This is a genomic window from Bacillus sp. TSO22, assembly GCF_020223595.1.
GTDB classification, from domain to species: domain Bacteria; phylum Bacillota; class Bacilli; order Bacillales; family Bacillaceae; genus Bacillus; species Bacillus inaquosorum.
This window is the reverse complement of record NZ_JAHAWO010000004.1, coordinates 633229-690899: the sequence shown is the minus strand read 5'-3', so window position 1 is coordinate 690899 and position 57671 is coordinate 633229. Positions and strand designations below refer to the sequence as shown.

Sequence of the window (57671 nt, the reverse complement as noted above, 5' to 3'; positions counted from 1 at the left end):
AACAATCACCTTAAACGGTAAACAGATCCAAAACCTGCCGCCCAGAAAAGTCACTGAATCCGGCATCGGACATATTCCCCAAGACCGCCATAAACACGGTCTCGTCCTCGATTTTCCGATCGGAGATAATATGGTGCTGCAAAGCTATTACAAAAAGCCGTATTCAGCATTTGGCGTGTTACATAAAGGCGACATGTATAAAAAAGCACGCAGCCTGATCAGCGAGTACGACGTCAGAACGCCGGATGAATATACACACGCCCGGGCATTGTCAGGCGGAAACCAGCAAAAAGCGATTATCGGGCGGGAAATAGACCGGAACCCTGATTTATTAATCGCTGCCCAGCCGACCCGCGGGCTTGATGTCGGAGCGATTGAGTTTGTCCATAAAAAGCTCATTGAGCAGCGTGATGCCGGAAAAGCCGTTCTCCTCCTCTCGTTTGAGCTTGATGAAATTATGAATCTCAGTGACAGAATCGCCGTTATTTTTGAAGGACACATTATAGCCAGCGTCGATCCGCAGGACACCACTGAGCAGGAGCTCGGCCTCTTGATGGCAGGAAGTACGCAAAAGGAAGCGGGGAAAGCAAATGGTTAAACAACTCTCTCATTTACTCGTGCCGCTCATTGCAATCATCCTCGGTCTTGCGGCCGGCGCGCTGATTATGCTTGCGAGCGGATACAGTGTGATCAGCGGCTATTCGGCTTTGTGGAATGGGATATTCGGAGAAATCTATTATGTCGGAGAAACCATCCGACAAATTACGCCTTATATTTTATCCGGATTGGCTGTTGCCTTTGCATTCCGAACCGGGCTCTTTAATATCGGCGTCGAGGGGCAGCTGCTCGTTGGCTGGACAGCAGCGGTTTGGGTCGGGACAGCATTTGACGGACCGGCTTATATTCATATGCCGCTTGCACTGATTACAGCGGCAGCTGCCGGAGGAATATGGGGTTTTATTCCCGGCGTTTTGAAGGCGCGCTTCTACGTTCATGAGGTCATTGTCACCATTATGATGAATTATATCGCGCTTCATATGACCAATTACATCATTTCAAACGTCTTGACAGATCGTCAGGATAAAACGGAGAAAATTCACGAATCCGCCTCCCTCCGCTCGCCGTTTCTTGAACAGATCACCGATTACTCACGGCTGCATTGGGGGATCATCGTCGCCCTTCTCGTAGCAGTTGTCATGTGGTTTATCATCAACAAAACAACAAAGGGATTTGAACTTCGGGCGGTCGGATTAAACCAGCACGCTTCCCAATATGCGGGCATGAGCGTACGGAAGAATATCATGACCTCCATGCTCATCTCAGGTGCCTTTGCAGGGCTTGCCGGCGCCATGGAGGGTCTTGGGACATTCGAATACGCAGCCGTGAAAGGCGCATTTACCGGCGTAGGCTTTGACGGTATCGCTGTCGCTCTTCTCGGGGGGAACACAGCTGTCGGAGTTGTGCTGGCGGCATGCCTGCTTGGCGGCCTGAAAATCGGCGCTTTAAATATGCCGATTGAATCCGGCGTTCCATCAGAGGTCGTCGATATTGTGATTGCCATTATTATTCTGTTTGTGGCTTCAAGCTACGCGATTCGTTTTGTCATGGACAAATTGAAGAAAAAGGGGGCGAACTAAGTGGACTTTGTGCAGATTTTATCCATCATTGTCCCAGCCACACTCGTCTATGCGGCCCCGCTTATTTTAACTGCTCTCGGCGGCGTGTTTTCTGAGAGATCAGGTGTTGTGAATATCGGCCTTGAAGGCCTCATGATTATCGGGGCGTTCACCAGCGTGTTATTTAATTTATTTCTAGGTCCGGAATTGGGCGCCGCCGCGCCTTGGCTTTCGCTTCTTGCCGCGATGGCAGCAGGCGCGCTGTTCTCACTGATTCACGCGGCAGCGGCGATTTCGTTTCGCGCCGATCAGACAGTCAGCGGCGTCGCCATTAACATGCTGGCGCTTGGGGCAACTTTATTTATCATAAAACTGATCTACGGCAAAGCGCAGACAGATAAAATCCCTGAGCCTTTTTATAAAACGAATATTCCCGGCTTGAGCGACATTCCCGTATTAGGAAAGATCTTCTTTTCGGATGTCTATTATACGTCTATTCTTGCCATTGCACTGGCCTTTATTTCTTGGTTTCTCTTGTTCAAAACACCATTTGGCCTTCGCATTCGTTCTGTCGGAGAGCATCCGATGGCGGCGGATACGATGGGAATCAACGTATATAAAATGCGCTACATCGGCGTGATGATCAGCGGATTGTTCGGCGGGCTCGGGGGCGGCGTATATGCGTCCACGATTGCGCTTGATTTCACGCACTCTACCATCTCCGGGCAAGGCTTTATCGCCCTGGCAGCGCTTGTATTCGGAAAATGGCATCCGATTGGAGCACTGGGCGCCGCCCTGTTTTTCGGATTCGCCCAAAGCTTAAGCATTATCGGCTCACTGCTCCCTCTTTTTAAAGACATACCAAATGTGTATATGCTGATGGCGCCTTATGTATTAACGATTATCGCTTTAACCGGCTTTATCGGGCGGGCTGATGCGCCAAAAGCCAATGGTGTGCCTTATATTAAAGGAAAACGATAAACCATTCTCCCTTGGGAAGACGCTTCTCAGGGGATTTTTTCTAATCCAAAAGACCCTCTTAATTTAGTTGTTTATCACTTTTTTAACTTAAAAAAATATGAAGTGTTAACGCTTTCTTGTAGACTGTAACAAACAATACATGGGGGTGTATAACATGGGAGCAATTCCAAAAACGGGGACAATTTCACCTGAGCAAAAAGTCACACAGGAGAAAAACCTGTTTCAAAAAATATGGTCCTGGGAAATCGGTGTGATTCCTCTGCCATTATACACAGTATTAGCTATTATTATTATTCTTGCAGCCTATTACAATGAGCTGCCCGCAAATATGCTTGGCGGGTTTGCCATCATTATGATTTTGGGTGTGTTTCTTGGAGACATTGGCCAGCGCATTCCGATATTGAAGGATATTGGCGGCCCTGCCATTTTATCTTTGTTTGTTCCTTCATTTTTAGTCTTTTACAATGTGCTGAATTCAACATCTTTAGACGCTGTAACCAATCTGATGAAAACATCTAACTTCCTTTATTTCTATATCGCTTGTCTTGTTGTGGGAAGTATCCTCGGAATGAACAGAACTGTTTTAATACAGGGTTTTATCAGAATGTTTGTTCCACTGGTTGCAGGAACGATCGCGGCAGTTGCGGCCGGCATACTCGTCGGATTTATTTTTGGCTACAGTGCCTACGATTCCTTTTTCTTTGTCGTTGTTCCGATTATTGCCGGGGGCATAGGCGAAGGAATTTTGCCGCTCTCGATCGCCTATTCACAAATACTCGGTTCATCCGCTGATGTGTATGTGTCTCAGCTGGTCCCTGCTGCTATTATCGGAAACGTTTTTGCTATCATCTGTGCAGCCTTAATGAAAAAGCTTGGCGATAAGCGTCCAGACCTGAATGGAAACGGCCGTCTCGTTAAATCTAAAAAAGCAAATGAGATTTTCAATCAAAAAGAAGCCGAAGCAAAAATTGATTTTAAACTGATGGGAGCCGGTGTTCTGCTCGCGTGTACATTCTTTATCTTCGGCGGGTTATTGGAGAAATTCATCTTCATCCCGGGCGCGATCTTAATGATTATTTCAGCGGCGGCTGTCAAGTATGCGAATGTTCTTCCGAAAAAAATGGAAGATGGCGCTTACCAGCTTTATAAGTTTATTTCTTCCAGCTTTACTTGGCCGCTGATGGTTGGTCTCGGCATCCTCTTTATTCCATTGGATGACGTGGCGTCTGTGATTTCTATTCCGTTTGTCATCATTTGTATTTCCGTTGTTGTCGCGATGATTGCTTCTGGATATTTTGTAGGCAAGCTGATGAACATGTACCCGGTTGAATCCGCCATTGTTACCTGCTGCCACAGCGGTCTAGGCGGAACAGGTGATGTTGCGATTTTATCAGCGTCAGGAAGAATGGGCCTTATGCCATTCGCCCAAATTTCCACCCGTCTCGGCGGTGCAGGTACAGTCATTTGCGCGACAATTCTGCTTCGTTTCTTCACTTCATAAACAGAAAAAGAGTTCCGTCATATGCGGAACTCTTTTTTTATCTGTTCACAATTCGAATATACTCTCGGGGACCGAACGGCAGATCCTTTGATTCCATTTCACTCATTCTGGCTGAAAGGTGGTGCTCCAATAAATACAGCTCCCACTCATCAATAGCCGCACTGCTGCGTCCGTCATATTGATTCAAAATGAATGCCCCTGTGAATACTGAGCAGAATAAACCTGAGCACATCAGAACCTTGCTCTTCACATGATCAGCTCCTTACATTCAGCTTGATCAGGATTGATTTTAAATATACAAATAACATCATTTTTGTTAGACTTATTTTAAGGTCAAAGGAACTCATAAAAACCTATTGCAACAGTTCGAAGCATGGCGGCTTCCAAAAAAGTGCGATATAATTTGGACTGGGTCGTTTGACCGTATATTTGATACATAGCGCATTTTTTAATTGAGAACGAGAAAAAGGAGGTCTTATCTTTGCAGCTCTTACATTTTGCTATTTTATCGCCTTTTTTATTTGCCATTATCATTCCCTTCTTGGCAAAATACGCAAAAAGAGTGCACACGGGCTGGTTTGTGTTGATCCTGCCCGTCTTGCTGTTTATATACTTTCTCCCAATGATCAGGATGACACAATCGGGAGAAACACTACGGTCGGTATTGGAGTGGATTCCTTCACTTGGCATTAACTTTACCGTTTATATAGACGGTCTCGGATTGTTATTCGCCTTGCTGATCACAGGCATCGGCTCTTTGGTCACTCTTTACAGCATTTTTTATTTATCGAAAGAAAAAGAACAGCTCGGGCCCTTTTATGTCTATTTATTGATGTTTATGGGTGCGATGCTCGGTGTCGTTCTTGTAGACAATGTCATGGTCCTCTATATGTTTTGGGAACTGACAAGCCTTTCATCCTTCTTGCTGATCGGATATTGGTATAAGCGTGAAAAGTCGCGCTACGGCGCTGCCAAATCACTTTTGATTACGGTCAGCGGCGGGCTGTGCATGCTCGGCGGATTTATTCTCCTTTATCTGATAACAGATTCCTTCAGTATTAGAGAGATGATTCATCAGGTTCAATTAATTGCCGGACACGACTTGTTTATCCCGGCTATGATTCTCATTTTATTAGGGGCATTTACAAAGTCCGCGCAATTCCCTTTTTATATCTGGCTGCCTGATGCGATGGAAGCTCCGACGCCTGTCAGCGCATATCTCCATTCAGCTACTATGGTGAAAGCCGGTATTTATGTAATTGCGAGATTCAGTCCTATTTTCGCCTTTTCAGCTCAGTGGTTTTGGATCGTTTCCCTCGTTGGGCTCTTTACGATGGTATGGGGTTCATTCCATGCCGTGAAACAAACTGATTTAAAATCGATTTTGGCGTTTTCAACCGTCAGCCAGCTCGGTATGGTCATCTCCATGCTTGGGGTCAGTGCCGCAGCTCTTCATTACGGCCATACAGAATATTATACAGTTGCCGCCATGGCTGCCATTTTCCATTTAATCAACCACGCTACCTTTAAAGGAAGCTTGTTTATGGCAGTCGGGATTATCGATCACGAAACAGGCACACGGGACATCCGGAAGCTCGGCGGCCTGATGGCGATTATGCCGATTACGTTTACCATTTCCTTAATCGGGACATTTTCAATGGCCGGACTTCCGCCGTTTAACGGATTTTTGAGTAAAGAAATGTTTTTCACAAGCATGCTTCGCATAACACATTTCGATCTGTTCAACGTGCAGACATGGGGCGCTTTATTTCCTGTTCTCGCCTGGATCGGAAGCGTATTTACATTTATCTACAGCATGAAATTGCTGTTTAAAACGTTCAGGGGAAGTTACCAGCCTGAGCAGCTTGAAAAACAGGCTCACGAAGCGCCTGTTGGCATGCTCGTATCACCTGTCATTCTGGTCGCGTTCGCTGTCAGTCTCTTCTTTTTCCCGAATATCCTGTCCTACAGCTTGATTGAGCCGGCGATGAACTCGATCTATCCGACACTGCTGGACAGCCATGAGAAATTCCATGTTCACATTTCGCAATGGCATGGGCTGAATACGGAAGTGCTGATGACTGCAGGAATTATTGTTATCGGCACCATTGGATATTTGACGATGAATAAGTGGAAGGGAATCTATAAGCTATTTCCTTCGAAGCTCACACTCAATCGGTTATACGACAAGCTTGTGACTCTGATGGAAAAAGGTTCTTACCGAGTCACCAAACAATATATGACCGGCTTTTTAAGGGATTATTTGCTGTACATCTTCGCTGGTTTCATCATTCTGATGGGCGGAGCTTTTGTCCTCAAAGGCGGATTTTCCTTTACAACGGAAGGCATGGCTATAATCGGCGTATACGAAATTATTCTGACGCTTGTCATGATCAGCGGCACAGCGGCGACTGTTTTTGCCAGATCAAGACTGACGGCGATTATTTCACTTGGTGTTGTCGGTTATACGCTCGCATTGTTTTTTGTGATTTTCAGAGCGCCGGACTTGGCATTGACCCAGCTTGTCATTGAAACGATTTCTGTCGCACTGTTTCTGCTTTGTTTCTACCATCTGCCGAAGCTGCGGCTGAAAAAGAAAACGAGAACATTCCGGATGACGAATTTCATCATTTCTTTAGGCGTCGGGATTATCGTCACTCTGCTCGGCATCGCATCTTCAAGCCAGCGTACAAAAGACAGCATCGCATCCTTCTTCACAAAACACAGCCACGATCTCGGCGGAGGGGATAATGTCGTCAATGTCATCCTCGTTGATTTCAGGGGCTTTGATACGATGTTTGAAATAACGGTGCTGACGATTGCCGCTCTTGGCATTTACAGCATGATTAAAACAAAAGTAAAAGAGGAGGGGAAAAGCGGTGAATGAACAAAAAACAAATGACTTAATTCTTCAAACCGTGACAAAGCTTGTATCCTTTATCATTTTGCTTTTCTCTTTCTATTTATTTTTATCAGGGCATAACGCGCCTGGAGGAGGCTTTGTCGGCGGGCTGATCACGTCCTCTTCCATCGTTCTATTGCTGCTGGCATATGATTTAAAAACCGTGCGTTCGATTTTGCCGGTTAATTTCATTTATGTCGCGGGAGCCGGACTTCTGCTCGCTGTATTAACCGGCGTTGGCTCCTTTGTCTTCGGAGCTCCTTTTTTAACCCATACATTCGGATATTTTCAGCTGCCGATCCTTGGGAAAACGGAGCTTGCCACGGCGACGATATTCGATTTAGGCGTTTATCTTGTTGTCGTAGGCATTACGATGACCATTATTCAAACGATTGGAGAGGAAGAATAATGGAAATCTTAATGGCTGTTTTAGCCGGTATTATTTTTATGGCAGCTACGTATTTGCTGCTGTCTAAAAGCCTGCTCCGCGTCATTATCGGAACAGCACTGTTAAGCCATGGCGTTCATTTAATGCTTTTGACTATGGGAGGATTAAAGAAAGGCGCCGCTCCGATTTTGAGCGAGCATGCCAAATCATTTGTCGATCCGCTTCCGCAAGCCCTGATTTTGACGGCAATTGTCATTTCGTTTGGCGTTACATCATTCATCCTCGTCATGGCCTTTAGGGCTTATCAGGAATTGAAATCGGACGATATGGATCAAATGAGGGGAAATGATCAACATGAATAATTTTGTTATTTTGCCAATCCTGATCCCGCTCCTGTCGGCCATTCTGCTGATTTTCATGACGAAGAATCTGATGCTCATGCGAATCTTCAGCACTGCGGCATCGGCAATCGGGATTGTGATCAGCGGCATACTCGTACAGACTGTCTTTACAAAAGGTATCCAGACACTCAGTCTGGGCGGCTGGAAAGCGCCGTACGGCATTGTGCTCGTCGCAGACCAATTCGCCAGCCTGCTCGTTCTTACAACAGCGGTAATCGGTTTATTGGTTGGGCTTTATTCCTTCCGTTCCGTCGGTGAAAAACGGGAGCGTTCCTTTTATTACTCCGGCGTGCAGTTCTTGCTTGCAGGAGTAAGCGGAGCGTTTTTAACAGGCGATTTATTTAATATGTACGTATTTTTTGAGCTTCTGCTTATTGCTTCCTATATGCTGATTGTATTAGGCGGCACAAAAATTCAGCTGCGGGAGTCCATTAAATATATTGTGTTTAATATCGTGTCGTCGGCCATGTTTGTCATCGGTGTCGGCTTTTTATACGCTGTAACCGGTACGTTGAACATGGCGGACTTAAGCGCCAAAATCAGTGAATCCGGGCAAACAGGCCTGATTACTGTCATCGGTGTCCTGCTGCTGATTGTATTCGGTATGAAGGGCGGAATCTTCCCCCTCTACTTTTGGCTTCCGGGCTCTTATTACGCGCCTCCGGCGGCAATCTCCGCGTTGTTTGGCGCATTGCTGACAAAAGTCGGTTTATATGCGATCACGAGGGTTTTCACATTGATTTTTATTCACGACACAGCCTTTACCCATCAGCTGATGATTTGGCTGGCGGCACTAACTGTGATTTTCGGTGTTATCGGTTCACTCGCTTATACGGATGTCATGAAAATTGTGATCTACAACATTATCACCGCTGTCGGCGTGATTTTGTTCGGTGTGGCAGTTCATACCCCCGCATCCATTCAAGGCGCAATTTACTACCTGATTCACGATATGCTGATTAAAGGCGCTTTATTTATGCTGGCGGGCACGCTGATCGCATTGACTGGAACAGCGAGCCTGCATAAAATGGGCGGGCTGATCAAACGCTACCCTGTTCTTGGATGGATGTTTTTCATTTCAGCTATTTCTCTTGCGGGCATCCCGCCTCTCAGCGGATTTGTCGGCAAATTTAAAATTGCGGAGGGCGGCTTCGCGGAAGGTGAATTTACGATTTCCATGCTGATTCTGCTTTCGAGTCTGCTCGTACTATACTCTGTGCTGAGGATCTTTATACATGCGTTTTGGGGCGAAGAAAAAGAAACACCAAAACCAAATTATAGAACAGCTAAAGGACTTCTTTATCCGGCAGCTATTTTTCTCTTACTGTCTCTGCTCTTCGGTTTGGGCACAGAATGGGTGTCCCCTTACGTTGATCAAGCGGCCGAGACGCTGCTGAATCCGGAAAAATATATTGAAGCTGTTTTGAAGGAGTAGATCGCATGGCATTTCAAATTTTATTAAATGTGTTTCTCGCTTTTTGCTGGATGTTCTTGAGCAATGATCCAAGCGCCGCAGGATTTATCACAGGCTATGCTCTGGGAATGCTCTCTCTCTTTTTCTTCCGGCGCTTTTTTACCCGCCAGTTTTATCTATGGAAAATGTTTTCTATTATCAAACTCTTTTTGATTTTTTTAAAGGAACTGTACCTTGCCAATGTCAGTGTGATGAAATCAGTCCTATCGCCGAAACTGAATATCAGACCGGGCATTTTCGCTTTTAAAACAGAGCTCACGAAGGATTGGGAAATCACCCTGCTGTCACTGCTCATTACGTTAACGCCGGGAACCTTGGTGATGGATATTTCCGATGACAGGACAATTCTTTACATTCACGCAATGGATATTGAGGATGCGGAAAAAGCTATTTTTGATATTCGGGAGTCATTTGAAAAAGCCATACAGGAGGTGAGCCGCTGATGTTTACGCTGATTCTGCAAATCGCGCTCGGCATTATGGCAGTGTCTACCCTTTTGTATGTCATTCGTGTCATTAAAGGGCCGACTGTGCCTGACCGGGTCGTGGCTCTGGATGCAATCGGCATCAATCTGATCGCGATCACGGCGCTTGTCTCCATTTTGCTGAAAACAAGTGCGTTTCTGGATATTATTTTGCTGCTGGGGATCTTATCGTTTATCGGAACAATTGCATTTTCTAAGTTCCTGGAGAAAGGAGAGATTATCGAAAATGATCGAAATCGCTAAAGTCGTCGTGGCTGTATTCATTCTGCTCGGCTCTCTTGTATGCCTTGCCGCTTCATTTGGGACGCTTCGTCTTCCTGATATGTATACACGCTCACACGCTGCTTCTAAAGGCTCAACATTAGGCGTCAATATGGTTCTGCTCGGTGTCTTCTTCTTTTTGTGGTTTATAACCGGGGAAATATCGGCTAAAATCATGCTCGGGATTTTCTTTATCTTTATTACGTCGCCTGTCGGAGGGCACTTGATCTGCCGTGCTGCGTACAACTCCGGCGTCAAGCTTGATGAGAGAAGTGTACAGGATGACTATAACGGGATCAGAAACTTTGTGATTAAACGAAAAGAGGATTCTTACTTATAAAAATAAGCAGCCGGACAGGCAGAGTTCCGGCTGTTTTTTTATTTCTTGATGACAGCCAGCGTGCATCTGGATATACAGATCAGCCTCTCTTGCTCGTCATAGATGTGTATTTGATAGACAATGGTCGTTCTGCCTTTATGAACAGGTTCGGCTACTGCCTTTACCGTTCCTTCCTTTACGGATTTCAAATGATTGGCGTTAATCTCCAAACCGACACAAGCTTGTGTTGTGTGATCAATCAGATTTTGCGCACCTGCGCTCGCCGCGGTCTCCGCCAGAGCAACTGAAGCGCCTCCATGCAAATATCCGAACGGCTGCACCGTCCGATGATCCACCGGCATGACCGCAACGCATCGTTCCGCCGTGCTTTCAACAATCTCGATTCCAAGCGCTTCAAGCAATGTGTGTTTCATATCCATCATATACAACCCCCTTATTTAAAGTACACCGTCTGATTTTGCAATCAAAACCGCTTCCGTCCGGGAACCGACATTCAGCTTATTGAAAATCGATGTCAGGCTGTATTCAATGGACCGCTTGCTTAAATGAAGCGCATCTGCGATTTCTTGGTTTGTAAATCCCTTTTCAACTTCTTGAAGAATCAGGCATTCTCTAGGTGTGAGCACATCTTGTTCTTTTTGAGAGGAAGGAGCCGGCTTTGTTTTTTGCTGAGTCATCAGCTGTTTAAAATAAGCAAAATCGACTAAAATTTCTCCGTTGAGTACGTGGTATATGTATTGGGTGATCTTTTCTTTCGATTCGGTTTTGCTGATGGCACCGTGCAGACCCGCACGAATCGCTTCCTCAAAATAATCCTCGACCTCATAACCGGTATACACGATAATTTTACAATGAGGATTCTCTTGTAAAATCTGTTTAGAAAGCTCCATCCCATTGACCTCGCCGCCTAAATTCAGATCCATTAAAATGAGATCATATGACGAGAAATCATGCTGCTTGATAAACTGTTCGCTCGGTTCAGGACTGAGACAATCAACAGACAGATTCGAATCCGTTTCCAAAATTGTCTTGGTGCCTTCCATGACAGCCGGATGGTCATCAATCACTAGTATCTTTTTCATGTTTTCCTCCCTTTTACTCACTCATTTCCATTTTATAAAAAAGACTTGGCTTGTGCCAAGTCGTTTCCGTTATAAAACCATTACAATTCGATTTCAATATCAGCCTTAAATCCCTTTCCTTCACTTGTTTCAATCCGAAGGCGTCCATCTAAAGCCCTGACTCTCTCCTTAATGCCAGAAAGCCCCATGCTCATGGAATGCTCATTATTTTTTTCTTGATCAAACCCTACGCCATTGTCCTCATAGTGAAGAACGATTTTGTTTTGAATACTGATGAGCATAATCAGCACATCCGTCGCCTGAGAGTGCTTGACCGCATTAGACAGAAACTCTTGAATGATCCGGTACAAATTCAGCTGCGAATCCAGATCAAGCGAAGCCGTAAATCTGCCGGTATTTAAACGGATATGAAACGGCACCCGCTCCTGCTGCTGCGCCACAAGCTTCGACAGCGCCTTCACCAGCCCAAGATCATACAGAAGCTGCGGCCGCAGCTCATGACACGTCTCCCTCGTCATCGAAATCACATCAGACATCTGCTCATTCATCTGTACAAGCTTGTCCTGCACCTCTTCCTGGCACGGATTATCGTCCTTCTTAAAATCAGCCAAAAACAGCTCACACTGGCGCTTTAAGGAAATCAAATCCTGAAGAACGGAATCGTGGAGATCGCGGGCGAGATCAGAACGTTGTTTTTCTTCAATCGTGTACATGAGTTTCTTAAGCCACACTGGATTTGATTCTTGTTGTTTTATTTCTTCTAAATGACTCATCAGCTCTTCAATTTTCATGACGTTTTCGATCGATACGTTTGTATAAAAAGCCAAGGTTTTCAGCCAAGAAAGTTCTTCAAGTGTGAGACGGGGCGTATTCATTTTAGATAAACAAAGAATCACAAATGATTTACCACCGCGTTCACCTATCTTCATGACAAAGCCTTTATTAAATTCAACGATTTTTCCTATTTCGGATGTTACTTTTCTAAATTCTTTTTGATAGACTTTTTCGAATGAATTTACGGTCTCATCATCATATAGCTTAATACTTCCGTCTGCTGAAACTTCATATACATATGCTCGGCTAACTAGAGAGACCTCAAGTATAGTATTTTTCAGTTCTTCAAATACTTGAGTCAGGAATGTTGAGTCTCTAATCAGCTGCGTAAATTTATATATACTATCTTGATAATTGAATTTTTCCGAGACCCTTTTTAATCTAAACCTGAAATCAAGTACTTCTTTATAATAAAAGACCGCCAACATGATAATATAAATTAAAAATGTTAGTTTAACACTATAAAAATCACTCTCAGGACTACTAATTAATTCAATTGTAGAGATTAGAATAATTGTTGGCGTTAAAGCTAAAAAGCCATAATATCTTAATCTGCTTAAAATAAAATCCACATTATAGATTTTATTTGTCATAAATTGAAATACCAAGGAGAAAGGTATTAACATCATAAATGAAGCTGCTAAAAAGGAAGAAACATAGTGCGCATTTAGAAACACATAAGGTATCAAATATAAACACAAAAAAGGTGCAAAAGAAAAGATATTAATAACAGTGAGGACCTTAATAATATGCGCTTGTTCAGTATCTTTATTTTTAATTAAAATGATACAGAAATAAATCACTACTATGATAAATAAAAAGAAAAAAGATAGTAAACTTAATTTAGGCACATAATCACGAAAGAAAAGATGTGAACGAAACATTTCACACACTACATTTATGATCGGTACTAAATATAAAATGAAAACTTTTTTATCAAATAAGGTAGTGCCTAACTCTCTAAAATAATGATAAAGAAAGAGAAGGTAGTTTAGCGGTACAGATATTAATGTTACCACCATAATACATCTGCATAGTATATCGCCTTTAACAGAAACTCCTGCGCTTATATAAGCAATAGAAGCAGATAACAAAAATATAATTAAAACTAAAGCAGATAGTAAATCCTTCGATTCATTTATTTTTAATATAAATAGGCAACAAAATAAACAAACAATATAAAACATTAACGGTATTAAGTAAGTAGAAAAATTTTTATCATTAAATAAGGTCAGCTTTAGCTCAACATCCTTGCCATTTCTCTCAACAACCATTGAACTTACATTTTTAAGCTTATTCATTTTTATTTCTTTAGTGTTTATCTTTTGATTATTAATACTCTTTACGATATCCCCTTTTTCTATTCCGCTGTATGATGCCATTGAATATTCATCTACATTGGTAATTACAACGTCCCCGTTCTTCCCTTTCGAAACAGTTGCTCCAACTAACAAATTATTATTGCTTATATAGGTCAAATAAATAACATATAACAGACTTATTACAACTAACAATACAGAAATTTTATTGGTTCTAGACTTCATTTAACCCTCAATAGTGCCAATCCATCATTGAATAAATTTCTAATCCTTTAAAACCATTTATTATACATTCAGATTGATCTTTATCGACACCCAATAAACAAGCATTACCTTCCATTACTTCCCTTAAAACATTTGGGTATTTAATTAAGTATCCTACCATTTCTTGCATAATAAATCCCCTCCTTATTTAATCATAACAGACAATAATTTTTCAGTTTTACCATCTTCTAATTTTAATTGTGACATTTCTTTTTTTATTTTCTGGAGAGATAAATGTTTCATCACCAGCAAATATTGTATAACGCCTGCTTCTGTTAATTTTTGTTTCAAAGCCTTCGTATTAATAGAAACAAATTCCTCGGGTTTTTGATATAAACTTAGTAGCTCAACTGAAGCATCATTAAATTGTTTTTTTAAGTATAAGTATGCCAATGTATTTTTTTTCTGAACAAAATCGTTATTTAAGTAAAACAAACCTTTATAATCATTATCGATCTGCGACATAATGCCGAGTTCATAAGAATAAGAAGCTACAATGGGATCGTATTTGCCGGTTGCCAGCATTACTCCCATAACACAGGGCAGTGCTGTTAGCGCTCCTGATTTATTTTTGATCATTTCAAGACAGGCTTCTTCAGTTTTCGGCGCATTCACAATATCATCATGCTGGCCTTGAATTGATTGTAACGCAAAAGTCAATATCTTTTGTGAAAATTCTGGTTCATGACTAGCTTGGCACATAACTTGTATACTTAGGGTGTAAAGAGCTGTTACTGCATTTAAAGCGATAGACGAGTCAATCTTCATCCATACAGCATTTACATTGTCTTTATCCTCTAAGTCATCATAAATATCAAATGAGAGTATAAGCAATTCAATTCCGGAAGCTAGCAATTCAATTGCTTTTTTGTCCTGACCGTTAAAAGCTAGATAATGATGAAAAGCCAAATCAGCAAACTCAAAAGTATCCTTGGACTCAATAAAACTCTGAAGATATCGTTCCAAGTCATGATTCATTATTTTTTGGCTAACAATCTCCTTCATTTTCTCCTTGATTCGGACAGAATCTAAACATATCTGCTCAATAACGACTTCCCCCCTCCCCTTCCATTTTACTAAATGGGCTATCCAAAGGACAGCAGGTTTTTCGTTATTTAACAATCATATAATACTTTATCCATTTATTGTATGGATAGAACAAAAAAAAAGACTTGTTTCCAAGTCTTTTTTACGAAATTTTCATTGCGTAATTGTATTTATCGAGCTGATCAATGCTTTTGTTAATGTTTCGTAATGAATCTGTTGTTTCTTTAATATCAAGTTCGAGTCGGAATAACAATTGTTTTACTTCTTCAAGTTTCTTTTCCATCGTTTCCACACTCCTTTTTTTGAAAGATCAATGAATTGTGTATGGTGAACGAGTCCTAGGTATTTGATCTGTTACTAATAGTGTATCTGCTTTTGGCTTATTTTTCACCGAAAAGTATACAAAAAAGTCCTGCGTGACACCGCAAATATCAATAGGTCCTTGTGCTCAAAGGGATCACAATGAGAACGGGACTATATTTCTATGCAGAGGAGCGTTTCTTTCCCCTGAAATTGAGAAAGATTCTTAATTCCCTTGATTTTAACGTGTTTCGCATTTTCACTAATCAAGACTATAGTCCTTCATACCGTATTTTCAAAATTAAATATGCGATTCTTGGCGTATCCTGACCGACAAACACCGAAAAGACCGCAACGCTAAAGTTGTGGCCTTTTCGCTTTGTCATATTCGGCTATTTGAGATCTATACATATAGAAACATCCTTTTGTGTGAGGTGCTCCCATGAGATATCATTATCCTTGGTTTTACGCCTATCCGTATGAGAGTCGCCGCCCGCCTGCTCCCGCTGTCCAAACAGATACCTTTATCCGTTCAGCGAGAGAGGCCGCAGGGCTGTTCGCCGATGCCCAGCTCGTTTTAGGCCGCATTGCGGGCTCGCGGGAGCTCTCGCGCCGCATCCTGACCGCAGCCGAGCAGTCAGATAAACAAACTGTAAAGCGCCTGATCAAACAAATGGGCGTCCTGCATGAAGTGGATGCGGTCTTTAATCCCGACGGCATCTACATCAGCCTCATCGGGACGCAAAGCCGAATGATTCTTGCTTTGCGGTGGTCAGAAGACCGCAATCACTTTGCGTCCATAAGCTTATGACACCACTCCAGAGCCTCAAGATAACATTCATACGCTTCTTCTTTGTCCAGTTCTTTACCTAATTCTGTGCAGGTGTCCCAGTTGTTGCTTTCAATTAATTTCACAAGCTCAAGCATTTGGTAGTAGTCGTTTTGATGGCCTAATAACGCTTGCCCGACTTCATCTTTTAAAGGCAATTCTTGAATAATATCCTCTATTTCTCTGTGCAGCAGGGTGTCTATGAGAGAAAACATTCCGATCAGCATATAAGAAGCAGGCTGCGGCCGGGCTGTTTTTCTCGCCAGCAGTTCACAAAGCTTTGCTCTCATCAAAGAAATCTTAATGATTTCGTGCTTGCTGGAATTCCCTTTTCTGCTTAAATCCTTAAAGGAAAGAATGTATATCCACCGTTTGATTTCATTAAACCCAAGCAGCATAATGGCCTGTTGAATGCTTTCAATTTTCTGGCTCAGTCGGCTGTGGGATGAGTTTAAAAATTTTAAGATTTGATAGGACAGTGATAAATCCCGCTCTATGTACTCTGTCACACGTTTTATGTTAGGCTGTTCTTTGCTCAATTCGTTAAGCAGTTCATAATAAGAATAGAAATGAGTTGACAGATCATGCCCGCTGATAATGCGCGGCTCGCTGAAAAAGTAGCCCTGGAATAATTGAAATCCGTCTTGGGCTGCCTGTTTATATTCTTTTCGGGTCTCTACTTTTTCCGCTAAAAAAATCAAACCGCTGCAGCCGTAGGTTTGCAAAATTTTTCTGCGTTCCATTCGTGTTGTTTTGAGAAAATCAATTTTCAATATATCAATATAGCTCATGAGCTTTTCCAGTAAGTCTTCATTTTGCGGATTTATGGCATAAAAATCATCGAGCGCCAGCATATACCCCATTTTTTTCAGCTCTCTGCATCTTGAGATGAGGGCCGGCGTGATCGGTATATCTTCAAGGATCTCAATGACAAGCTGTTTCGGATTGAAGGAGGTGGGAAGATTCGAGAACATCAGGCTTTCCGTAAAATTAACAAAACAGCGTTTCCCTTCCGTCAGCTTCTCAATACCGATGTTTAAAAAGCTGTTGATCACCAAATCTGTTGTTGCCTGATCGCCGTCTTTAGCGCTATACACATTCTCTTCACTCTCTCTATACAGCAGTTCATAAGCAACAACCTGTTCTTTTCTATTAAAAATAGGCTGTCTTGCAACAAACACCCTCATTGGTTTATCCCCCTTACAATGCGCGCGGCTTTCACCCCTAAGTATATCAAATAATTTGACGAAAATTGTCTAAACATGAAAAATAATATATACACAAAGAAAAACTGGCCTCTTCGCGAACGAATGGCCAGTTTTCTTTATTCTTCTTCAAGCTCTTCATCAAGTCTGCTTTTCACTTCGTGGATCCGCTGCATTTTATTGCTCCAGCAGTCCTCGCTTAAATCAACCGGATATTCCTCCGGCTTGCTGATTCTCTTATATTCCTCCCACAGCAGGCTGAGGTTATCCTGCACATACTGCTGTATGTCTGAGATCTCAGGGTTTTGATAGCAAAGAATACCCTTTTCAAAAATCAGCTCATGAAGATCCTTCGCATAAAAATTCGTGACAAATTTGCTGATGAATGTATGAACCGGGTGGAACATTCTGAGCCGCTTCTGATCATTCACCTGCTCATCATAAAGCGCAATATAGTCGCCTTCAGAATGATGATTGGACTGATTGATAATGCGGTACACTTTCTTTCTGCCCGGTGTCGTCACTTTTTCAGGATTGGACGAAATTTTAATCGTGTCGACCATTTTTCCGTCTTCTTCAATGGCAACAAGCTTGTAAACCGCGCCGAGAGCCGGCTGGTCATAGGCTGTAATCAGCTTCGTACCGACACCCCAGACATCAATGCGCGCTCCCTGAGCCTTTAAATTCATAATGGTATGCTCATCCAAATCACTTGAAGCAATGACTTTCGCGTCTGTAAACCCTGCTTCATCAAGCATTTTCCGGGCTTTTTTTGACAGGTACGCCAAATCGCCGCTGTCCAGGCGGATGCCAATGAAGTTGATGCGGTCTCCGAATTCCTTAGCAACTCTAATCGCATTCGGCATGCCTGAACGAAGCGTGTCATACGTGTCGACTAAGAAGACGCAATCCTTATGCGTTTCCGCGTATTTTTTGAAAGCTGTATATTCATCGCGGTAAGCCTGCACAAGCGCATGCGCATGCGTGCCGGATACCGGGATATTAAAGCGCTTTCCAGCTCTTACATTGCTTGTTGCGCTGAAGCCGCCAATTAAAGCTGCTCTCGCTCCCCACATGGCCGCATCCATTTCATGCGCCCGTCTTGTGCCAAATTCAAGTGCGACTTCATCGCCGATGACGCCTTTAATCCGGGCAGCCTTTGTTGCGATTAATGTTTGGTAGTTCACAATGTTGAGCAAAGCCGTTTCAATCAGCTGTGCTTCTACCAAGGGGGCCTCCACCCTCATAATCGGTTCATTGTTAAAGACGAGCTCTCCTTCTTTCATGGAGTAAAGAGAACCTGTAAAAGATAAACCGCGCAAATATTCAATAAAATCTTCATGATACCCGAGCTCATCCTGTAAATAATTCAGGTCGCTATCCGTAAACTTGAAATTTTCCAAGTATTCGATTGCTTTTTCCAAGCCCGCAAAAACCGCATAGCCATTTTCAAACGGAAGCCTTCTGAAAAAAAGCTCAAAAATCGCTTTCTTTTCATGAATGCCGTCTCTCCAGTAAGTTTCTGCCATGTTGATTTGATAAAGGTCTGTATGTAATGACAGGCTGTCATCTTTAAATCCGTACTCTAACACTGTTTTTCCCCTTCCTTACTCTGCCACTTGCGCTCCGATGCTGTTTGCAAAATGGGAAAGAGCCCATGCGTGCCCCTCCTGATTAAAGCTGGCAACAGCCTGTTTATGCACAACAATCCGGAAACCTTTGTTGTATGCGTCAACCGCTGTATGCAACACACAAATATCTGTGCAGACGCCGGCAAGATGCAGCTCGCCAATCTGCCGCTCTCTGAGTTTGAGCTCTAAATCAGTACCCGCAAAAGCAGAATATCTCGTTTTTTCCATGTAGTAAACATTTGGTTCATGTTCATGTTTCTGATATAGAGGCAAAAGTTTTCCGTACAGATCTTTTCCTTCCGTGCCTTTTATATTATGCGGAGGAAAAAGACGGGTTTCAGGGTGATATTGATCCCCTTCATCATGAGAATCTACTGCTAATACGACGTAATCACCGTTTGTGATGAATTCTTCGGTCAAATTGACGATCGCCTCTTCAATCATTCTGCCGGGCTCCCCGCAGGTCAATTTTCCGTCACTCGCCACAAAATCATTCGTATAATCAATACAAATAAGTGCTTTTTTCATAGCCGGCCTCCCCGCCATCAGTATGAGAACATTATATCTTATCTCCAGTTGTAAGTGAATTGCCATGAACAAAAAGACAAACGATCCGTTTGTCTCTTAAGGTTTCAGCACTGACCGGTTAAAAATGTCGTCCTGAACATATATCAATTCACGATTCATAGCGATATCAGCCGCAATTACAAGGCCTAAAGGCGTATGAAACTGAAGATCAGATACGATCTTGAAGTTCACTCCGTTCCGGTTCGCCATTTGGATATAGGGAGAGTAAGACTGGTACTGAAGCTCTCCATTAATCAAAAGAGTGATGTTTTTGCTGTTTTTGAGTGCGTGTTCCGCTTCTTCATACGGTTTGCTTCTGAGCACCTGTCCTTTCGTCAGTGCCAAAAGGACTCTTTCCCTTAATGAGCCTAAAAACAAATGGCGCTCGTCTGGCTTTGTCTCCAAGGGCCCATACATTCCTTGCTGCAAATAGAGATCCATTTTATCATCACTCAAAAGCTCGTCCTCCCGTCTTGTTTGTCTTCATTATCACCTGATCAGGCAGGAGCTAAACTTTCAATGGCCGTTTACATTTCTGTTACCCAATGAATGATTTTTTTGGCCAGCTCACCAGCCGGGTCTTCCTCTGTATGCCGGCGCAAAGAAGCTTCCAGCCGTTCAGGCAGAGATGCTTTATCTTCTTCATAAGAAATGATCGTGCTCCACTCCAGCTGCGGAACCGCTACAAGCGTGCGCAGTTCTTTTCTGTTTTCATGCAGATACACGTCCGTGATCATTCCGGTTTCCGTATTGATATTCGCTTTTCTGATTTTCATAACATAACCTCACTATTCAAAGACTAACCATATTATACAATAAAAAAAGCAACAGCCTCTCCGAAAAGGCTGTTACCCGTTAAACGACACTGTTTCATCAATGATATCGGCATCTTTGAGGATGGTTTTACTGTGTTCATTATTGATCTTTATATAATCACCTAATTGAAACGCACCCGATCCCGCTCCGGTGTGATCAACGCTTTTCGGCGAAATCGCAAACACATCTCCAAAGCTGGCCGCTGCATCACCTGATATAGACATAATATAAATCGGACCTACAATCGCAGGCATTTCCCCACCTCCGCATTGACTTACAGCATCATATGCAAAGAGGCGCAAATGGTGCCCGCCTATTCAGCGGGCTTTGCGTTTTCTTCAAGGCGTGACCGCTGACGCAGTTTGATTAAGCGGACAATATTCAGGAAGAATGCCTTCACTACCGCGTAGACCGGCACTGCTAAAATCATGCCGAGAATTCCGCCGAAGCTTCCGGCTCCGATCAACAGCAAAATAATCGTAAGCGGGTGCGTATTCAGCCGCTTTCCGATCACGAGAGGAGACAGCAGGTTCCCGTCAAGCTGCTGAACGACGACGACTACAATAATCGCAAACAGCGCTTTGGCCGGCGAATCCATAAAACCGACAATGACAGCCGGCGCAGCACCGAGAAAAGGCCCGACATAAGGAATGATATTGGTAATCGCCATGACAATCCCAAGAATCAGGGCATACGGCAGCCCGGCTATTAAGTAGCCGATAAAACACGCTGTTCCGACAAAAAGACAGATTAACAGCTGCCCCTGAAAATAAGCCGCAAGCGTATCGGATAAATCTTTAAAAATCTTCAAGCCTTCTGTCCGATATGAAGCCGGAAGAATTTTCACTGCCAAGTTCGGAAAGCGGTGTCCGTCTTTCAACATATAAAAAAGGATAAATGGAACAGTGATAATAACAAGCGTGATGTTTGTCACGACGCCAAACACCGCAGATAAACTGGACGTGATATTTTGCGGCAGGTTTTGGAGAAAGCTTGTCAACGACTGTTCAATTTTTGATATCGATACATAATCCTGATTCATCATCCAGGTAAACCATTGGGAATGGGACAAATCTTTTGTCAGCGCCTGAATCTGTTTTATATAATCAGGAAGATTGTTAAACAGCCCGGTAACCTGCGATGTAATAACAGGTCCGACCGACGCTGAAACGAAGGCAAGCAAACCGATAAAGAGTAAGTAGATCAATAGAATGGATAATGTCCGCGGAATTTTTTTCTCAAGCAGGCGGACGACCGGATTAAAAATGAAATACAAAATTCCCGCAATCAGCATCGGGAAAAACAGTGTCGAGATAAAAACAATAAACGGCTGAAATACAAATGAAACTTTTGTTGCTACGTAAATAATCAGCAAAACAAATAAAATCTGCAATGTCCAAAAATGGACTTTTGATTTCAACAAGCTTTGTTCCTCCTAGTTTTTCTTTATGTGTCAGATAAAAGGACTTATACCCCATCATTGTAACAAAAATGAACTCATATCAGAACTCTTAATATGATGAAAGGAGTGTTGGTGATGCAGGCTGTGACATACGATAAAGATTCCGGACTGGTTTATATCCACCTTCTTCATCCGAAAGAGAGCAGGAATGTACGGTCAGAGGAGCTTAAAGTCAATGATTGTATCCTGCTGGATATCGGCCAAAACGGCAAAATCGCCGGATTCGAATGTTTTGGTGAGGCAGCACTGCTCTGTGCCCCGTTTGCCGGGAAATCACGGCTATATGTAAAAGATGCAGACGGCTATCACTTTCGTGTTCGTCAACAGGCTTCAGTCCGTTCCAGCTATACAGTGTACGGTGTCACTTTTTGTTTTTCAGATGGCGGCTACCAGGAATTTGCCGGTTTTGACCTTGACGAATCGATGTATTACAGTGCGTTTTTGCAGCGCTTAACTGAAAAATAGGACGTCCCGATGTACGCCTATTTTTCATGCGCAAGCACTGTTAAACCCGCTCACTGTAATCTGGCGTGACGGAAATCATGTGCTGGATTCTAATCAAACAAACAGCATTTCGGGCTCCTTCAATTGTGATATGGTCAGGGTTGACATCGATCAGTCTGCCTCTGACCGTATCTCGTACTGTCTGTATAACGAACCTTGAGCCGATGAGCTTTTTAATGGTCTGATAGACATAAGGATCGACTAAAGAGACCAGTTGCGGGCTACCTTGGTTGACCATACTTCAATCCCCTTTTTATGTTTTATCTCAGCTTATGCCGCAATTATGGATAATGACACAGGCTTCCCTGATAAAACGAGGGGTGCGGGGATTTTAGGAGAATATGTTTGGAAGCGGGTGTAAAGGAAATGGTGATGAAGCGGAGACAGCGTAGAAAGCTGGCGCTGTTCCGTGTAAAAAGCGGGACTTATACTTGCTTTATCATAGATGCCTGGGCTTGGTCGATTAATTGGTCCAGCTTTTCTATTTTTTGACGTGCAGTTGAAGGATCAATTTGACGGTAATGATGGTGGCCGCCCGGCTCTTCATCAAGTTCGTCCGCTTTTTTGACAATCTGCTGCAGCGTGTTTTTATCTAATTCACCTTCAGGCAAATAGGAATCGGTATGAAGCAAAATGGCAAGGGCAATTTCTTTTGCCGCTTTCGGTTCCTCGCCAAGCCGAATCAGAAGCTTATGCGCCCGTTCCGCCCCTTTGATGGCATGGATGTCATTTCGTTTGTATTTCTCATAATCCCACTCACCGTCCGTATACCATTCATAATGGCCGATGTCATGCAGCAGCGCCGCTTTTGCAGCTAAATCAGGGTTGATGCCAGCCTTTACAGACAGCCTGTATGCATGATAAGCGCAAGCAATCGCATGTGCTACGCCTGAGCGCTGCATATATTTTTGTGCAATTGGATGGGTGAAAACATCCATTAATGTAACCTTTCTCATGGAAACCCCTCCTTTAGATATTTTTAGAATCCTAACATAATTTGCAGAGAAACTCAATTCTTATGTCACATCATTTTATCTTCTTATCATCATTGTTATACCCTAAAAGCAGAGTTTCAGTCAGTATATGCGGCTGTTCAACAAAGTGCGCGGACTGTTGCCTTTTTATAAAAAAAAGAGCAGAAAATCTCTGCTCTACAAAAACTCTTTTATATCATAAATGCGGCCGTTTTCCGCGCCTGTTTCTAATAAAGAAAGCAGCGTATCGGCAATAAAGGCCGGACTGCGAAGGCTTCCTGTTTCATTTAATTTCCGGAATCGTTCAATGTCATGGAAATCCTTTTTCGATGAAGAACGGATGACGGCTTGCATCTCAGTGTCCATAACACCCGGTGAGAAAGAAATCATGTTCACCGGCAGTTCTTCATCCTCCTGTTCAAATCCGAAAGTCCTCGTAAACATGTCAAGCCCTGCTTTTGAGCTGCAATACGCGCTCCATCCCTTGTATGGGTTTTTGGCGGCGCCTGACGTAATGTTGACAACCGTTTTTTTGCCGCTGTATGAAGCAAACCGTCTTGTAAACAGCTGACTCAAAAGCACGGGCGCTGTCAGGTTCAGCTGATAATGGCGCTGCAGTTCATCAAGAGACGCTTCGCCGGCGCGTTTGATCGGTGTTACCATTCCAGCGTTATTGATCAGGGTAATAGCTGAATAACGATCTGGATTGATGGATGAAAGCAATGATTCAAATTGCTGTTCAGCTTCTTCGAGATTGATAAGGTCTATTTGATGCTGCGTCAGTTTTTCATGTGAGACATCAGCTTTTGTCCTGGATAAGGCATGGACTTCATGGCCCTTCTCTAAAGCCTGCAATGCGATGGCTTCACCCAGTCCTTTTGACGCTCCGGTAATGATATAAAGTTCCATTGGAAACCTCCTCCTTCCGTTCCTATTGTACGTACCGCTTTTACTCAACACAAGCACGGGAGCCTATGCCTTTTTGTTCTCCTGCGCTGTGACTTTTGGGATGAGGAACACAATGCCTGCTATTCCGAGCAGGATCAGCACGACATAGATAATCGGAAGCAGCAGAGAAGATGTTTCTTGTTCTTCTTCTGTTTCCGTGGATGATGCCTTTGTGATTGGTTTTTCAGCAAAGGTAATCCCAAGCTGTTTCGATTGAGCCGCAATCGTGTTGGATTCCTCGGCATTTGTTGATGTAAACAAATCTTTTAACAGCTCTGCATCCTTATCCTCCGGCTTATCAAAGGTGATATCCTTCTGTTCTTCAGGCAGTTCTGTTTTTTCTTCATAGTAGGTATCTTCATGCAAATAATTCGTATCGATTTCAATGTCTTTTTTCTCATATTGGTTTGGCGCGACATCTGTATTTTCTTCGGTTTCGGCAGCGGCGGCAGAGGGTATGAAAAGGGAAAAGGAGAGCATACAAATCATGATCCCCTTTTCCATGCTGCGATTACGCTTCATACGTTTCATCGCTTTCTGCTGTTTTTTCTGCCATCAGCCGGATAATAAGCGGCAGAGCCGCGGCAATCACCGTAATGATCAGCAGAACCGATATTCCCATTGCAAACAAATGCCCAGTACCATACTGGATGTCGATATATACTTTCGATACCGGATCTTCAAATGTAAAGTTCGGCATAATCAAATCAATAAGCGGTGCGACGTAGAATAGAATCATTGCTGCCGAAGCCACCCATCCAGGGATCGATCCGAATCTGAATGCCGCACGGATGAAGGCCGAGCTTGCGACCAGCAGTAGAATCGTAAACACTGACCACTTAATCGTTTGATCGTCCGGCAATGAATAAATATTCAAACCGAACAAGCTGATCATCAATCCGACAAGGATATTCAGAATTCCAAATAGCGCTCCTTTGACGAGAAGCGGCGCGTTTTGGTAATACGAGCTGAAATAGCCGATTAACAGACTGCTGATCAACACAATGACAAGGATGACAACCGGCGGCACCGTTTGAGTTTTTTCTTCCGGAACCTCTCCGCTGATCTTAAGCGGATTCGCCAAGTAATCATATACATAGCCGTTGTTTTGCCCGTCTACTAATGTATTTCCCAATATGCCGTATACGTCATTGCGCACGAGTTTCGTTGAGGCGACATTTTTCCCCCAGTTGTTGTTTAAGGTGTCAGCTTTCGTCTGTACATCATTGACGCTTTGCTGCATGTTGGTTGTATAATCGATAATGCCTGACTGGCGGTCAGATAATGAACCCATCATGTCTGACATTTGCAGCACTTCCTGGCCGACCGTATCTTGGACACTCAGCGCCATTGTGCCAGACAGCCCGTCGTTACTGAACGTCGCAGATTCCTGTGTTGCGCCCGTTACTAGCTGTTCTGACGCTTTTGCGGCACTTTCAGAGATTTTCGTCAGCTCATCGAGAACACCTGCTTGAGAGTCACGGATAAAACCGCTGTATTCGTCCGCAAATTTGGTCATGCCGTCGATAAAGCTGTTAATGTCTTCATCAGTTTGCATCGTGTTGTTTTTGAGAGCTTCCCAGCTGGATGATTCTTCAGGTGAGAGAGCCAGTACGGATTTGACGTTGCCTTGCTGACCGTCAATGGCATTGGTTTTTGCAATGCTGTCGATAGTTCCGGATAATACAGAGTCATAAACAGATAAATATTTATAGTATCTCATTAAAGCGGAGATGCTTTCTGTATTAATTTCTCCCGGGAATTGAAGCTGATCTTTATTTTCAAGCTCGCGAATCGCGCTGTAAATCCCTTCGAACTCCCTCTTCCGTTTCGCTTCAAGATTTTCAAGTTTACCTTCTAGCTTCTTTACTTGGTCTTTCAAGTCATCAATTTCATCATTAAGACCATCCATTTGTTCTTTTAGTTCTTCTAATTTCTTTTTCAGCTCTTCATTATGGGCAGTTTCTTTTTCTTTGAGCTCTTCTTCAATTTGCTTGATTCGCTCAGACGCTTTGCTGAGCTGTTCTTTTGCTTTTGCGATATCAGAAATCTCATCGTTTCCTGTTTGATCTTCGTCCTCAGGCTGAGTCGTGCCGCCGTCGCCTCCGGTATCTCCTGAATCGCCGGTTCCGTCTTCATTTGCCAGCTGGATAAATTGAAGGGCAGAATCTGATGAAGCGGTCTGTTCAGCAGATGTGCCTGTTTCGGTTTGTCCGCTGTCTGACTCACCATTAGAGGCATCTCCGTTCTGCTCCTGACCGTCTGTTCCCTGCTGCTGGTCTTGATCCTGAGTATTGCCGTCCGTTTGTCCGTCATTCCCGGTATCACTGCTGTTATCATCGTTTCCGGTGTCTCCCTGTGAATCATCGGGATTTGTGTTGCTTCCGTCATCAGGATTTTCCGGGTTGTCAGTGGACGGTTCGTCTGTTCCAGGATTTTCAGTTCCAGGGTTCTCTGGCGTCGGCTCCTCTTTTTCAGGCTCCTTTAGATTGTCCGAAATGTCCTGAATATCAGCGGCGATGTTTTTCAGTTCTTCACGCTGTTTTTCAAGATCAATTTTCAGTTCTTCAGGATCTTCTTCCTTCGGATCTTTATCTTCATCATCTGAACCATCATCTCCATCAGGCTGCGGATCGCCTTTCGCAACAGTAAGCGCTGCGCGAGACTCAACAAGGAGTCCGTATACTTGGTTTAATGCAGCCTGCCTTGATGTTGCCTGATATTGATCGATTAAATCACTTTGGATTTTTGCCATGCCAAGTTCCTGCTGAGGCACCTGGCCTTCCCTGATTTGCTGTGCGGCTGCCAGAACTGTGCTGGTTTGCCCAAGCTGTGTTTTCACTTGACTGATCCCTGTTGACAGTCCGCTCATGCGTTCGCTGAACTGATTCGCCTTTTGCTGAGCTTGGATGGCATCCAAACCTGTGTGGATTTGCTGCTGTGTTGAATCCTGGGCTGCCAAAAGCAGTTTTTTCTGATTTTCTTGATATTCTTTGTATCTTTCAACTGTATCAATGAAATCTTTCAGCGTGTTTTTGGCTTCCTCCGCTGTTGAAGCTTTTTCTTTTGTCGTGCCCTGCGCTTCATTCATTGATTTCTTCAGCTCATCGATTAAGTCTTTTTGCTGTTTGATTTCACCTGCTAAATCATTAGAGCTTGGTTTGTAAAAGTTGTACATGACATTCTGGAATTCAGATTCTTTATTGACAATTTTGTCAAATTCTCCTCTGATGTTGTCCACTTTTTGCGAAACAAAGTTCCAGTATAAGGCCGACATTTTTTTGTTCATTGTCTTTTGGGCATCCTCAAGCTCACGCTGAACTTTTTCTTTGTTGACCGCATTCAGGTTATCTTGAATGCTGAATTCGAGCGTTGCTTTTCGAGGATGATCTTTGTCATAGCTCAAAATGTTTTTTGAGAAATCTGAGGGAATGTAGACGATCGCATCGTATTTCTTTGACGCGAGACCAGTCTCGGCCGCGCTTCGGTTTACGACCGTCCACGAATAATCGGGACGTTCACCCAGAACGGCCGCTACTTCCTTGCCGAAATGGGCGGATTTGTCCTCTTCATCAGACTTCACCTCATCACTCAATACGCCTGTGTCTTCATTCACCACCGCGATTTGCCGCGTGGAATTGACTGCTTTTTTCGTCGGATCGTCTCCGATAAAGCGGAAAAACAAAACCGGCAGCAGCAAAATGATGATGACGGCGGATATTAACTTGATCAAGCTTTTTCGTTGTTCTGTCATCTAGCACTCTCCCTTTCAGCAGAACATAAAGGAATTTGAACTTTTTGCTCCTTCCCGTTTTCCACAACATATCCGAAGCCCGGCTGAATCTCAGGCTCCTGTCTTTGGTACGGGAGAGGAATGACATTTTGCTCAGATTTTTTCATCAGCAGAATCGCGTGGCGAATTTGCTTCATCTCTGTCGTCAAGGAGTCATAGCCTTTTGAGAATTCGCTGTGGTTTCCGCCCGGGATAAAGCTGAAGCCAAGATGCGCGTATGATTTCATGAAGTTTGCCAGACGGTCTTGTATTCTCGTATCAATCGTCTGCTGGAATCTCGTAATCCCGTCAATCATCAGCACCACTTGTGAGAATCGCAGATTTTGCGCATCTCCCTGGCGGACGGCTTCTACATACATGGCTTCTCTTGTTTTAAAAATATCTTCTGCTGTTTCGATCCACTGCTCAATATCTTCTTTCGTTTCCAAATATGAGACGTCTGATTCCTTCGCATATTGGGACAAGCCGCGGTCAATCGAGTCAAACAGGCCGATCATTTCGGTTTCATCATCAATCAGATGTTCAAGCATTACTTTTAAGACGTTTGTTTTCCCGCGCTGGGTCTGGCCTAAAATCAGGCAGTGCTTATGCTTGCCCAAATCAAAATAGACTGGGCTGACTGTTTCTTCATGAAGCCCGATCGGTACAGATAAAGGCTTGCGTTCCAGCTTGAAGCGGAGAGAAAATTCTCTTGTCGACAGGCTCTCAGGCAGCATCGGAATCGGTGCCGGCAGGTCCATTGAAGCAAAGCGCTCCTGAAGATGCTGAACGTCTGATTTCAGTCCGTTGAACATGCTGATATCATCGTCCGCGTCAACAGGCAGGAACATTTGCGCGAAATAAAGCTCTTCCTTTTGAATGATGACGCGCCCCGGAATCGGTTCAAGATTGAACTTCGGCCGTCCGTAAATGGAATATCCCTCAGATTGATCCATGAGATAATGGACAACCTTTGTTTTCAGATTATTTAACAATGACTGGCGGACCGCATTCACACGCGTTGCTGTCAGCATGAAGTAGATACCCAAGCTCTGTCCGTCTCTGGAAAGCTGGACAAATTCCGATTCAAGCTCATGCATCTCATCCTTGACGATGTCAAAGTTGTCAATGGTGATGAAAATGAACGGAAGCTCTTCCTCGCTCAGCGCATTGTACATTTTGATGTGGCTGATTTCTTTTTCCCTGAACAGACGTTTACGGCGGTCAATTTCTTCTTTGATTCGAATCATGAACTTTTCAATTTTTCTTGACTGGTCCATCAGGAAGTAGTCCGCTGTATGAGGCAGCTTCGCTAATGGCAGAAGCGTTCCGTTTCCGAAATCAAAGATATAGACATGAAGTTCTTCTGGTGTGTATACGTCCGCAAAGCTCATCAGGAACGTTGCAGCTGCAATCGATTTTCCGTAGCCGGAAGAGCCGAATATGCCGATATTTCCGTCTTCCATCATCTTATAAGCAATCGGTGCCTGTCTTTGCAGATCAGGTTCGTCGACATACGCGAAGTGGAAATGGTCTTTTTCTTCTGAAGGAAAAAGAGTGCGCGGGATACGTTCCGCAAGCGGCGGCAGCCAAGGGCTTGGCAGCTTCTCGATTCCCATTTCATCTTGGATGCGTTCAATTTCGTCAACTACTGCTTCGATTTCTGTTTGAACGTCTTTTTTCGCGATATCTTCGGTATCAACTTCGGAAAGCGGGATCAGACCCGTATCCGTGACGATCGCGATTTCATCCTCTGTTCCGTAGACTTCCTCTAAGTAAGGCGCACCGCTCCAGGCTGATTGAAACAGCTCATACACTTCATTGTTGCCGACCTGCAAATACCCGCGTCCTGTCACGGTAATGTTTGCGGCATCGCTGTTTTTCAAAATTTCTTTACTGTCGGTGGCATCCTGAACCTTCAGCGCTACTTTAAAGCGCGAGTTGCTCCAAATCTGGTCGTCAATGATGCCGCCCGGCTTCTGTGTCGCCAAAATCAAATGAACGCCGAGGCTTCGCCCGATACGCGCGGCACTGACAAGCTCTCTGATAAAATCCGGCTCCTCGCTTTTCAGCTCGGCGAATTCATCAGAAATTAAGAACAAGTGAGGCATCGCCACTTCTGCTTTCCCCTGCTTGTACAGCTTTGTATAGTCATTGATGTGATTGACTTGATACTGGTCAAACAGGCGTTGCCTTTTTTTCAGCTCACTTTTAATGGAAGCAAGCGCACGCATACTGAAGTTTTTGCTGCCTTCAATATTTGTGATCGTGCCGAGCAGATGAGGAATGTTGCGAAACGGCTGTGCCATCCCTCCGCCCTTATAGTCAATTAATAAGAAAGCCGCTTCATGCGGGTGAAAATGCACCGCAAGTGACAAAATGTAGGTCTGGAGAAATTCACTTTTCCCTGACCCCGTTGTCCCTGCAAGCAACCCGTGCGGACCGTGGGCTTTTTCGTGAAGGTTCAGATACACAATGTCATCTTTTCCTTTATAGCCGATCGGCACTGACAGTGACTTCGCCGATTCACTCGTCAGCCATCTTTGCTGAATGCCGATTTCCTTTACTTCCTTCGCATGAAAAAGCTCCAGGAACGATACCGTTTCCGGAATGGAGTTCGTAATGCCGACCTGGTGATTCAGCGTCCGCAGCGTGCGTGAAAACCGTTCGTTGTCCCCGCGCTGATGATAATCCAGGCGGAACGGAATTCTTACCGCTTTTTTCTTTTGTATTAAAATGTCGCCTTCATGCTCATTGATGTAGCGGACAAGAGTCGTAATGTTTTCCGACAAGCTTTCCTTTGTTTCCGCAGCGACAATTGTAGAGATACCCAGATGCTCATGCTGTCCTTCTAAATATTCGAGAATGACGTGCTCTGAGATCAGCTGCTGATTCGTAATGACAAATACAAAATGCGGTTTGAACTGCAGTTTTTCTTTGTCATCTTCGAGATCGCGCTCTCTGATCAATTCGTAAAGTGAAGACAGGAGCTGATCTCGGGTTTGCTCATTATAAATAAATCCTTTCGCATAAATATGTGGCATTTGAAATTGCGGCAGCCACTTCATCCACTCCCAGTCTTTATACTCTTCTTCATGAAAAATAAAAACGAAACGCAAATCGTGATAGCTGTTGAAGAACGACAGCTGTCCGATCAGCTGGTGAATCTCATTTTTCACAATTTGCGATTTACCGACAAGCCCCATCGGACCTTCCGCCAAATCAACTGTAACCGGCGCATTGCGAATGTCCTTATAGACACGCTGCATGTGCTGGGATTTCTCCATGAGGTCATCGATATCACGATTGGCCAAGTCCCCGCCACTCATATTGATTTCATAGCTTGAAGGGACTGTTCCCGTCCCCAACCGCAGCTGGAGATAATCCTTGCTTTCAAGCGATTTTTCCCAGATCCGGTCACTGATTTCACTTGTTAAGTATTTCATTTGTTCAAATGAAGGAAAATGAAATTCAAGAACCTGCTTTTGCTTTTCAGCAAGCGCCTGAAGCTCTTTCCGCTTATTGTCTAAGTATAGCTTATACACGCGCTCCCGCTTTTCCTCACGTTTTTTCCGCTGGTTTTTATCCCGGAAATATTGCACCGTCGAGGTAATGAGGGTCATCATAAACATCGCCAGAGAAACAAGTATGAATATACCGCGCGGCTGAATGATGGCGACAACGCCCATCACGATCAGCATCACAAGCGGAGGCAGAATGACGAGCCACAGCCCTCTATTGGTTTGATCGCTCTCCTGAGAGGGGAAACTGAAAGAAACGCGGTCATCCGGCAGGTCGTACACCATTCGCGGCGTTCTTCTGTACTGCGGATATTTTTTCTGCATCTCTGTGCTCGGTTTGACCGTTTCTGTTAATGCCGTTTCAAACGGGGCAAAACGAACAATTTCTAAAAGATCTTGTTCCGTCACTCTCATTTGCGTAAAGTTCCAGAAAATTTCATCCCCCGGCTGGAGCGGTGTATTGTCGATGATCTTCTCTCCGTTCAAGAAGATCGTCCCGCTTTCAGGACGAACCGACCAGCTTCCGCCGACAAGAAGCAAAGAGAACGTGCTTTGTTCTGCAAAAGCAAACTCTTGCGGATTCAGATAAATATCTGCATTTGTCTTTTCTGAAGAGCATATGATTTCATCCCGATTCCCCGTAAAATAAACGGATTTATGAGGCTCACTGCCCGTCAATATCAAGCGTATATCCTGCTGATCCGTTTGGAGAGAAAATGATGTATCCGGCTCAATCGTGCCGAGACAATCATTTCCCAGGAAAACTTCGTATGGGCCGCCGGATTCCTTTCTTTGAAGGGAAATCACTCCGCTTTCAAACGGAATGGTGCCGATCGTAACGGAATCCTTCACATCAGGTCCTATGGTCACCGGATGGGACGACGGGAGGTCAGTCAGTTTCAGTTTTTGAACGTTATTTTGGTAAAAAACCCATAATAGACTCAAATGGCGAACCTCCTAACGGCCGAATAGCAGCATGCGATGACCTGCGCTTCATGTATCACGTTATTTGTCATCTTTTTTCTCATCTTTCTTTTCTGTTTCTTTTTCTTTCTTCGCTTGTTCTTCTTTTTTCGCTTTTTCCTCGGCTGCGGCTTTTTCTTCTGCCGCTTTCTCTTCAGCTTGTTGTTTTTCTTCGTCTGTTTGTTCTTCGGCTGTATCGACTAAAGACGTGTCAGTATTAGACTGTCCTTGATTGTCTTCATGTTCCTTTTTTGCTTTTTCAAGCTCACTATTTACTGAATCAAGTTCTTTTTGTATTTCTTCATCATTTGTGTCTTCAGATAAAAGCTGCTGTTTATATTTAGCAAGGCCAAAATAAATATAATCATTGTACTCAAGTTTACGGCCAATACTGATAGCTTCTTTGTAATTCCCTCGGCCATAATCAATCCAATACAAGAAATGCTGAGGGTCTGATTGCAGAGTGACTAAATTATTTTCAATATTTTTCGTTTTTGCACTCCCTAGATTTTCAACCTCAACATAAGACGTCGCCAGCTGATACTGCACCGATTCAGGCAGGCTTTCCGCATCGTATTTAGACAGTGTGCTGATAACCTCACTGTACTGCTTGTTTAGGAAAGCGCGGTTGCTGTCCACTATCGCCTGGTGCTTTGGCTGTGCGAAAAATAAAGCGTACATCGAATAAATAAGGGCCGGCACCAGCAAAACAATGAGCCCCAGGCCGATATATCGCTGGATGTTCCACTTTTTTCTCGGGATATGTATGTATGTTTTCGCTTTGGCTTCGAGCTCATCGATATGGGTTTGAATCAGCTCGAGCAGGTCATCATAGGTCGCCGCATCCAATATCGCCTTAGCCTCTGCGGAGAACGTCAGCGTATCATTGAATTTCAGGTAGTCTTCAAATGCAAACGCGCCGTCAACTGCCAAAGCTGCTGCCGCTTTCAGCTCCCGCCACACTCTTTCCTCATCACGCTCGTAAGGAGGAATGCTTTCTTTTACTCCATAATGGAGAAAATAAGGCGTTAGGCCTTTATCGAATACAATATTTTCAGGAGCGACAATCAAATTCAGCCTCGACAGATTGTGCTGCTGTACAGCTTGAACAAGCTGATAGGCAAACTGCCATTTGCTTTTTTTATCTTTAGCTTTCATTAAGCGGAATGCTTTATAGGAGGGAGGAGGTTGGATTGTGATGATTACTTCATCATCCGTCACATCGATCTCTTTATGAAAAAATGGATTTACATCTTTGATCACGTTGGCTTCGAGACCGTCCAGAAGCTTTATTTTTTCCCGCTGAAAGGTAAATGTATAGCCGGCATCTGTTTTCTCGGCAACGGCTTCTAATTGGTTTTCTAAATATGATTTTTGTTTATCCGACATTCAACCAGATCCTTTCATAATATTTCAAGCCGGTCTCCGTTTGTAATGCCGCAATCAGACAGCTTGCATTCTCCGGAAAACACCGTATCCTTATTAACCACTCTGATCCAGTGCCCTTCGCGCGGAGGTATAGCTACGCTTTGAGCCTGCCAAGCAATATCAATTACTTTTTTCACCGGGTGGTAATCTGACAATCTGAGATCAAAGACACTGCCGTTATAATGTTTCAAATCTATTGTAATATCAATATACATTTTAGGATCACCCTTACATAGAAAGAGCGCCGTCTTCTCGTGAATCAGGCGCTCCTTCCCTTTCATACTGTTATCCGCGGATTTGATTTGCGATGTCTTGGTCAGTAGACTCAAGTGTATTTGCTGTTTGATCAAGCTGCTGATTCACATCTTGAAGCAAATCTGACATTTTGATAAATGAAGGTTTGAGCTGCTCGTATTGATCTGCGAACGCTTCGCTTGAAGCACCTTCCCACATGCTTTTCAAATCAGAGATCATTCGGTTTAAACGATCAACCTGATTCAATACTTCTTGGCTTTCAACGCCGTATTGCTTCGCCATCGCTCTTAGCTCTTCGGGTGTGACACGAATTAATCCTGCCATATTCCTCATTACCTCCTGTGCCATCAGCCTAAATATGGGCTAATTCACTTATTTTTAGAACGTCATTATTATAAAAACAGTTTTTCGGTACAGTCAAACAAATATGTTTTAATTTTACAAAATGAGTCCAATGGTTTATCCCAAATCACTTAAAAATTACATAAATTGTCAAATAGGTAGGTTCATTTTCTCAATCTTCTCTTCATCCTCCGAATAATCCAAAAGACCCAAATGATTCTCCAACTCCCAAAAAAAACCTTTCAGAAAATTTGATGCTAGAGCACCATTTCTGAAAGGTTCAGTTTTTTCTTTCCTTAATCAGTCTCGCCCCCGATGACTTTCTAGAAGAATAATAGGATAAGCTTTCGTATCATATAAGGCATACAACTGTACTGCAAGACGTTTCTCTCAGTATGCCATGTAATTGTTTTTTTGGCTTCCGCTCTTTGTTGTTGATTTTCACAAACAACAACAATCATAATAAAAGGAAGGGGATGAGATGTCAAAGAGAAATCAAGCATGAAAAGTAGGGAGATTTATGACCATGCCGAATGATCCGTTTAAATACAGTTTTGACAGACTTGAAGATGTGGCTGATCATATCAGCGACGTTCTGCGTTGCCCGATTACTATAGAGGATTTCAACCACAAGCTGCTTGCCTACAGCACACACAGCGACTGCACAGATCCTGCCCGAACGTCTACAATCATTGGCAGAAGAGTACCGGAGAAGGTCATTAACAAGTTGTGGAAAGACGGGACGATTCCAGCTCTTTTAAAAACGGACCAGCCGATCAGAGTAAAGCAAATAGATGAAGTCGGACTAAGCAATCGCGTTGCAATTTCCATTTGGAAAAACAACCAAGTGCTTGGCTTCATATGGGCGCTTGAGATCCAAAAAACATTGTCTGACGATGATCTGATGACACTGCAAATGGCGGCTAAAGCAGTGAGAAACAAGCTTCTCAAACTCCAAATCAGAAAAACGAAAAATGAAGAACGCAGCCAAGAGTTTTTCTGGAAAATGCTGACTGGACACATTTATCAGGAGCAAGACATGGCGGATGGGTTCCACAAGCTTGGAATGGTCGCCCCTTCTGAGTTTTCCGTTATGATCATCCGGATAAACGGCGAGCTGACTGAAAAAATCGAACAGCAGCTGCAATATTTGCAGGAAACAACCCAGCAGGTTCATGTTCTGCTGACAACAGTAGATTCCAATGAACTCATTATTTTAACCGCTCCTAAAACAGATCACCCTTTTCAAGATTTAAAGCAGTTTGCTTTCAGTACGCAAAAACAGCTGAAGGAACGTTATAAAATAGAAGACGTTTCGATCGCTTTTGGCGGAATATACAATAATATTTCTTTTGTCTCCCGCTCCTATCAGGAAGCATTATCCGTCTTAAAAGCCAAGGAACGGTTCGCAGAAGAGACAAAACATCTTTTCAGTTTTTCTGAGCTAGGCATTTATCAATACTTGGATGTCCTAGATGAAAAACGGAAACAGACGGGATATTTTAATTATTCGCTTTCCAAACTGGAACAGTATGACCGCGATCACCAGTCTAATATGGTAGAAACGCTAGAGCGTTTTATTGAAGCAGACAGCAACGTGAATACCGCTTCCAAGGTTTTGAATATACACGTTAATACGTTGAATTACCGTCTCAAGCGCATCAGCCAGATCGCTGAAATCGATTTAAAAAATGTGAATCAAAAATTCACCATCTATTTAGATATCAAGCTTCGGCACATGGATTTGTGAAATTTCACAAATCCATGTTTTTTTATTTTCTTATTCAAACAAAGAATTTTCCAAAAAATCAAGCTACACTAAAAACATCACAGATACAGGAGGAGACAGATATGATCATAGGGGTTCCTAAAGAGATAAAAAACAATGAAAACCGCGTCGCACTAACACCTGGGGGCGTTTCTCAGCTCGTTTCAAACGGCCACCGGGTACTGGTTGAAACAGGCGCGGGCCTTGGAAGCGGATTTGAAAATGAAGCCTATGAATCAGCAGGAGCGGAAATCATTGCTGATCCAAAACAGGTCTGGGACGCCGAAATGGTCATGAAGGTCAAAGAACCGCTGCCGGAAGAATATGTCTACTTCCGCGAAGGGCTTGTGCTGTTTACGTACCTTCATTTAGCAGCTGAGCCTGAGCTTGCACAGGCCTTGAAGGATAAAGGGGTTACGGCCATCGCCTATGAAACGGTTAGTGACGGCCGGACATTGCCGCTTCTGACGCCAATGTCCGAGGTTGCAGGCAGAATGGCAGCGCAAATCGGAGCTCAATTCTTAGAGAAACCTAAAGGCGGAAAAGGCATTCTGCTTGCCGGAGTGCCTGGCGTTTCCCGCGGAAAAGTAACGATTATCGGGGGAGGCGTTGTCGGCACAAACGCGGCCAAAATGGCTGTCGGCCTCGGTGCAGATGTGACCATCATCGACTTAAACGCAGACCGCCTGCGCCAGCTTGATGACATCTTCGGCCATCAGATTAAAACGCTAATTTCTAATCCGGTCAATATCGCAGATGCTGTGGCAGAAGCGGATCTTCTCATTTGCGCGGTATTAATTCCGGGTGCTAAAGCTCCGACTCTTGTCACTGAGGAAATGGTAAAACACATGAAACCAGGTTCAGTGATTGTCGATGTTGCGATCGATCAAGGCGGCATTGTCGAAACTGTCGACCATATTACGACCCATGATCAGCCGACATATGAAAAACACGGTGTTGTCCACTACGCTGTAGCAAACATGCCGGGTGCTGTCCCTCGTACATCAACAATCGCCCTGACTAACGTTACTGTTCCATACGCGCTGCAAATCGCTAACAAAGGGGCAGCAAAAGCGCTAACAGACAATGCGGCACTGAGAGCTGGTTTAAACACAGCAAACGGACACGTGACCTATGAGGCTGTGGCAAAGGATTTAGGATATGAGTATGTGCCTGCCGAGAAAGCTTTACAGGATGAGTCATCTGTGGCAGGTGCTTAATTCACATTGAGCTTGCAGAAAGATTTCTGCAGGCTTTTTTTATCTTTTAAAAGGAAAAAAGAGACCATTTCACGAACTAAAACTATGAAGTTGATCATAAAGGAGGATTCATATGGCTGTTCAGCAATATGGCGTGTTAAAAGGCATTGTCTTAGACATGAAGCGTGAAACCGATGATGACAGTCCTCATTTCCAAGTCAAAGTGCTCGGTGAAGAGAATACGTATTACAGGTGCGCCATCAATGTGATGTCCAGTTCTGAGGAATCTGAAGTATTGTATTTGGCTGACGATCAGTTTGATTCAAGCTCGATTACCATCCTTCCGAACATGCCGTATGGATATACAAGGATCAATGAGGCAAACCGTGAAGTGGCGCTGGATTATGTGCGGGGCAATTTGTTTGACCCCCGGGAAATGAAGCCCTTGCCGCATGAAATCACGGGGCCAGATAATGATTTAAATGATTTTATTGAAACGTATATGAAGAAAGCGAAAGACGAGAAAGCGCCGGTTTATATATTCGGTTCAAAATTTGGGCCGGAACAGGCTCCGGATAAAATATTCGGTTTTACTCCGACCAACGGCATGCACAATATCCATATGAATCAAGGGAATGCAATGGATACCCGCTGGAAAAAAGACAACGGCTCTTGGCATGACGGAGGCATTCTGATTCAATTTGCCGACGATCAGTGGGCCGCTGTGTTTTTAGCGTTTTTATCCCAATCGTGGTGTACAGATGAAAATGGAAACCCGGTCAGAGACTGTGATCATACCCAAACGTCTGCATAAGATAGAAAAAGAGACTGCGGCTGCAGTCTCTTTTTTATGCGTTTACACATTTTCAACAGGCTTTAAGCTGTTTGGCCTCATATCGCTCCAATGCGATTGGATATAGTCCAGACAAGCTTCACGCCCTTTTTGCTCATGAACGACTGTCCAGCCGCTCGGCACATCTATAAAACCGGGCCATAGGGAATACTGGCCCTCTTCATTGATCAGCACCAAATATGTGCCATCCGCATTTTCAAAAGGATTTGCCATCTATTGCTTCCCCCTTATTTATTCATCTCTTCCAGTTTGACAGCGAGAACCTTGCCGATTTGAGCAAGCGGTTCCGGCTGACAAAGATCTTTATGACGGCAGTCGATGTCGATTTGTTCAATTTGTCCGTGAATATAAGGCTTCCACGAATCAGGTTCAATCGGATCAAACCATTCTGGAATGATTGTTGATCTGAAAAACAAGACATTTCCACGGAAGGGTTTCGGCTTATATGAGCCTAAAATACCGACAGAATTGACATACGTATTCTTCAGATTTAAAATGACCGATTCATCCAGGCTCGCAAGCGCGCTGCCGTCACGGCGAAGAATCTCGATCGCTGTTTCAAAATCAAGCGGTTTGTCCCCTAAGCTGTCCGGGTCGTACCCGCCTAAAGCCAGAAGGGCAATAAGCGCTTCCTCATCATCCGGCGCCTCTTTTATAGGAAGGAAGTGGTTCGGATAGGCGTCCAGCATCACCAATAGGGATACTTCTTCTCCTTGATGTTGCAGCTGGGTGGCCATCGCTTGAACGACATTCCCGCCTAGGGACCAGCCTAGCAAATGATACGGGCCTTTCGGCTGGATTGTTCTGATTTGTTCAATGTAATCGGCAGCCATGTCGTCAAGTGTTTTTGGAAGCTCATCCCGCTGTCCGATTCCGCGTGCTTGCAAGCCGTAGATCGGATAATCTGTTCCTAAATTGGTCATCAAACCAGCATAGCACCAGCTGAGTCCGCCTGCCGGATGTACACAGAATAAAGGAAGCTTGTCTCCGCTTGTTCGGAGCGGCAGCAGAACGTCGAGTGCGCTTTGGCTTGAACCCATCTCAAGTCTTTCAGCAAGCCCGGCCACAGTCGGCGCTTCGAATAGGTTGCCGATGCTGAGTTCAACGCCGAGCGCTTCACGAATACGGCTCATCAGCTGAACAGCAAGCAAGGAATGTCCGCCTAAATCAAAGAAACGGTCATCAATGCCGACACGCGGCAAGTGAAGCACCTCCATAAACAGGTCACAGAGGATTTCTTCCTGCGGCGTTCTCGGTCCGCGTCCTGTTACTGCAGCTGCGAAATCCGGAGCAGGCAGCGCTTTACGGTCAAGCTTTCCGTTCGGTGTCAGCGGCAATTCTTTCATCATCACAAAGGCAGAAGGCACCATGTAATCCGGCAGTCTCTCAGCAGCATATTTGCGCAGTTCCGCCGTATCAAACGTTTCTTCTGAAGAAGGTATGACATAAGCTGCCAAACGTTTATCTCCCGGCTGGTCCTCACGCACGATTACTGCCGCATCTTCAAGCTGCGAATGCTGAACGAGCGCGGCTTCAATTTCTCCCAGTTCAATCCGGAAGCCCCGAATTTTCACTTGGTGATCGGCACGGCCAACATAGTCGAGAGAGCCGTCAGCGCGGAGGCGGGCCACATCCCCAGTGCGATACATCCGAGTGCCCGGAGGACCGAACGGATCAGCTATGAAGCGTTCTGCTGTTAATCCAGCCCGGCCTAAATAGCCTCGTGCCAACCCAGCTCCTGATACATACAGCTCTCCGGCAACACCCGGCGGGACCGGCTGCAAGCGCTCATCCAGCACATATACGCCAAGATCCGGAATGCCGCAGCCGATCAAGCTGTTTGCCCGTAAAGCTGCAATGCTTCGGTCTAATTCGATATAACTCACATGAACCGTCGTTTCTGTAATGCCATACATATTGATCAGCTGCGGTCTATTTTCAGGATGGCGGTTATACCAATCCTCTAGACGGCTGAGTTCAAGCGCTTCTCCGCCAAAAATGACACAGCGAAGGCTGAGCGCCTGTCCGAGATCCGGCTGCTCCCGTTCCGCCTGCATAAACTGATAGAAAGCGGACGGTGTCTGATTCAGAACGGTTACACCCTCTTTTACCAGCAGGCGCAGAAACGCTTCTGGCGATCTGCTGACGTGATGAGGCACGATGACAAGACGTCCGCCATGCAGCAGAGGACCCCAAATCTCCCACACAGAAAAGTCAAACGCATAGGAATGGAACATGGTCCAAATATCGTCTGAGCTGAAATGGAACCAGTGATCAGTTGCTGCAAATAAACGTGTTACGTTTTGGTGAGGAATCATCACACCTTTTGGAACACCCGTTGAACCGGATGTATAAATGACATACGCCGTATTCAAAGGAGAAAGCGGCTGAATTCTATCCGCATTATTCGGATTCTCAGCAGGGTATGTGTTTAGTTTCTCTGACAGTTCGGGATCATCCAGCACGATTTTCGGCACGTTTTCCGCTGGCGGAATGTGTTCTGCAGCTTTTGTGTTCGTCATGATAAACGCAGGCTGCGCATCTTCCAGCATAAAAGCGATTCGGTCAGCCGGATAGTCCGGATCGAGTGGCAGATAAGCCGCGCCGGCTTTCAGCACCGCTAATAGCCCGACAGCCATTTCCAATGACCGAGGCAGTGCCAAGGCCACAAATTGCTCTGGACCGACGCCTTCGCTGATCAGCATTCGGGCAAGCCGATTTGCTCTTTCATTCAGCTCTGCATAGCTCAGTGACTGATCTTCGTAAACAACGGCAATGGCATCAGGGCTTAAAGCAGCCTGCTTCTCAAACTGCTCCGGCAAACTTGCGTGCGGAATCTTTTCAGAAACATTTTGCCAATCTGTCGCCATGTTGCTGCGCTCCTCCGGTGCAAGGATGTCCAGATTTCCGATTTGCTGGTCAGGATCAGACTCAGCAGCCTCCAGCAGGCGCATCAGACGGTCAGCAAGAGCCTGAGCAGTTTCCCGCTTGAAAAGATCAGTGCTGTATTCTAGCAGTCCTTCCAATCCGTTTGGTGTCCCGTCAGCAAGACGGTTTTCACTGATTTCCAGCGTCAAATCAAACTTGGCAGAACCGACACTGTGGATCCGCAGGCTGCTTTCCATGTCAGGAAGATGCAGTTCAGCGTCTGGTGTGTTTTGGAACGCAAGCATGATTTGGAATAAAGGATGCGTCGCCCGTGACCGAGCCGGATTGAGCACCTCTACAAGTCTCTCAAACGGCAGATCTTGATTTTCATAGGCTGCCAGATTCACTTCCCGCACTCTGTCAAGAAGCTCACGGAAGCTTGGATCACCAGACGTATCGGTTCTGAGCACCAATGTATTGATAAACAGCCCCACAAGATCGCCTAGCGCATCATCATTCCGACCCGCGATCGGACTGCCGATCGGAATGTCAGTGCCCGCTCCCAGTCTTGTCAATAAAGCGGCGAGACCGGATTGAAGCACCATAAACAGGCTCACCCTATTTGCGCGAGCCAGCTCCTGCAATCGCTTGTGAAGCTCAGACTCAATACGGAAATGTATCGTATCCCCATCATGACTCGGCTCAGCCGGACGTGAATAATCGGTTGGCAGTTCAAGCTGATCAGGCAGATTCTTCAAGGTTTCTTTCCAGAAAGCAAGCTGTCCGGCAATCAAACTATTTGGATCATCCCCGCTCCCAAGCAGTTCTTGCTGCCAAAGCGCATAGTCTGCATACTGCACAGCAAGAGGCGCCCATTCGGGAGCTTTTCCGTGACAGCGAGCATCATAAGCCGCCCCAAGGTCACGGGTCAGCGGCGTTAAGGACCAGCCGTCCCCGACAATATGATGCACGAGGAGAAGAAGCACGTACTCGTCAGGCCCGATGACAAATAGCTCGGCACGAAAAGCAGGTTCAGCTGCAAGATCAAAGCTGTAACGCACGGCTTCAGCAAACCGCTCAGAAAGCTCCTTCTCAGTAATCTCAGTAACATGTAAATCAGGCCTTGCTTGATCAGCGTCTAAAATATGCTGATAGGATGTCCCCTGTGATTCAGGGAAGATCGTCCGAAGGCTTTCATGGCGGTAGACGAGATCATATAGTGCAGCTTGCAGCACTCCTTGGTCCAGTTCACCCGACAGACGGACAGCTACCGGTATATTATAAGTAGGGCTCGGCCCTTCAAGACAATGGAGGAACCATAGCCGGCGCTGAGCAAAAGATAGCGGAATTCTTTCAGGCCGCTCAGCTCTCTGCAATGCGGGACGTGCACTCTGCGCCTGATCAAGATGGGCAGCGAGTCCGGCTACTGTCGGTTCGTCAAAGAGCTTGGCAATACCAAGTTCGGCTCCCATTACCTCGCGAATGCGGCTCATCAGACGGGCTGCAAGAAGAGAGTGACCGCCCAGCTCGAAGAAACTGTCATCGATGCCGACCCGTGCCAAACCGAGAACCTCGGCAAACAAGTCACACAATATCTCTTCCTGAGGAGTTCGCGGTCCCCTATCGCTGACAGATGTGCTTAAATCAGGCGCCGGCAATGCTTTCCGATCGAGCTTGCCATTAGGTGTCAATGGCAGTTCGTCCATCTCTACAAATGTCGCCGGCACCATATAATCAGGAAGACTGGCACCCACATAACGGCGAAGCTCGGCAGTATCAATAGCTGAAGCAGCGACTACATATGCCACCAATCTTTTGTCTCCCGGCTGATCTTCCCGAACGACAACCGCGGCCTGTTCGATGTCCGGATGCTTGGCAAGCACGGCATCAATTTCTCCAAGTTCAATTCGGAATCCGCGAATTTTGATCTGATGATCCGCCCGCCCGATATAATCCAAAGACCCATCAGCGCGCCAGCGGGCCTGATCTCCGGTCCGATACATCCGAGCCCCCGGCGGTCCGTATGGATCTGCAACAAAACGCTCAGCCGTTAAATCAGGGCGGCGGAAATAACCTCTAGCCAAGCCGGTTCCTGCAATATAAAGCTCACCGACAACTCCCGGCGGCACCGGCTGCAAACCGTTATCAAGCACATACACCTGCGTATTCCAAATCGGTTTGCCAATTGGCGGAACGCCCTTCAGTCCTTCTTCAAGAAAAGCTGCTGCAGACCAAATCGTTGTTTCAGTCGGACCGTATAAATTCGTGACTGGACAATGAAGCTCATGAAGCGCCTGTAAAAGTCCGCTCGGCAGCGCCTCGCCTCCGACAAGTACTCTGAGTCCCCGAAGTTTCTCAGGTTCATTCGTCACCAAGGCATGCCACAGTGTCGGTGTCGCCTGCATGATATTGATATCGAAATATTCAATCATTTGAGCTAATGCCTGTGGCTCACGGATCGTTTCTTTCTGTGCGATCACGATTTGCGCCCCGCTGATAAGCGGAAGATATAACTCCAATGCTGAAATATCAAAAGCGACAGTCGTCACAGCCAACAGCCTGTCTTCTTCTCCTAGAGAAAATGCCTCCTGCATGGACAGCAGGAAATTGCTTAAGCTTTTAAGTGTAACAACGACACCCTTCGGTCTTCCTGTTGATCCTGAGGTATAGATGATGTACGCAGGATGGGCAAGAGAAACCGATACATTCGGATTGTCAGGCGAATAGCGTTTTACAACCTCCTGTGTAACAGCCTGGTCAAGCACAAGCTGCGGAACAGCCAGGTCATCAGGCAGACGGGCTGCTATTTCCTCAGTCGTTATGATGCATGATGGGTTTGCATCCTCCAGCATGTAGGAAATTCGGTCGGCCGGAAACTCCGGATCTAACGGAAGATACGCCGCACCAGTCTTCAGTACAGCAAGCATCGAAGCTACCATCTCTGGAGAACGCGGCAGCGCCAAAGCGACAAACTGCTCCGGACCAAGGCCTTTTTCGATCAACAGATGCGCGAGGCGGTTTGCCTCTTCATTCAGCTCTTGATAGTTTACTTGAACATCATCACATATGAGAGCGATACGTTCTGGCGTAAGAACTGCCTGCTTCTCGAACATGTCCTGAAGGCTGAGCAGGTTCTCAGGTTTTGCCGTCTCATTCCATTCACTAATGACTTGTTTTTTCTCCTCTGGCAATAGGAGCTCCATTTGCCCAATCAGCATGTCCTCCCCTGCTGAAGCCATTTGCAGCAGCTGCAAAATACGCTGCTGATGAAGCTTAATATCAGACTCGCTGTATACCTCAGGATTCGCGTCTACATCAATTCGCAGCCCGCTGCCGTCCGTTCTGTCATATACATTGATTGATAGATCATCAACAGGACCGGCTGAAAGATTATGCGTCGTGCCCCGGGCTCCGGCAAAGTCGAGACCGTAATCAAACGGCATGAGATTGATTTGAGGGCCAAATAATCTATGGTTTTCTCCTATCAATTTCAGATCGCGCCGAAGCTCTTCATGGCGATACTTATGATGTCGCCGAATACTGCGGATTTCCCGGGAAATTTGCTGAATAAGTTCTGAAAAGCTCATCGAAGAGCTTACAGACAGCCGAAGCGGGAGAAGGTTCATCACCATAGCCGGTACATTCAGTGATGCGGACCCTATCCGTCCCATCATGGGCAGACCGAGCACAACATCCTCAGAGCCGGTCATTCGGTGCACATAAACAGCTGACACCGCAATCACGACTTCATGCCAGCTTCCTGAGAAATAGCGCGCCGCTTCTTTTAACGCGTTTACATCAGATAGAGGCAGATACGCCGTATGACGAAGAAAACTGTTAGATGTTCTTGGCGCCCGGTCTGCCAAACTTACAACCTCAGGTCCATCAGCAAAACGGTCCAGCCAGAATTGACGATCCTTCTCATACTGCTCTGATGCGCGATAATCTGTATCCTCTTCCAAAATGGCCTGAAGAAACCCAAAGGAACGATCTTTAGCTGATTGTCCTTTCACAAGCGCGGCATACGTACTTGCCACACGCTGAGCAATCAGGGAAAAACCGAAGCCGTCGATCGCAATATGGTGAATGCGCTGATACCAAAAGAAACGATCAGGCCCGGCTATAAACAAAGCTTCATTGAACAAAGGGTCATATCCTAAATCGACGGGCTTTGCCAAATCTGCTTTCATCCAGTCTAATGCTGTTTTTTCCGGATCAGGCTTAGAGCTGACGTCAATGACGTGCAACTGTACATCCGGAGACGGGTTTATCATCTGCCAAGGCCCGTCCATATTTTCACCGAAGCGGACATGCAGCGATTCCGCTTCCTTTATCACATGCCGCAAAGCTTCTTCAAATAGAGCAATATTGATTGGTCCATTGATTTCTATATATTCCGCTGTATTGTAGATTGGATTGTCCGGATCAAGCTGCTGAGCAAACCATATGCCGGTTTGCGCTCCGGTCAAAGAATATTGAAGGTCTTTTGTATCAGGCATCCGTTTGTTTACCCTCCTTTTATAGATAATCCGCGTTTGGCAGCACTTGCTGGCTACGGGTTGTAAGCAATTTCTGCCATTCTTCGATCGTCGGGCGTTCAGCCAGTTCCACGAATGTTACCTCGGCTCCTTCACGGCGCCATTGTTCTACTAATGTCATGATCCTTACCGAATCAAGCCCCCGGTCGAGCAAATCCTCTTGATCTGTAATGTCTTCAGGCGTTTCTTGAAGAAGCTCAGCAATTTGTTTACGGATATTCTCACATGTAAACACTTCTTTGCCAGTAGTCATTGACGTTTTCTGAGCAACAGCAGGCACCTGCTTCAGCTGGTCGAGAAGGCTGTCAGTCATTACGGTAAACGCACAGCGCCCAGCTGCATAATCCAGCGCCATTTGATGTTTTTCTAATGAAAAATCAGCAACTGCATCTCCCACAAAAAATGCTTCGATATCCTCCATAAATGCTTCACATGCTGTAACGAGACAGCCGATATGGGCGTAAATTCCGGAAATGATCAGCTGATCACGTCCCTCTTTGCGCATAATCTCAAGCAGATTCGTTCTCTTAAACGCGCTGTATCTCCATTTTGTCAGCACGAGATCATCATCTTCCGGTGCCAGTTCAGTTACAATTTTCTCCTCATAAGGGCCGCTGTTTAATCCCGGACCCCAAAAGTCTGTCAGCAGCGCCCGGTCTGCCGGATTTTGACTTCCAGGCTGTGCAGTATAGACGACAGGTATTCCAAGCTGGGCACATTGATCCTTCAGCTTACGTATATTCGCCGAAAGCTCTGTTACCGGAGAAGCTCCAGCTGTGAAAGCATCGACAAAATAGTTTTGCATATCGTGTATTAATAGAACCGCCCGATTTGGATCAGGCACCCATGAGACTTTGTTTTGCGGCATATCAGACGCTGTCGGCATTTGATACGGCTGAATGGCAGGTATAGCCATTTGAACACTTCCTCTCAAATTGTTGTTTTATTTTTTTGATCCTGCAAGAAGCTTCTCGGAAATGGCTTCACGGAGCGCTTTTTTGCTGACTTTTCCTACCCCTGTCTGCGGGAATGACTCGACAAATTCAATCCGGTCAGGGATTTTATATGCCGCCAGTCCGCGCTCTCTCAAAAACGCTTTGAGCTCTGCGGCTTTCGGGGCTTCATCCCGGGGAATAATGAACACACAAGATCTTTCGCCAAGAAATTGGTCAGGCATAGAGACCATTGCGGCATCATGGACAGCCGGATGCGCCAGCAGATGATTTTCCACCTCTTCAGCCGCCACTTTTTCTCCTCCGCGGTTAATTTGATCCTTCGCCCGGCCTTCAACGACGATATAGCCGTCTGATGTCAGTCTGACGATATCACCCGTGCGGTAAAAACCATCCTCAGTAAATGAAGCAGCGTTATGCTCTTCTGCCTTATAGTAACCCCGAATCGTATACGGTCCCCGTGTCAGCAGATGTCCTGTTTCACCAGGTTTTACGTCACGATCCTGATCATCCCAAACACGTACTTCATCATATGGGGACATCGGTTTTCCTTGGGTGTTGACAATGACCTCTTCAGGGTCATCCAATCTCGTATAATTGACGAGCCCCTCTGCCATTCCGAACACCTGCTGCAGCGTGCAGCCGAAAACAGCGTTTACCCTGCGCGCAGCTTCAGCACTGAACTTGGCGCCGCCGACCTGCAGCACTTGAAGGCTGGATAGATCGTCATGGCGTGAGGAGGCCGCGTCCATCCATACCATCGCAAGGGGCGGAACAAGAGCGGTAATTGTGACTTGTTCCCGTTCAATCAAAGGAAATGCGTCATCAGGACTTGGAGAAGGAGATAACACCACTCTTCCTCCGGCGTATAATACGCCGAGAACCCCAGGCGAGCTCAGCGGATAATTGTGCGCCATCGGCAATGCTGCCAAGTACACCGTACTGTGGTCGAGCCAGCAAACCTCCGCACTCAGCTTCAGGCTGTAAATGTAGTCATCGTGCGTCCGCGGAATCAGTTTTGATAAGCCGGTGCTTCCTCCAGAAAGCTGAAGGAACGCCACATCTGAAGATTTGACTTCAGGCAGTTTTACAGGTTCTGTATGCAAATCCTCCAGGGGCAGAAATTCCTCTGCCTCACCTGCGACAATGACGTGTTTCAAAGACGGTAGCTTGCTTTGTACCTGTCTGGCGAGTGAACGGTAGTCAAAACCGGAATAGGTGTCGGGAATGATATAAGCAGCCGCTTCAGCAAATTCGCAAAAATATGTAATTTCACTGCTTCGATGAGAAGGCAGTGCAAAGACCGGGAGCGCCCCCAGACGGAAAAGCGCGAAAATGACTTCAAAAAACTCTGCGATATTCGGTAGCTGCACCACGACACGATCCATCTGTTTAATGCCGAGCTTCTGAAATCCGGCAGCCAGACGATCAACCCTCGTGTCAAGCTCTTGATAGCTCCAATGGGTGTTTCCGCAAGTAATTGCGATGCGGTCGCCATGTTTGGCAGCCCGATCCCTTAACAAATCTCCAAACGTCTCGCCGGCCCAGCAGCCGTTCTTCCGATATATCTCAGCTAACTCATCAGGCCAAGGAGTAAATCCATTCAGCATGTTGTATCCCTCCAGCAATTCATTCTGATCATATGTGATTCACGCCCATTGCCCGCAGCATTGTCCGAAACTTCGCGGATGTCTCCTGAAGCTCGTCCTCAGCTTTTGATCCAGCAACAACACCGGCTCCGGCATACAGGCGGAGTGAGCGTTCTCCTGCCTCTGCGCAACGGATCGTCACGACCCATTCTCCGTCACCAGCATCGTCACACCAGCCGACCATGCCGGTAAAGAACCCGCGGTCAAACGGTTCAATGCTAAGAATCGCTTCTCTTGCAAGATCAGTCGGTGTTCCGCAGACGGCCGGCGTCGGGTGGAGCGCCGCCGCCAATTCCAGTGCGGTCACGGACGGATCGGAAAGCTCTCCCTTAATCACGCTGGACAGATGCCACATCGTCTCCGTTTTGATCAGTGAAGGCTTCTCTGGAACATCCAGCGTCCGGCAGAAAGGCCGCAGCGCTGCGGCAACCGCGTCAGCCACAACCGCATGCTCATGGAGATCCTTTGCGGAAGAAAGCAATTCATTTGCCCGGCGCTGGTCTTCAGCAGGATCGTCACTGCGAGGCCTTGAGCCGGCTAATGGATTGGAAACGACCTGAGTTCCCATTCTTGAAACGAGAAGCTCCGGACTTGCACCGAGCAATGTTCGGCGGGAAGACGTTTCCGCTTCGCTGGACACGTCCGCGGCAAACGTGTAGCCGTGCGTGTTGTGCTGCGCCAGATGGCGAAGCAGTTCATCCGTCTGAATCGGTTCAGACGATGTCAAATGCAGCGATCTGGACAGGACGATCTTGCTGAGTGTCCCATCGGCAATGCGTGCCAGTCCTTGTTCCACACCATTTTTATAATCCTCTGGGGCAGGAACAGGCTCTATGTGGTATGTATGCTCAGACTGCTGTTCCTTCTCCGCATGATCAAATTGAAGCGGTCCTGACCAGCGCACTTCTTCAGGAACAACGAGCCGAGCTGCTTTTACATGATCAAAAGGAACGGCACCGACAACAAGCGGACGGCTTTGCCCCGATTGCTTTGCTTGATTCAGCGTCTCTGCAATACGGCCGGAAAGGGTTTCTATTTGGTTTTGCCCGTCTGCCTCCGGTACGATTTCACTAATTCCTTTCGCTAACAGTACACGATGAGGAGAAGCTAAGAAAAAAGCACCCGGCTCATACTCATGAAGCAATTGCTCCGCCTTTGTTTGTGATATAACGTTTTGTTCCGACATTCTCATGAACCTCCTTTAAATTGAGTTACACGCCTAAGGTCGCGCCGCCATCTACGCATAAATTATGCATCGTAATATGCCCTGCCTGGCCAGAAACCAAAAAGAGCACGGCATTTGCAATATCTGAAGGCTGAGCCAGTTTTTTGAGCGGGATCCCTGTTTTAAATGTCTCAAGTGATCCTTTTATGACTTGCTCCGCTCCATTTTCATCGGCCCATAATGACCACTGCATGTCTGTTTCCGTTGATCCGGGAGATACAATATTGCAGCGGATATTATATTCTGCAAGCTCAAGACCAAGGCATTTCGTAAACATCACTGCCGCTGCCTTTGAAGAGGCATATGCCGCCATAGATGTCCTTGGCACCCCCGCAGCATTCGATCCGACCGTTACAATCGAACCCGATCTTCGGTCCATCATATATTTGCTGACTGAACGCGAGGCGTTAAAAACGCCGGTCGAATTCACTGAGAACGTGGCTTCCCATTCCTCATCGCTGAGTGAATGGATCAGTCCCGGGCGAAGGACACCCGCTACATTCACCAAAATATCGATCGGCCCCATTTCACGTTCGATGCGCGCCGTGATCTCGTCAATCGCTGCGCTGTCTCTTACATCCGCGGGAAAGGCTTCCGCATAGCAGCCTTCCGCTTTGAGGCTGCTCACAACCTTTTCCAGCTTTTCAGGATTATAATCAACTGCCGCAATGTGTGCGCCTTGACTGGCAAGCGTCCGCGCAACAGCTTCACCTATTCCTTGGGCAGCTCCTGTTATAAAAGCAATTTTGCCCTTTATACCCATTGCATTCATATCATCAATTCCTTTCTTCACTCAGATGCCGAACGGACATCCAGCGAAAAAGACTGCTGCGCCTCGAAAAGAAAAAGCGCAATCAATTGATAATGATTATCATTATCAATTATAAAAATAATCATATCCAAATGTCATGTGACAGTCAAATATAATTTCAGTGACGTTTTTAGAACCAAGGCTGAGAATGTCTCAGCCCATTGAAATATGCGGTCCGTCAGGGTGAAGCGCAAAACGCAGCGCCCGGCTGACCAAAACAGGAAGAACCGAAATATGTCCTTCTCCTGAAAACTCGCAAAATTCTGCCCGTATGCCTTGTTCAGATAAAACGGCCAGCCTCTCGTAAAGCTCCCTCGCATTATCGTTCATCCGGCTTTTATGATGCTGTTCCAATTCTCCTGCTGCAAGCAGGATATTGATAGACTGATTGTTTTTCTTGAAGCGGGAGGCGAAATGGTTCGCTTTCTCGAGAATAAATGGTTTATTCCAATGAATCGACGGACTTCCCGCGACATACGTTTGAAACGCATCCGGCTTCGTTAACAGCACCTGCAACACGAACAGCCCGCCAAGCGAGTGCCCAAAGATCGTTTGTCTGTTTCTGTCAATCTGGTAATCTCGTTCTATCTCCGGTTTTAGATCCTCCTCAATAAATCTGAAAAAGCCCTCTGCTCCGCCATGCTCCGGCCATTCTTTGCCGTCGGGTCTTACAGGAAGATTCGATTGAGCTGTCGGCATAGTAAAATCCCGGTGGCGCGCTGAGGAGAACGGCTCTGCCGTCGTATAGCCAATGCCGACGATCACAGCAGGGATCACCCCGGTTTTTTCAGGACGGCGCCCCTGTATTCGAACGGCTTCCGCCATCGTTCCGAAGACAGAATTGGCATCCAGCAGATAAATAACCGGATAACCAGCGGGCGGCGGAGGCGTACTCGGCTTCGAGATAAAAATTTGATAGGCACGGTTTTCATTCCGTGAAGACAACATACGCACTTCTGTACCAGGAATGGTAAATGCGTTTTGTGTCCCGCCTTTCACCCGGTCTGTTGTATTCTCATTCATGCAGTACGACATTCCTCTCCTTAAACTAAACCGCAATGTATGATAATGATTTTCACTATCAACTAGACAACTCAAATAATAGGTTTTCTTCCAGAGAAAGTCAACTTTTCCCCGAATAAAAAAGGCACCTTCATCAAATAAGGTACCTGAAGACTATCGATATGGAAATAAAAACCTACAAAAGATGCAGATGGTCCTGCTTAAAATAGAACCTTAATCCCATGTAAATCTTTGATTTTGCCAAGGATCGCCTCTCATGTGATAGCCGTTCTGCTCCCAAAAGCCGGGGTGATTTTCTTTCGTAAATTGGATGCCGCGCAGCCACTTGGCACTTTTCCAAAAATACAGATGCGGAAACACGCCCCGCAGCGGGAAGCCGTGTTCAGGCGTTAAAGGCTTGCCATGATGCGCATAAGCAAGAAGTGAGGTTTCTGCCAAAAAATCATCAAGCGGCAGATTGGTCGTCCAGCCCTCTTCCGCATGTAAAATGACGTAGCCCGCTTCTTTTTTTACACCCGCTTTTTCCGCTATATCACGTGCCCGCACGCCTTGCCACACATTATCAAGCCTTGACCAGCCAGTGACGCAATGGATGTCATTTTTCGATTCGTACTGAGGAAAGGCTTTAACATCTTCAAAGCTTAGCAGCATCGGATGGTCAACCAATCCGTATACTTGCAGATTCCAATTGCCCATATCTTTGTAATACGGGACATTTCCCGTATGAAGCACAGGAAATGAGGTTGTGACGTTTTGATTTGGCGGCACTCTCCCAGATTGATCAGATTGTTTTGTTTTTCCGAAATACATATAGAACCCTCCTTTTTGTTAACCTCATTCCAATTTATGTTGACAATCCATTTGTACTTTATTACTCTATGATTGTGTATGTAAACCTAAGGGGGAACAACTATGAAACAACATAAACTTCGTGCGGCAGATATGGCGCTGATCGGCATGTTCGCCGCACTTATGGCTGTCGGCGCCAACATTACATCAGTAGCACCCTTTTTACAAGTAGCAGGCATTCCGCTGTCGATGCAGCCGTTTTTCTGTCTCTTGGCAGCCTTGCTTCTCGGCAGCAAACGAGCAGGTATCGCCATGATTGTATATGCACTTGTCGGATTGGCCGGAGCGCCTGTTTTTGCTCAATTTTCAGCAGGCTTCGCACCGTTTGCGGGAAAAAGCGGCGGGTTTATTATCTCATACATCCCTGCAGCATTTGCAGCTGGATGGTTCTTAGAACGCAAAATTAAGCCAAGCAAAATCCGGTTTCTGATTGCTTCTCTTATCGGAACGGCCATCATGTATATCATCGGGACTACTTATATGTATCTTGCACTGAATCTCTGGATTCATACACCGGTGAGATATGGTACGGCTTGGGGATTTATGACTTGGTTTATGGTAAAAGACACGGCGCTGGCTGTGATTCTGGCGTTTATCGCCCCTGCGATCTACCGCTCTATTCATAAAGCAACCGGCTTTAACCGAAATCACATATCGTCCACGTAAAAACCGTTCTATTGGACGGTTTTTTATCATAATGAGAAAAGGCTCCCCAGTAAAGGGGAGCCTTTTTCCTATAAAACAAGCGCTGCAATCCAGCCAAAGATAACAAGCGGAATATTATAAAATATAAATGTCGGCACACAAGTGTCCCAAATGTGGTGATGCTGGCCGTCCGCACTCAAACCTGAAGTCGGCCCAAGTGTACTGTCGCTTGCAGGTGAACCGGCATCGCCAAGCGCAGCAGCCGCTCCGATAATCGCAATCGTTGCCATCGGGCTGAAACCGAGCTGCATGCATAGAGGCACAAAGATGGTTGTGATAACAGGAATCGTCGCAAAAGAAGAGCCGATTCCCATTGTAATTAACAAGCCGACAATGAGCATCAGCAATGCGCCCAATGACTGACTGTGTCCGATAAAACCAGCTGACGTTTTGACCAGTGACTCGACATCTCCGGTTTTCGTCAATACATTTGAAAATCCGGCTGCAACGAGCATAACGAAACCGATAAAGGCCATTAGGACCATTCCATCAGTAATTAGTGAGTCCGCTTCATCACGCTTCATCACACCGCTGACAAACAGAATAATCAGACCTGCCAGCGCCCCCATAATCATCCCTTCTACTCCCAAAGTCTGAGATAAGTAGAGCTGGACGCCGAGTGACACGACGATGGCAAGCACCGCGATAGCCAGGCTTTTTTTCGTATAAGGCGATGCTTCTGCACCTGAAATGTCTTTTGTTTCGTATTGTTTAGGTTTACGGAATACGATCACTGATAAAATAAGGCCGACAACCATACCTGCAACAGGGATGATCATTGCATATGGTATGTCAGCAAGCGGAACGTTTAACCCGGCATCCGCCATATTGTCCTTGAGCATTCCCTGGAAGATTTGGCCGAAACCGACCGGCAGTAAAATATAAGGCGCCGTTAAACCGAATGTAATCACACACGCAATCAGACGGCGGTCCATTTCAAGTTCATTAAAGATTTTCAAAAGCGGCGGAATCAGCACCGGAATAAATGCGATGTGAACCGGAACCACGTTTTGCGAAAAACAAGATACAATTAAAATAATCAGCACAATCAGAACTTTAGACAGTGCTTTTTTGCGAGAATCTTCTTTATTTCCGATTAATTTAACAGAGGCTTCCACCATCGCGTCCGGAAGACCCGTTTTCGTTAAAGCCGCAGCAAACGCGCCAAGCATGGCATAGCTGACTGCAACGGTGGCATTTCCGCCGAGTCCGTCCGTAAAAGCTTTAACCGTTTCGCCAAGACCGAGCCCGCCTGTTAATCCGCCGGCCAGAGCGCCTATAATTAATGCGATAACAATATTGACACGCAGCAGGCTTAAGACAAGCATAAGCAGCACCGCGATGACGACTGCATTCATGATACCCCTCCAAAAAATCCTTTAGTTTGCTAATGTAGTAGATAAATAAAGTATGAACGTATCGTATCATAATTGATACACTTTAGTCAACTAAAGATTTTGGAAGAAAAAATCCCCGCCGCATACTGCAGCAGGGATTTATCATTATTCGCTTTTATCTTCTTCCAATGTAAATCGTTCCGCCAGTGTGGCCAGTGTTCTGGCCATAACACCGGTGGCCCCGGACGGCCCGAAGCAGGTTGCTTTATTGGAAGTTGCAGTGCCCGCAATATCAAGATGCACCCAAGGTGTTGCTTCAGCAAATTCACCAAGAAACGTTCCTGCCATAATCGCATGTCCTTCGCGCCCCGGCGAATTGCTGAGATCCGCCATTTGGCTGCTTTTCACACGCTTTTTATCCTTCTCTGTTATCGGCAGCTGCCAGATCGCCTCGCCGCACTCTTCCGCAGCATCAGCTACCTGCTGATAAAAGCCTTGATCATTTGTCATAGCGCCGGTCGTTTCTGTTCCTAATGCCACAACGACACCGCCGGTAAGCGTAGCCACATCAACAAGAACTGAGGCGCCATGCTGTTTCGCGTATGTAATGCCATCAGCAAGCACAAGCCTTCCTTCAGCATCCGTATTGAGAATTTCAATTGTTTTTCCGCTTAATGATACGATCACATCATCAGGCTTCATCGCCCCGCCGGAGATCATGTTGTCGGTTGACGGAATGACAGCCAGCACGTTTTGCTCGGGACGAAGCTCTCCGATCGTTTCCATCGCACCGAGAACCGCAGCTGCTCCTCCCATATCAGATTTCATGCCGACAATTCCAGATTTCGTTTTAATGGAGTAGCCGCCTGTGTCAAAGGTAATCCCTTTTCCGACAAGTCCGACGACGTCTTCCCAATCCTTTTTGCCCTGATACTTCAAAACAATCATTTTCGGCGGTTCGGCAGAGCCTTGGTTTACCGCAAGTATTCCGCCCATGCCGAGCTCTTCCATCTCTGACTTCTCCAATATCTCACACTCAAAATCATATTTAGCCGCAAGCTCCTCTGCATAAGAAGCGAGGTCAGTCGCTGTCAGCATATTTCCGGGCATATTCACAAGCGTTCTTGCCGAATTTGCCCCTTGCCCGTATGCCTGGCCGACGCGAAGTCCCGCCTGCACTTCCTGTGTATCTTCATCTGTGACGGCGTACACGGTTTCAATTTGTTTGTCCGGCTCATTTGATTTGTGCTTATAATCCTGCACCTCATAAGAAGCAAGCAGGCAGCTCTCAGCTAAAGCATGAGCGGCATCGGCTGGAGGCACGTCTTCCGCAATAAATGTGTCAAGCAGGACAGCTGCTTCTTGTTTTCGGTCTTTATGAATGGCTTGAAAAACATGGGCAAACCGTTCCTTCGCCTGTTCAAACGAATAATTTGCTTCTCTTCCCAAACCAACGAAATAAATCCGTTTCATACCCGCAGAAGATGGAGGGAATACTTTTGATACTTGATTCGGTTTCGAAGAGACATCACCATCTTTCAAAAGCTGTGTCAGATGGCCTTCCAGCATTTCATCAATTTCCAATGCTTTGCCTGTCAGCTGGCTTTTTTGAAAAAGTCCGACCACAAGGGTTTCTGTATGCTCTAATTGCTGAACCGCATAAAACATAAGGCTTACACTCCTAACGTAATGGGTATTTGTAATGAACAATGGTATAATAGGAAAAACATTCTTTCCATTACACTTATTTTATCAAACAACAGTCTAAGACTTGCTTTTTTCTTTTGAAACACGAAGGATTTTTTAAATAGAAAGGATGTCGCCGATGGAACTTTTAACGAATTTTCCTTTATTATCAAGCCTGGCCGCGATTATTTTTGCTCAGGTCATCAAAGTGCCCATACAGTTTATCGTGTCCAGAAAACTGGACTGGTCGCTGGTCACAAGCACAGGCGGCATGCCGAGCTCTCACTCCGCAGCGGTCACTGCGCTTTCTACGGGCGTAGCCTTGGAGCATGGATTAGGCTCCTCTCTCTTTGCGGTTTCTGCCATTTTTGCCGTCATTACCATGTTTGACGCAACTGGCGTCAGACGTCACGCCGGTGAGCAGGCAACAGTCATCAATAAGCTTGTCGTTGATTTTAACCGCTTCGTACATGAAGCAAAGGACTTCCCGAAGGCCAAAGATAAAGAAAAGCAAAAAAAGCTGAAGGAGCTTCTCGGACATCAGCCGATCGAGGTCTTTTTCGGAGGCTTAACAGGTATTTTACTGACATTGATACTCGCTTACTTTTTCATGTAAAAAACGCTCCAGCAGTTGCTGGAGCGTTTTATTCTTTCACAGTTTTATATTGATTTCTGAACACTTGCAAAGACTTTGTTTCATTGAGCTTCTCAAGCTCATCCTCGGTGACCTTTCCCGTCCCCTTTTTAATCACATATACATCAAGGCTTTTTTTGCCCCATTCATTGTACACATCTTTGACGGTTTCAAAGTACAGATCAAGGCGGTTTCCCTTAATCGCTGATCCCGTGTCGGCCACAACTCCGAGACCGTAGTTCGGGATAAATAAAATCGTGCCGATCGGGAAAACGGACGGATCAGCGGCAACCGTGGAGTATAAATCCCGTTTCACTTTCACACCTGAATATGTAAGCCCGTATAATGGATCGCCGGGCTTCTTTCCCGTCGATTCAGCTCCTGCTGTGTAGCCTGTTGCGGTTACTCTTTGGACCGGATACTCGTCCCAGTCAAATGCTTCTTCTAACGGTTTTGTTTTATCCTTGGCCGCTGACATGGTTTGTGTTTTTTTCTGCTGCAATGCTTTTAATGTCAGTCCTGCATGCTTCAAGTGCTTTTCTTGATGTTCCTGCACCCATTTTGACAAGTCCTTCGCTTCAATTCCTGACACTGATAAAAATGTCGTGCCAAATGCAAGCAGAAATAAACAGGTCATCAGCAAACGTCTGATCATATTCAACATCATTCACCTCTCCTCCGGATCATTGTTCCCAATTGGAGAGAGCAATATTCAAAATGGTGAATGAGCTGAAAGCACAAAAAAAGCTTTCTTTAGAAGAAAGCGGCATTTAAAACATTTGATATCCTCTTTTTCTGAGCATGTTGATCGCTATACCGGACACGATGGCGCCAGCCAAACCGCTGGCCAAAATCAGCACATCGGCAGCCGCTAATGATACGACACGATGAAACAGGCCGGCAAAGGATTCTCCCGGCGACTGGACATAGCTGATCAGCTTTTCCTTGCTGATAATGAAAAGGCATACAATCGGATAAATCACAGCCATAATCCAAGACATTCTCAGCAGCATGTTTAATAAGAAACCGATTCCAAAAAACAAGACAAAAAACAAAACAATTGAGATGATTACGACTGGCAGACTAATCAACCTATCCCACCCCCTGCGTTGTTTTTAGTGTAACGCGGGGGCTGAAATAAAGTCAACGGCTGGAAATAGAA

The 57671-nt window shown here is 45.5% G+C and carries 55 protein-coding genes (2 of these 55 only partly in view); 19 read left to right on the top strand and 36 right to left on the bottom strand.

Going from position 1 to position 57671, the window contains the following annotated elements; genetic code table 11:
- The 4 genes from nupO to maeN all read left to right on the top strand — a co-directional run.
- A protein-coding gene (nupO, locus tag KHQ79_RS08450; protein ID WP_225514803.1) for a guanosine ABC transporter ATP-binding protein NupO crosses the window boundary here: on the top strand, positions 1-598 show its 3' end. The gene continues 935 nt to the left of window position 1, outside the view; 598 of the gene's 1533 nt are visible here — the last part of the coding sequence; the start codon falls outside the window, past its left edge; it ends in the stop codon at positions 596-598.
- Positions 591-1637, top strand: a complete 1047-nt coding sequence (gene nupP / locus KHQ79_RS08445; protein ID WP_225514801.1) for a guanosine ABC transporter permease NupP — start codon at positions 591-593, stop codon at positions 1635-1637. The genes nupO and nupP overlap by 8 nt, the downstream gene beginning before the upstream one ends.
- Positions 1638-2597 carry a guanosine ABC transporter permease NupQ gene (gene nupQ / locus KHQ79_RS08440; protein WP_003241060.1) on the top strand — a complete coding sequence of 320 codons (960 nt, stop codon included), beginning with the start codon at positions 1638-1640 and terminating at the stop codon, positions 2595-2597.
- 154 nt (positions 2598-2751) lie between these two features.
- Complete coding sequence (maeN, locus tag KHQ79_RS08435; protein ID WP_003241058.1) at positions 2752-4098, top strand: sodium/malate symporter MaeN; 1347 nt, start codon at positions 2752-2754, stop codon at positions 4096-4098.
- Positions 4099-4135: 37 nt separating this feature from the next.
- Here maeN and KHQ79_RS08430 read toward each other — a convergent pair whose 3' ends face one another.
- The gene (locus tag KHQ79_RS08430) at positions 4136-4348 is read right to left on the bottom strand and encodes a hypothetical protein (RefSeq protein WP_003241057.1); all 213 of its coding nucleotides are present in this window, start codon (positions 4346-4348) and stop codon (positions 4136-4138) included.
- Positions 4349-4579: 231 nt separating this feature from the next.
- On the opposite strand from KHQ79_RS08430, the gene KHQ79_RS08425 reads away from it, so the two are divergent.
- The 7 genes from KHQ79_RS08425 to mnhG are packed head-to-tail and all read left to right on the top strand — an operon-like array spanning position 4580 to position 10348.
- Positions 4580-6985: a Na+/H+ antiporter subunit A gene (locus KHQ79_RS08425; RefSeq protein WP_225514799.1), complete on the top strand. Its 2406-nt coding sequence runs from the start codon at positions 4580-4582 to the stop codon at positions 6983-6985.
- On the top strand, positions 6978-7409 hold the full coding sequence (locus KHQ79_RS08420; RefSeq protein ID WP_003241054.1) for a Na(+)/H(+) antiporter subunit B: 432 nt from the start codon (positions 6978-6980) through the stop codon (positions 7407-7409). Before KHQ79_RS08425 ends, KHQ79_RS08420 begins: the two co-directional genes overlap by 8 nt.
- Positions 7409-7750 carry a Na(+)/H(+) antiporter subunit C gene (locus KHQ79_RS08415; RefSeq protein WP_003220730.1) on the top strand — a complete coding sequence of 114 codons (342 nt, stop codon included), beginning with the start codon at positions 7409-7411 and terminating at the stop codon, positions 7748-7750. The genes KHQ79_RS08420 and KHQ79_RS08415 overlap by 1 nt, the downstream gene beginning before the upstream one ends.
- Positions 7743-9224: a Na+/H+ antiporter subunit D gene (locus tag KHQ79_RS08410; protein WP_148982765.1), complete on the top strand. Its 1482-nt coding sequence runs from the start codon at positions 7743-7745 to the stop codon at positions 9222-9224. Before KHQ79_RS08415 ends, KHQ79_RS08410 begins: the two co-directional genes overlap by 8 nt.
- 5 nt (positions 9225-9229) lie before the next feature.
- On the top strand, positions 9230-9706 hold the full coding sequence (locus KHQ79_RS08405) for a Na+/H+ antiporter subunit E (RefSeq protein WP_003241050.1): 477 nt from the start codon (positions 9230-9232) through the stop codon (positions 9704-9706).
- Positions 9706-9990 carry a Na(+)/H(+) antiporter subunit F1 gene (locus KHQ79_RS08400; RefSeq protein ID WP_003241049.1) on the top strand — a complete coding sequence of 95 codons (285 nt, stop codon included), beginning with the start codon at positions 9706-9708 and terminating at the stop codon, positions 9988-9990. The genes KHQ79_RS08405 and KHQ79_RS08400 overlap by 1 nt, the downstream gene beginning before the upstream one ends.
- Positions 9974-10348 carry a monovalent cation/H(+) antiporter subunit G gene (mnhG, locus tag KHQ79_RS08395; protein ID WP_225514797.1) on the top strand — a complete coding sequence of 125 codons (375 nt, stop codon included), beginning with the start codon at positions 9974-9976 and terminating at the stop codon, positions 10346-10348. Before KHQ79_RS08400 ends, mnhG begins: the two co-directional genes overlap by 17 nt.
- Before the next feature lie 38 nt (positions 10349-10386).
- Here mnhG and KHQ79_RS08390 read toward each other — a convergent pair whose 3' ends face one another.
- From KHQ79_RS08390 to degQ, 6 genes are all read right to left on the bottom strand, one after another.
- Positions 10387-10767 carry a hotdog fold thioesterase gene (locus tag KHQ79_RS08390; protein WP_019259331.1) on the bottom strand — a complete coding sequence of 127 codons (381 nt, stop codon included), beginning with the start codon at positions 10765-10767 and terminating at the stop codon, positions 10387-10389.
- 18 nt (positions 10768-10785) lie between these two features.
- Positions 10786-11430: a two-component system response regulator ComA gene (gene comA / locus KHQ79_RS08385; protein WP_003220716.1), complete on the bottom strand. Its 645-nt coding sequence runs from the start codon at positions 11428-11430 to the stop codon at positions 10786-10788.
- An 80-nt stretch (positions 11431-11510) separates the two neighbouring features.
- Positions 11511-13808 (bottom strand): histidine kinase, encoded by a 2298-nt coding sequence (locus tag KHQ79_RS08380; RefSeq protein WP_225514795.1) that lies wholly within the window; start codon positions 13806-13808, stop codon positions 11511-11513.
- 7 nt (positions 13809-13815) lie between these two features.
- Complete coding sequence (comX, locus tag KHQ79_RS08375) at positions 13816-13977, bottom strand: competence pheromone ComX (protein WP_003241045.1); 162 nt, start codon at positions 13975-13977, stop codon at positions 13816-13818.
- 14 nt (positions 13978-13991) lie between these two features.
- Positions 13992-14852, bottom strand: coding sequence for a polyprenyl synthetase family protein (locus tag KHQ79_RS08370; protein ID WP_225514794.1), 861 nt, complete (start codon positions 14850-14852; stop codon positions 13992-13994).
- A 184-nt stretch (positions 14853-15036) separates the two neighbouring features.
- On the bottom strand, positions 15037-15177 hold the full coding sequence (gene degQ / locus KHQ79_RS08365; RefSeq protein WP_003220708.1) for a degradation enzyme regulation protein DegQ: 141 nt from the start codon (positions 15175-15177) through the stop codon (positions 15037-15039).
- Positions 15178-15356: 179 nt separating this feature from the next.
- Here degQ and KHQ79_RS08360 point away from each other — a divergent pair, with 179 nt between their 5' ends.
- Positions 15357-15524: a hypothetical protein gene (locus KHQ79_RS08360; protein WP_225514792.1), complete on the top strand. Its 168-nt coding sequence runs from the start codon at positions 15357-15359 to the stop codon at positions 15522-15524.
- A 112-nt stretch (positions 15525-15636) separates the two neighbouring features.
- On the top strand, positions 15637-16005 hold the full coding sequence (locus KHQ79_RS08355; RefSeq protein WP_225514790.1) for a YuzC family spore coat inner layer protein: 369 nt from the start codon (positions 15637-15639) through the stop codon (positions 16003-16005).
- On the opposite strand, the gene pdeH is transcribed toward KHQ79_RS08355, so the two are convergent.
- The 7 genes from pdeH to KHQ79_RS08320 form a co-directional block, all read right to left on the bottom strand.
- On the bottom strand, positions 15981-17210 hold the full coding sequence (gene pdeH, locus KHQ79_RS08350) for a cyclic di-GMP phosphodiesterase (RefSeq protein ID WP_060399390.1): 1230 nt from the start codon (positions 17208-17210) through the stop codon (positions 15981-15983). The genes KHQ79_RS08355 and pdeH overlap by 25 nt on opposite strands.
- Positions 17211-17347: 137 nt before the next feature.
- Positions 17348-18820, bottom strand: coding sequence for a nicotinate phosphoribosyltransferase (locus KHQ79_RS08345; protein WP_225514789.1), 1473 nt, complete (start codon positions 18818-18820; stop codon positions 17348-17350).
- A gap of 15 nt (positions 18821-18835) precedes the next feature.
- Positions 18836-19387 (bottom strand): cysteine hydrolase family protein, encoded by a 552-nt coding sequence (locus KHQ79_RS08340; RefSeq protein ID WP_014477836.1) that lies wholly within the window; start codon positions 19385-19387, stop codon positions 18836-18838.
- A gap of 96 nt (positions 19388-19483) precedes the next feature.
- Positions 19484-19882: a YueI family protein gene (locus tag KHQ79_RS08335; RefSeq protein ID WP_019259337.1), complete on the bottom strand. Its 399-nt coding sequence runs from the start codon at positions 19880-19882 to the stop codon at positions 19484-19486.
- Between the two features lie 71 nt (positions 19883-19953).
- A complete protein-coding gene (locus tag KHQ79_RS08330; RefSeq protein ID WP_084991310.1) occupies positions 19954-20202 on the bottom strand; it encodes a YueH family protein in 249 nt (82 codons plus the stop codon).
- Positions 20203-20274: 72 nt separating this feature from the next.
- Positions 20275-20496: a spore germination protein gene (locus KHQ79_RS08325; RefSeq protein WP_003241034.1), complete on the bottom strand. Its 222-nt coding sequence runs from the start codon at positions 20494-20496 to the stop codon at positions 20275-20277.
- 59 nt (positions 20497-20555) lie between these two features.
- Entirely contained in the window at positions 20556-21665 is a 1110-nt protein-coding gene (locus KHQ79_RS08320) for an AI-2E family transporter (RefSeq protein ID WP_003241032.1), read from the bottom strand.
- Positions 21666-21779: 114 nt separating this feature from the next.
- Here KHQ79_RS08320 and KHQ79_RS08315 point away from each other — a divergent pair, with 114 nt between their 5' ends.
- On the top strand, positions 21780-22169 hold the full coding sequence (locus KHQ79_RS08315) for a DUF2283 domain-containing protein (protein ID WP_225514787.1): 390 nt from the start codon (positions 21780-21782) through the stop codon (positions 22167-22169).
- 40 nt (positions 22170-22209) lie between these two features.
- Here KHQ79_RS08315 and KHQ79_RS08310 read toward each other — a convergent pair whose 3' ends face one another.
- The 9 genes from KHQ79_RS08310 to KHQ79_RS08270 all read right to left on the bottom strand — a co-directional run bounded on the left by KHQ79_RS08310 (position 22210) and on the right by KHQ79_RS08270 (position 34393).
- Positions 22210-22446: a YuzF family protein gene (locus KHQ79_RS08310; RefSeq protein ID WP_019259340.1), complete on the bottom strand. Its 237-nt coding sequence runs from the start codon at positions 22444-22446 to the stop codon at positions 22210-22212.
- Positions 22447-22633: 187 nt separating this feature from the next.
- Positions 22634-23164: an HD domain-containing protein gene (locus tag KHQ79_RS08305; RefSeq protein ID WP_019259341.1), complete on the bottom strand. Its 531-nt coding sequence runs from the start codon at positions 23162-23164 to the stop codon at positions 22634-22636.
- A gap of 195 nt (positions 23165-23359) precedes the next feature.
- Positions 23360-24091, bottom strand: a complete 732-nt coding sequence (locus KHQ79_RS08300) for a (S)-benzoin forming benzil reductase (RefSeq protein ID WP_225514785.1) — start codon at positions 24089-24091, stop codon at positions 23360-23362.
- Positions 24092-24154: 63 nt separating this feature from the next.
- Positions 24155-24610, bottom strand: a complete 456-nt coding sequence (gene essA, locus KHQ79_RS08295; RefSeq protein WP_080030893.1) for a type VII secretion protein EssA — start codon at positions 24608-24610, stop codon at positions 24155-24157.
- A 31-nt stretch (positions 24611-24641) separates the two neighbouring features.
- Positions 24642-27884 carry a type VII secretion protein EsaA gene (esaA, locus tag KHQ79_RS08290; RefSeq protein ID WP_225514783.1) on the bottom strand — a complete coding sequence of 1081 codons (3243 nt, stop codon included), beginning with the start codon at positions 27882-27884 and terminating at the stop codon, positions 24642-24644.
- Positions 27881-32368 carry a type VII secretion protein EssC gene (gene essC / locus KHQ79_RS08285; RefSeq protein WP_225514781.1) on the bottom strand — a complete coding sequence of 1496 codons (4488 nt, stop codon included), beginning with the start codon at positions 32366-32368 and terminating at the stop codon, positions 27881-27883. The genes esaA and essC overlap by 4 nt, the downstream gene beginning before the upstream one ends.
- Before the next feature lie 60 nt (positions 32369-32428).
- Positions 32429-33775: a type VII secretion protein EssB gene (gene essB / locus KHQ79_RS08280; RefSeq protein WP_225514779.1), complete on the bottom strand. Its 1347-nt coding sequence runs from the start codon at positions 33773-33775 to the stop codon at positions 32429-32431.
- Between the two features lie 14 nt (positions 33776-33789).
- Positions 33790-34029: an ESX secretion system protein YukD gene (gene yukD / locus KHQ79_RS08275; protein WP_010329928.1), complete on the bottom strand. Its 240-nt coding sequence runs from the start codon at positions 34027-34029 to the stop codon at positions 33790-33792.
- Positions 34030-34099: 70 nt separating this feature from the next.
- Complete coding sequence (locus tag KHQ79_RS08270) at positions 34100-34393, bottom strand: WXG100 family type VII secretion target (RefSeq protein ID WP_003220661.1); 294 nt, start codon at positions 34391-34393, stop codon at positions 34100-34102.
- Between the two features lie 538 nt (positions 34394-34931).
- On the opposite strand from KHQ79_RS08270, the gene adeR reads away from it, so the two are divergent.
- The 3 genes from adeR (at position 34932) to KHQ79_RS08255 (ending at position 38192) form a co-directional block, all read left to right on the top strand.
- On the top strand, positions 34932-36161 hold the full coding sequence (gene adeR / locus KHQ79_RS08265; protein ID WP_225514777.1) for a sporulation transcriptional activator AdeR: 1230 nt from the start codon (positions 34932-34934) through the stop codon (positions 36159-36161).
- A gap of 101 nt (positions 36162-36262) precedes the next feature.
- The gene (gene ald, locus KHQ79_RS08260; protein ID WP_225514775.1) at positions 36263-37399 is read left to right on the top strand and encodes an alanine dehydrogenase; all 1137 of its coding nucleotides are present in this window, start codon (positions 36263-36265) and stop codon (positions 37397-37399) included.
- A gap of 112 nt (positions 37400-37511) precedes the next feature.
- Positions 37512-38192 carry a YukJ family protein gene (locus KHQ79_RS08255; RefSeq protein WP_133486183.1) on the top strand — a complete coding sequence of 227 codons (681 nt, stop codon included), beginning with the start codon at positions 37512-37514 and terminating at the stop codon, positions 38190-38192.
- Positions 38193-38234: 42 nt separating this feature from the next.
- On the opposite strand, the gene KHQ79_RS08250 is transcribed toward KHQ79_RS08255, so the two are convergent.
- The 8 genes from KHQ79_RS08250 to KHQ79_RS08215 form a co-directional block, all read right to left on the bottom strand.
- A complete protein-coding gene (locus KHQ79_RS08250; protein ID WP_014115006.1) occupies positions 38235-38444 on the bottom strand; it encodes an MbtH family protein in 210 nt (69 codons plus the stop codon).
- A 14-nt stretch (positions 38445-38458) separates the two neighbouring features.
- Positions 38459-45598, bottom strand: coding sequence for a non-ribosomal peptide synthetase DhbF (dhbF, locus tag KHQ79_RS08245; RefSeq protein WP_225514773.1), 7140 nt, complete (start codon positions 45596-45598; stop codon positions 38459-38461).
- A gap of 19 nt (positions 45599-45617) precedes the next feature.
- Positions 45618-46553, bottom strand: a complete 936-nt coding sequence (locus KHQ79_RS08240) for an isochorismatase (protein ID WP_133486178.1) — start codon at positions 46551-46553, stop codon at positions 45618-45620.
- Positions 46554-46580: 27 nt separating this feature from the next.
- Complete coding sequence (locus KHQ79_RS08235; RefSeq protein WP_225514771.1) at positions 46581-48200, bottom strand: (2,3-dihydroxybenzoyl)adenylate synthase; 1620 nt, start codon at positions 48198-48200, stop codon at positions 46581-46583.
- A gap of 28 nt (positions 48201-48228) precedes the next feature.
- On the bottom strand, positions 48229-49425 hold the full coding sequence (gene dhbC / locus KHQ79_RS08230; protein ID WP_225514769.1) for an isochorismate synthase DhbC: 1197 nt from the start codon (positions 49423-49425) through the stop codon (positions 48229-48231).
- A 25-nt stretch (positions 49426-49450) separates the two neighbouring features.
- A complete protein-coding gene (locus KHQ79_RS08225) occupies positions 49451-50236 on the bottom strand; it encodes a 2,3-dihydro-2,3-dihydroxybenzoate dehydrogenase (protein WP_119914220.1) in 786 nt (261 codons plus the stop codon).
- Between the two features lie 192 nt (positions 50237-50428).
- Complete coding sequence (gene besA, locus KHQ79_RS08220) at positions 50429-51298, bottom strand: ferri-bacillibactin esterase BesA (protein WP_225514767.1); 870 nt, start codon at positions 51296-51298, stop codon at positions 50429-50431.
- A 213-nt stretch (positions 51299-51511) separates the two neighbouring features.
- Complete coding sequence (locus KHQ79_RS08215) at positions 51512-52108, bottom strand: sulfite oxidase-like oxidoreductase (protein WP_225514765.1); 597 nt, start codon at positions 52106-52108, stop codon at positions 51512-51514.
- A 102-nt stretch (positions 52109-52210) separates the two neighbouring features.
- Between KHQ79_RS08215 and KHQ79_RS08210 the strand changes: the two genes are divergently transcribed.
- Positions 52211-52813, top strand: a complete 603-nt coding sequence (locus KHQ79_RS08210; RefSeq protein WP_225514763.1) for a biotin transporter BioY — start codon at positions 52211-52213, stop codon at positions 52811-52813.
- 68 nt (positions 52814-52881) lie between these two features.
- Here the strand turns inward: KHQ79_RS08210 and KHQ79_RS08205 are convergent, their stop codons facing one another.
- Together KHQ79_RS08205 and KHQ79_RS08200 are read right to left on the bottom strand one after the other, a co-directional pair.
- Complete coding sequence (locus KHQ79_RS08205; RefSeq protein ID WP_003240984.1) at positions 52882-54210, bottom strand: Na+/H+ antiporter family protein; 1329 nt, start codon at positions 54208-54210, stop codon at positions 52882-52884.
- 144 nt (positions 54211-54354) lie between these two features.
- Positions 54355-55857 carry a leucyl aminopeptidase gene (locus KHQ79_RS08200; RefSeq protein ID WP_225514762.1) on the bottom strand — a complete coding sequence of 501 codons (1503 nt, stop codon included), beginning with the start codon at positions 55855-55857 and terminating at the stop codon, positions 54355-54357.
- 157 nt (positions 55858-56014) lie between these two features.
- Between KHQ79_RS08200 and KHQ79_RS08195 the strand changes: the two genes are divergently transcribed.
- Positions 56015-56491 carry a divergent PAP2 family protein gene (locus KHQ79_RS08195; RefSeq protein WP_003240980.1) on the top strand — a complete coding sequence of 159 codons (477 nt, stop codon included), beginning with the start codon at positions 56015-56017 and terminating at the stop codon, positions 56489-56491.
- A gap of 28 nt (positions 56492-56519) precedes the next feature.
- Here KHQ79_RS08195 and spsC read toward each other — a convergent pair whose 3' ends face one another.
- The 3 genes from spsC to KHQ79_RS08180 form a co-directional block, all read right to left on the bottom strand.
- Positions 56520-57176, bottom strand: coding sequence for a stationary phase survival protein SpsC (gene spsC / locus KHQ79_RS08190; RefSeq protein WP_080010869.1), 657 nt, complete (start codon positions 57174-57176; stop codon positions 56520-56522).
- Positions 57177-57279: 103 nt separating this feature from the next.
- Complete coding sequence (locus tag KHQ79_RS08185) at positions 57280-57600, bottom strand: YuiB family protein (RefSeq protein WP_003240977.1); 321 nt, start codon at positions 57598-57600, stop codon at positions 57280-57282.
- 52 nt (positions 57601-57652) lie between these two features.
- Positions 57653-57671, bottom strand: partial view of a YuiA family protein gene (locus KHQ79_RS08180; RefSeq protein ID WP_148982784.1) — the end only. Its footprint extends 125 nt past the window's final position; the window shows 19 of its 144 coding nt (coding positions 126-144); its start codon lies off the right edge, out of view — the gene reads right to left on this strand; its stop codon occupies positions 57653-57655.

What these genes read in the sequence shown, in the direction of transcription:
- KHQ79_RS08405 (WP_003241050.1), top strand. Translation starts at nt 9,230, where the DNA reads ATGGCATTTCAAATTTTATTAAATGTGTTTCTCGCTTTTTGCTGGATG.
- KHQ79_RS08410 (WP_148982765.1), top strand. Translation starts at nt 7,743, where the DNA reads ATGAATAATTTTGTTATTTTGCCAATCCTGATCCCGCTCCTGTCGGCC.
- comX (WP_003241045.1), bottom strand. Translation starts at nt 13,977, where the DNA reads ATGCAAGAAATGGTAGGATACTTAATTAAATACCCAAATGTTTTAAGG.
- KHQ79_RS08250 (WP_014115006.1), bottom strand. Translation starts at nt 38,444, where the DNA reads ATGGCAAATCCTTTTGAAAATGCGGATGGCACATATTTGGTGCTGATC.
- KHQ79_RS08270 (WP_003220661.1), bottom strand. Translation starts at nt 34,393, where the DNA reads ATGGCAGGATTAATTCGTGTCACACCCGAAGAGCTAAGAGCGATGGCG.
- dhbF (WP_225514773.1), bottom strand. Translation starts at nt 45,598, where the DNA reads ATGCCTGATACAAAAGACCTTCAATATTCTTTGACCGGAGCGCAAACC.
- KHQ79_RS08215 (WP_225514765.1), bottom strand. Translation starts at nt 52,108, where the DNA reads ATGTATTTCGGAAAAACAAAACAATCTGATCAATCTGGGAGAGTGCCG.
- essB (WP_225514779.1), bottom strand. Translation starts at nt 33,775, where the DNA reads ATGTCGGATAAACAAAAATCATATTTAGAAAACCAATTAGAAGCCGTT.
- essA (WP_080030893.1), bottom strand. Translation starts at nt 24,610, where the DNA reads ATGCTCTCCTTTTCCCTTTTCATACCCTCTGCCGCCGCTGCCGAAACC.
- mnhG (WP_225514797.1), top strand. Translation starts at nt 9,974, where the DNA reads ATGATCGAAATCGCTAAAGTCGTCGTGGCTGTATTCATTCTGCTCGGC.
- KHQ79_RS08400 (WP_003241049.1), top strand. Translation starts at nt 9,706, where the DNA reads ATGTTTACGCTGATTCTGCAAATCGCGCTCGGCATTATGGCAGTGTCT.
- ald (WP_225514775.1), top strand. Translation starts at nt 36,263, where the DNA reads ATGATCATAGGGGTTCCTAAAGAGATAAAAAACAATGAAAACCGCGTC.
- KHQ79_RS08330 (WP_084991310.1), bottom strand. Translation starts at nt 20,202, where the DNA reads ATGAAAATCAGAAAAGCGAATATCAATACGGAAACCGGAATGATCACG.
- KHQ79_RS08210 (WP_225514763.1), top strand. Translation starts at nt 52,211, where the DNA reads ATGAAACAACATAAACTTCGTGCGGCAGATATGGCGCTGATCGGCATG.
- KHQ79_RS08305 (WP_019259341.1), bottom strand. Translation starts at nt 23,164, where the DNA reads ATGAGAAAGGTTACATTAATGGATGTTTTCACCCATCCAATTGCACAA.
- dhbC (WP_225514769.1), bottom strand. Translation starts at nt 49,425, where the DNA reads ATGTCGGAACAAAACGTTATATCACAAACAAAGGCGGAGCAATTGCTT.
- KHQ79_RS08235 (WP_225514771.1), bottom strand. Translation starts at nt 48,200, where the DNA reads ATGCTGAATGGATTTACTCCTTGGCCTGATGAGTTAGCTGAGATATAT.
- KHQ79_RS08310 (WP_019259340.1), bottom strand. Translation starts at nt 22,446, where the DNA reads ATGGTCAACCAAGGTAGCCCGCAACTGGTCTCTTTAGTCGATCCTTAT.
- pdeH (WP_060399390.1), bottom strand. Translation starts at nt 17,210, where the DNA reads ATGAGGGTGTTTGTTGCAAGACAGCCTATTTTTAATAGAAAAGAACAG.
- spsC (WP_080010869.1), bottom strand. Translation starts at nt 57,176, where the DNA reads ATGATGTTGAATATGATCAGACGTTTGCTGATGACCTGTTTATTTCTG.
- KHQ79_RS08300 (WP_225514785.1), bottom strand. Translation starts at nt 24,091, where the DNA reads ATGGAACTTTATATCATTACCGGAGCGTCAAAAGGACTGGGTGAAGCC.
- KHQ79_RS08360 (WP_225514792.1), top strand. Translation starts at nt 15,357, where the DNA reads ATGAGAACGGGACTATATTTCTATGCAGAGGAGCGTTTCTTTCCCCTG.
- KHQ79_RS08225 (WP_119914220.1), bottom strand. Translation starts at nt 50,236, where the DNA reads ATGAATGCAATGGGTATAAAGGGCAAAATTGCTTTTATAACAGGAGCT.
- KHQ79_RS08380 (WP_225514795.1), bottom strand. Translation starts at nt 13,808, where the DNA reads ATGAAGTCTAGAACCAATAAAATTTCTGTATTGTTAGTTGTAATAAGT.
- KHQ79_RS08340 (WP_014477836.1), bottom strand. Translation starts at nt 19,387, where the DNA reads ATGAAAAAAGCACTTATTTGTATTGATTATACGAATGATTTTGTGGCG.
- comA (WP_003220716.1), bottom strand. Translation starts at nt 11,430, where the DNA reads ATGAAAAAGATACTAGTGATTGATGACCATCCGGCTGTCATGGAAGGC.
- KHQ79_RS08355 (WP_225514790.1), top strand. Translation starts at nt 15,637, where the DNA reads ATGAGATATCATTATCCTTGGTTTTACGCCTATCCGTATGAGAGTCGC.
- esaA (WP_225514783.1), bottom strand. Translation starts at nt 27,884, where the DNA reads ATGACAGAACAACGAAAAAGCTTGATCAAGTTAATATCCGCCGTCATC.
- KHQ79_RS08415 (WP_003220730.1), top strand. Translation starts at nt 7,409, where the DNA reads ATGGAAATCTTAATGGCTGTTTTAGCCGGTATTATTTTTATGGCAGCT.
- KHQ79_RS08195 (WP_003240980.1), top strand. Translation starts at nt 56,015, where the DNA reads ATGGAACTTTTAACGAATTTTCCTTTATTATCAAGCCTGGCCGCGATT.
- KHQ79_RS08390 (WP_019259331.1), bottom strand. Translation starts at nt 10,767, where the DNA reads ATGGATATGAAACACACATTGCTTGAAGCGCTTGGAATCGAGATTGTT.
- besA (WP_225514767.1), bottom strand. Translation starts at nt 51,298, where the DNA reads ATGAATGAGAATACAACAGACCGGGTGAAAGGCGGGACACAAAACGCA.
- KHQ79_RS08200 (WP_225514762.1), bottom strand. Translation starts at nt 55,857, where the DNA reads ATGTTTTATGCGGTTCAGCAATTAGAGCATACAGAAACCCTTGTGGTC.
- KHQ79_RS08255 (WP_133486183.1), top strand. Translation starts at nt 37,512, where the DNA reads ATGGCTGTTCAGCAATATGGCGTGTTAAAAGGCATTGTCTTAGACATG.
- KHQ79_RS08325 (WP_003241034.1), bottom strand. Translation starts at nt 20,496, where the DNA reads ATGCCTGCGATTGTAGGTCCGATTTATATTATGTCTATATCAGGTGAT.
- KHQ79_RS08205 (WP_003240984.1), bottom strand. Translation starts at nt 54,210, where the DNA reads ATGAATGCAGTCGTCATCGCGGTGCTGCTTATGCTTGTCTTAAGCCTG.
- KHQ79_RS08315 (WP_225514787.1), top strand. Translation starts at nt 21,780, where the DNA reads ATGCAGGCTGTGACATACGATAAAGATTCCGGACTGGTTTATATCCAC.
- degQ (WP_003220708.1), bottom strand. Translation starts at nt 15,177, where the DNA reads ATGGAAAAGAAACTTGAAGAAGTAAAACAATTGTTATTCCGACTCGAA.
- KHQ79_RS08370 (WP_225514794.1), bottom strand. Translation starts at nt 14,852, where the DNA reads ATGAAGGAGATTGTTAGCCAAAAAATAATGAATCATGACTTGGAACGA.
- adeR (WP_225514777.1), top strand. Translation starts at nt 34,932, where the DNA reads ATGACCATGCCGAATGATCCGTTTAAATACAGTTTTGACAGACTTGAA.
- nupP (WP_225514801.1), top strand. Translation starts at nt 591, where the DNA reads ATGGTTAAACAACTCTCTCATTTACTCGTGCCGCTCATTGCAATCATC.
- KHQ79_RS08240 (WP_133486178.1), bottom strand. Translation starts at nt 46,553, where the DNA reads ATGGCTATACCTGCCATTCAGCCGTATCAAATGCCGACAGCGTCTGAT.
- maeN (WP_003241058.1), top strand. Translation starts at nt 2,752, where the DNA reads ATGGGAGCAATTCCAAAAACGGGGACAATTTCACCTGAGCAAAAAGTC.
- yukD (WP_010329928.1), bottom strand. Translation starts at nt 34,029, where the DNA reads ATGTATATTGATATTACAATAGATTTGAAACATTATAACGGCAGTGTC.